The sequence below is a fragment of the Novosphingobium profundi genome (assembly GCF_018491765.1).
In the GTDB taxonomy this organism is placed as follows: domain Bacteria; phylum Pseudomonadota; class Alphaproteobacteria; order Sphingomonadales; family Sphingomonadaceae; genus Novosphingobium; species Novosphingobium profundi.
Genome location: NZ_JABWCU010000026.1, coordinates 1 through 43,461 on the forward strand (window position 1 = coordinate 1; position 43,461 = coordinate 43,461).

41 protein-coding genes and 1 tRNA gene are annotated in these 43,461 nt (G+C 60.1%); 17 read left to right on the top strand and 25 right to left on the bottom strand.

The features are described 5' to 3' along the window. Window positions 1-404: 404 nt before the first annotated feature. The 3 genes from HT136_RS23115 to HT136_RS23125 form a co-directional block, all read right to left on the bottom strand. Window positions 405-1,625 carry a phage major capsid protein gene (locus HT136_RS23115; RefSeq protein WP_214202204.1) on the bottom strand — a complete coding sequence of 407 codons (1,221 nt, stop codon included), beginning with the start codon at window positions 1,623-1,625 and terminating at the stop codon, window positions 405-407. Window positions 1,626-1,745: 120 nt separating this feature from the next. Continuing rightward, complete coding sequence (locus HT136_RS23120; protein WP_214202205.1) at window positions 1,746-2,441, bottom strand: HK97 family phage prohead protease; 696 nt, start codon at window positions 2,439-2,441, stop codon at window positions 1,746-1,748. Window positions 2,442-2,484: 43 nt separating this feature from the next. Next, on the bottom strand, window positions 2,485-3,864 hold the full coding sequence (locus tag HT136_RS23125; protein WP_214202206.1) for a phage portal protein: 1,380 nt from the start codon (window positions 3,862-3,864) through the stop codon (window positions 2,485-2,487). A gap of 68 nt (window positions 3,865-3,932) precedes the next feature. On the opposite strand from HT136_RS23125, the gene HT136_RS23130 reads away from it, so the two are divergent. Continuing rightward, window positions 3,933-4,820 (top strand): hypothetical protein, encoded by an 888-nt coding sequence (locus HT136_RS23130; RefSeq protein ID WP_214202207.1) that lies wholly within the window; start codon window positions 3,933-3,935, stop codon window positions 4,818-4,820. Here the strand turns inward: HT136_RS23130 and HT136_RS23135 are convergent. After that, window positions 4,794-6,170 (bottom strand): terminase large subunit domain-containing protein, encoded by a 1,377-nt coding sequence (locus HT136_RS23135; protein WP_214202208.1) that lies wholly within the window; start codon window positions 6,168-6,170, stop codon window positions 4,794-4,796. The genes HT136_RS23130 and HT136_RS23135 overlap by 27 nt on opposite strands. After that, complete coding sequence (locus HT136_RS23140) at window positions 6,160-6,711, bottom strand: hypothetical protein (protein WP_214202209.1); 552 nt, start codon at window positions 6,709-6,711, stop codon at window positions 6,160-6,162. The genes HT136_RS23135 and HT136_RS23140 overlap by 11 nt, the downstream gene beginning before the upstream one ends. 91 nt (window positions 6,712-6,802) lie before the next feature. Here HT136_RS23140 and HT136_RS23145 point away from each other — a divergent pair, with 91 nt between their 5' ends. Beyond that, window positions 6,803-7,045 (top strand): hypothetical protein, encoded by a 243-nt coding sequence (locus HT136_RS23145; protein WP_214202210.1) that lies wholly within the window; start codon window positions 6,803-6,805, stop codon window positions 7,043-7,045. A gap of 22 nt (window positions 7,046-7,067) precedes the next feature. Further along, the gene (locus HT136_RS23150) at window positions 7,068-8,279 is read left to right on the top strand and encodes an AAA family ATPase (protein ID WP_214202211.1); all 1,212 of its coding nucleotides are present in this window, start codon (window positions 7,068-7,070) and stop codon (window positions 8,277-8,279) included. Between the two features lie 57 nt (window positions 8,280-8,336). Here HT136_RS23150 and HT136_RS23155 read toward each other — a convergent pair. Beyond that, window positions 8,337-9,508 (bottom strand): IS3 family transposase gene (locus HT136_RS23155; RefSeq protein ID WP_214202212.1). Its coding sequence is split into 2 segments (ribosomal slippage): window positions 8,337-9,244 and window positions 9,244-9,508, totalling 1,173 coding nucleotides; the frame shifts between segments, so codons are not numbered across the junction. 65 nt (window positions 9,509-9,573) lie between these two features. Between HT136_RS23155 and HT136_RS23160 the strand changes: the two genes are divergently transcribed. After that, entirely contained in the window at window positions 9,574-10,614 is a 1,041-nt protein-coding gene (locus HT136_RS23160) for an AAA family ATPase (protein ID WP_214202242.1), read from the top strand. A gap of 181 nt (window positions 10,615-10,795) precedes the next feature. Beyond that, window positions 10,796-11,023: a hypothetical protein gene (locus tag HT136_RS23165; protein WP_214202213.1), complete on the top strand. Its 228-nt coding sequence runs from the start codon at window positions 10,796-10,798 to the stop codon at window positions 11,021-11,023. A 703-nt stretch (window positions 11,024-11,726) separates the two neighbouring features. Here the strand turns inward: HT136_RS23165 and HT136_RS23170 are convergent. Next, window positions 11,727-12,131: a hypothetical protein gene (locus HT136_RS23170; protein ID WP_214202214.1), complete on the bottom strand. Its 405-nt coding sequence runs from the start codon at window positions 12,129-12,131 to the stop codon at window positions 11,727-11,729. Between the two features lie 1,072 nt (window positions 12,132-13,203). Here HT136_RS23170 and HT136_RS23175 point away from each other — a divergent pair. Together HT136_RS23175 and HT136_RS23180 are read left to right on the top strand one after the other, a co-directional pair. Beyond that, entirely contained in the window at window positions 13,204-13,479 is a 276-nt protein-coding gene (locus HT136_RS23175; RefSeq protein ID WP_214202215.1) for a hypothetical protein, read from the top strand. Then, a complete protein-coding gene (locus HT136_RS23180) occupies window positions 13,479-14,222 on the top strand; it encodes a hypothetical protein (protein WP_214202216.1) in 744 nt (247 codons plus the stop codon). The genes HT136_RS23175 and HT136_RS23180 overlap by 1 nt, the downstream gene beginning before the upstream one ends. A gap of 38 nt (window positions 14,223-14,260) precedes the next feature. Here the strand turns inward: HT136_RS23180 and HT136_RS23185 are convergent, their stop codons facing one another. Then, window positions 14,261-14,947 (bottom strand): hypothetical protein, encoded by a 687-nt coding sequence (locus tag HT136_RS23185; RefSeq protein ID WP_214202217.1) that lies wholly within the window; start codon window positions 14,945-14,947, stop codon window positions 14,261-14,263. A gap of 79 nt (window positions 14,948-15,026) precedes the next feature. Here HT136_RS23185 and HT136_RS23190 point away from each other — a divergent pair, with 79 nt between their 5' ends. Beyond that, a complete protein-coding gene (locus tag HT136_RS23190; protein WP_214202218.1) occupies window positions 15,027-15,644 on the top strand; it encodes a hypothetical protein in 618 nt (205 codons plus the stop codon). A 1-nt stretch (window position 15,645) separates the two neighbouring features. On the opposite strand, the gene HT136_RS23195 is transcribed toward HT136_RS23190, so the two are convergent. Genes HT136_RS23195 through HT136_RS23205 form a run of 3 tightly spaced genes read right to left on the bottom strand, consistent with a single transcriptional unit; the run spans window position 15,646 to window position 16,428 of the window. Next, complete coding sequence (locus tag HT136_RS23195; protein ID WP_214202219.1) at window positions 15,646-15,936, bottom strand: hypothetical protein; 291 nt, start codon at window positions 15,934-15,936, stop codon at window positions 15,646-15,648. Next, window positions 15,933-16,100 carry a hypothetical protein gene (locus HT136_RS23200; protein ID WP_214202220.1) on the bottom strand — a complete coding sequence of 56 codons (168 nt, stop codon included), beginning with the start codon at window positions 16,098-16,100 and terminating at the stop codon, window positions 15,933-15,935. The genes HT136_RS23195 and HT136_RS23200 overlap by 4 nt, the downstream gene beginning before the upstream one ends. Window positions 16,101-16,149: 49 nt before the next feature. Next, window positions 16,150-16,428 (bottom strand): hypothetical protein, encoded by a 279-nt coding sequence (locus tag HT136_RS23205; protein ID WP_214202221.1) that lies wholly within the window; start codon window positions 16,426-16,428, stop codon window positions 16,150-16,152. Window positions 16,429-16,569: 141 nt separating this feature from the next. Between HT136_RS23205 and HT136_RS23210 the strand changes: the two genes are divergently transcribed. Further along, window positions 16,570-17,094 carry a tyrosine-type recombinase/integrase gene (locus HT136_RS23210; RefSeq protein WP_214202222.1) on the top strand — a complete coding sequence of 175 codons (525 nt, stop codon included), beginning with the start codon at window positions 16,570-16,572 and terminating at the stop codon, window positions 17,092-17,094. An 89-nt stretch (window positions 17,095-17,183) separates the two neighbouring features. Further along, complete coding sequence (locus HT136_RS23215; RefSeq protein ID WP_214202223.1) at window positions 17,184-17,576, top strand: hypothetical protein; 393 nt, start codon at window positions 17,184-17,186, stop codon at window positions 17,574-17,576. A 155-nt stretch (window positions 17,577-17,731) separates the two neighbouring features. On the opposite strand, the gene HT136_RS23220 is transcribed toward HT136_RS23215, so the two are convergent. Then, window positions 17,732-18,091, bottom strand: a complete 360-nt coding sequence (locus tag HT136_RS23220) for a DUF2958 domain-containing protein (RefSeq protein ID WP_214202224.1) — start codon at window positions 18,089-18,091, stop codon at window positions 17,732-17,734. Window positions 18,092-18,281: 190 nt separating this feature from the next. Between HT136_RS23220 and HT136_RS23225 the strand changes: the two genes are divergently transcribed. Continuing rightward, a complete protein-coding gene (locus HT136_RS23225) occupies window positions 18,282-18,476 on the top strand; it encodes a hypothetical protein (protein ID WP_214202225.1) in 195 nt (64 codons plus the stop codon). Between the two features lie 74 nt (window positions 18,477-18,550). On the opposite strand, the gene HT136_RS23230 is transcribed toward HT136_RS23225, so the two are convergent. From HT136_RS23230 to HT136_RS23265, 8 genes are all read right to left on the bottom strand, one after another. Continuing rightward, the gene (locus HT136_RS23230) at window positions 18,551-20,257 is read right to left on the bottom strand and encodes a recombinase family protein (protein WP_214202226.1); all 1,707 of its coding nucleotides are present in this window, start codon (window positions 20,255-20,257) and stop codon (window positions 18,551-18,553) included. Between the two features lie 41 nt (window positions 20,258-20,298). Further along, window positions 20,299-20,559, bottom strand: coding sequence for a radical SAM protein (locus HT136_RS23235; RefSeq protein ID WP_214202227.1), 261 nt, complete (start codon window positions 20,557-20,559; stop codon window positions 20,299-20,301). Between the two features lie 147 nt (window positions 20,560-20,706). Then, entirely contained in the window at window positions 20,707-22,359 is a 1,653-nt protein-coding gene (locus tag HT136_RS23240) for a pilus assembly protein TadG-related protein (RefSeq protein ID WP_214202228.1), read from the bottom strand. An 11-nt stretch (window positions 22,360-22,370) separates the two neighbouring features. Next, complete coding sequence (locus HT136_RS23245; protein WP_214202229.1) at window positions 22,371-22,871, bottom strand: TadE family protein; 501 nt, start codon at window positions 22,869-22,871, stop codon at window positions 22,371-22,373. Window positions 22,872-23,179: 308 nt separating this feature from the next. Continuing rightward, window positions 23,180-23,959 (bottom strand): PAS domain-containing protein, encoded by a 780-nt coding sequence (locus tag HT136_RS23250; protein ID WP_214202230.1) that lies wholly within the window; start codon window positions 23,957-23,959, stop codon window positions 23,180-23,182. 452 nt (window positions 23,960-24,411) lie between these two features. Further along, window positions 24,412-25,641: an NADP-dependent isocitrate dehydrogenase gene (locus HT136_RS23255; RefSeq protein ID WP_214202231.1), complete on the bottom strand. Its 1,230-nt coding sequence runs from the start codon at window positions 25,639-25,641 to the stop codon at window positions 24,412-24,414. A 193-nt stretch (window positions 25,642-25,834) separates the two neighbouring features. Continuing rightward, complete coding sequence (locus tag HT136_RS23260) at window positions 25,835-27,175, bottom strand: sensor histidine kinase (protein ID WP_214202232.1); 1,341 nt, start codon at window positions 27,173-27,175, stop codon at window positions 25,835-25,837. Continuing rightward, entirely contained in the window at window positions 27,175-27,849 is a 675-nt protein-coding gene (locus HT136_RS23265; protein ID WP_214202233.1) for a response regulator, read from the bottom strand. The genes HT136_RS23260 and HT136_RS23265 overlap by 1 nt, the downstream gene beginning before the upstream one ends. Window positions 27,850-27,932: 83 nt before the next feature. Here HT136_RS23265 and HT136_RS23270 point away from each other — a divergent pair, with 83 nt between their 5' ends. The 3 genes from HT136_RS23270 to HT136_RS23280 are packed head-to-tail and all read left to right on the top strand — an operon-like array spanning window position 27,933 to window position 33,864. Then, on the top strand, window positions 27,933-29,183 hold the full coding sequence (locus tag HT136_RS23270) for an efflux RND transporter periplasmic adaptor subunit (RefSeq protein ID WP_246544269.1): 1,251 nt from the start codon (window positions 27,933-27,935) through the stop codon (window positions 29,181-29,183). Next, window positions 29,180-32,368, top strand: a complete 3,189-nt coding sequence (locus HT136_RS23275) for an efflux RND transporter permease subunit (protein WP_214202234.1) — start codon at window positions 29,180-29,182, stop codon at window positions 32,366-32,368. Before HT136_RS23270 ends, HT136_RS23275 begins: the two co-directional genes overlap by 4 nt. After that, entirely contained in the window at window positions 32,365-33,864 is a 1,500-nt protein-coding gene (locus HT136_RS23280; RefSeq protein WP_246544271.1) for an efflux transporter outer membrane subunit, read from the top strand. The genes HT136_RS23275 and HT136_RS23280 overlap by 4 nt, the downstream gene beginning before the upstream one ends. Window positions 33,865-33,925: 61 nt before the next feature. On the opposite strand, the gene HT136_RS23285 is transcribed toward HT136_RS23280, so the two are convergent. From HT136_RS23285 to cpdR, 3 genes are all read right to left on the bottom strand, one after another. Then, on the bottom strand, window positions 33,926-36,190 hold the full coding sequence (locus HT136_RS23285; RefSeq protein WP_214202235.1) for a TonB-dependent receptor: 2,265 nt from the start codon (window positions 36,188-36,190) through the stop codon (window positions 33,926-33,928). Window positions 36,191-36,440: 250 nt separating this feature from the next. Beyond that, window positions 36,441-36,515 (bottom strand) — tRNA-Val (locus HT136_RS23290). 98 nt (window positions 36,516-36,613) lie between these two features. Next, window positions 36,614-36,988: a cell cycle two-component system response regulator CpdR gene (gene cpdR, locus HT136_RS23295; protein WP_214202236.1), complete on the bottom strand. Its 375-nt coding sequence runs from the start codon at window positions 36,986-36,988 to the stop codon at window positions 36,614-36,616. A gap of 231 nt (window positions 36,989-37,219) precedes the next feature. On the opposite strand from cpdR, the gene HT136_RS23300 reads away from it, so the two are divergent. After that, entirely contained in the window at window positions 37,220-38,158 is a 939-nt protein-coding gene (locus tag HT136_RS23300; protein WP_214202237.1) for an N-formylglutamate amidohydrolase, read from the top strand. A gap of 391 nt (window positions 38,159-38,549) precedes the next feature. Here the strand turns inward: HT136_RS23300 and HT136_RS23305 are convergent, their stop codons facing one another. Then, a complete protein-coding gene (locus HT136_RS23305) occupies window positions 38,550-39,335 on the bottom strand; it encodes a SapC family protein (protein WP_214202238.1) in 786 nt (261 codons plus the stop codon). A gap of 259 nt (window positions 39,336-39,594) precedes the next feature. Then, on the bottom strand, window positions 39,595-41,016 hold the full coding sequence (locus tag HT136_RS23310; RefSeq protein ID WP_214202239.1) for an FAD-binding oxidoreductase: 1,422 nt from the start codon (window positions 41,014-41,016) through the stop codon (window positions 39,595-39,597). 170 nt (window positions 41,017-41,186) lie between these two features. Here HT136_RS23310 and HT136_RS23315 point away from each other — a divergent pair, with 170 nt between their 5' ends. Further along, window positions 41,187-41,786 carry a hypothetical protein gene (locus HT136_RS23315; protein WP_214202240.1) on the top strand — a complete coding sequence of 200 codons (600 nt, stop codon included), beginning with the start codon at window positions 41,187-41,189 and terminating at the stop codon, window positions 41,784-41,786. 164 nt (window positions 41,787-41,950) lie between these two features. Further along, window positions 41,951-43,408, top strand: a complete 1,458-nt coding sequence (locus HT136_RS23320) for a DEAD/DEAH box helicase (RefSeq protein WP_214202241.1) — start codon at window positions 41,951-41,953, stop codon at window positions 43,406-43,408. The last annotated feature ends 53 nt before the right edge of the window (window positions 43,409-43,461 follow it).

A 43,461-nucleotide genomic window follows, 5' to 3' on the forward strand; every position in this document is an offset into this window, starting at 1 on the left:
CAACCAACATCCCTGTACCCGCCGTTCGGAACCCAAACGGCGGCGCTTCTCACAATGAGATGAAGGGGGTCAATTTTAGACGCCGATCACCCCGCTAAGGGGGTCAATTTTGCACGCCGCTCCACACGTTGAGTCGTTATCGGACAATCAAGGCTATCGAAAAGCAGGACCTCAAACCCTACTTCAAAGGACGGTACAAGATCGACGTTTTGACCTCAGGCTGTCCTGTCTGCGATGAGATGGCTGGCACAACTACCGATGATCCACGCTCTCTTATCCTGCCGCCAAAGGCCTGCACTTGTCCGACTGCGAACTATGGTTTTCGGCCTGATATAGATTGGTTTGAAGGCATCAAATAATCATGGGTATGGCCCGACTTTTCGGCCGAGCCATACTCTGAGCAATTACACTGCGGTGATAACCAGAGCGCGGATTGCCTTGTAGTTGGTGATTGCAGCACCTACGCGACGACGCGCGGTGTACTTCACGAACTGCGGTTCAGTGATAGGGTCCACAACCCACTTCATCGTGCCGTAGTCAGCGATGGTGTAAGCCTGCTTGAAGTCTGCGAGCAGAGCGACTGGCTTGCCAGCTGCCTGAGCCTCAGCAACGCTAGGCATCAGGTCGTCAACCACGTAAGGAATGCCACGGATTGTACCGCCGGGCAGACCAGCAACCGAAGCGGTCGAAGGCGAGAGCAGCGGACGACCGTTTTCGTCCTTCTCCATCAGGGCGCGCTTTTCGAAGTCCGACGAGACAACGAGAACAGCGTTGGCGAGGTACTGCGAGTGCAGGGTCGCACGGAGTTCAAGCACGGCGTCGGTTAGCTTCACATCGGCTGCAACTTCGACCTTCGCGAGAGTGCCGAAGTTGTCGGTGAACCTGTTCACGGTGCCGGTCGAAAGTGTGTGTGCCAGAAGGCCCATTGGGGTAGTGGTCACGCCAGCAACGTCTTCAACCGAGTTGAGGATTGTGCCGTTCAGAAGCAGGTCGCTTTCCTTCTCACCGATGTTGAGAACGATGCTGTCCTGTAGTTCCTGAGCGAGATTCAGAACGCTCTCTGGCTCGTCGGAAACCCACGCGGTGTGGCGCTGCTGGTCAACAACGTCAGTGAAGTTCCAGCGCAGCTTTGCGAAGGTATCGACGGTGTTGAGTTCGTAAGCCGCCTTTTCAGCCTTGGTCTTCGCAACGCCAGCGGTCTTGAACTTGATGATGCGCTCTAGGTTGCCCGAAACAGCGAGGACGCGCGAAAGAGCGCGGATCGAGCTAGTCTTGTTGAGAGCGCGAGTGATTTCGCTGTCGAAGTGAGTTGGGATGGTGTGACCACCTTCAACGTCTACGGTGCGCGAAAACTCGTCAGCCTTGATATCACCATCAGTGACGGCGTGACGGCCCTTAACGAACGCAAACTGAGCAGCACGAAGATCGTCTGCGCTGTCGTTGGTCTGGGACTTTGTGCTGGACTTGCGAGCAAGTGCGTCAGCCTGTGCTTCAAGCTGGACTTCCTGCTCAGAAATCTGATTCCTGAGGGACTTGATTTCGGTTTCGATATTGGCAACAGTTGCCTTGTCTACTGCGTCTTCCGAATTCGCCTTCTTTGCGAGTTCGTCGAACAGCTTCTGCATGTTCTCTTCGTTCACATTACACCTCTGATTTGAGTTTCAGAGGAGTGCGAACTGCGAGTCCTACTGTTGTAGAAGGCGAGTCCCGTTGGGAGTGCCGGTCAGCTTTTGCTGGCGTTTTATTTATCGGTTGAATGTCTGCTTGATTCGGTAAGCTAGGAAGGCATCTTCAAAAGCCCTGTTCATTGCTTCGTCCTGCTCAAGTTCCAGAGCCTTAATAGCTTCTTGTGCCTCCTCATTAGATGCGTTCTTCGATAAAGAACCGATCTGATTAGCCTCAAGCTGAGCCGCGAAGTCTGCAACACGCTGTTGATCTTCTAGGCTGAGGTTAGGAAAGCTGGATGAAATGTCGCCCTTGACCGCCGATAGCGTCGCAAGTTCGTTGCATGGGAACGTCACTGCGCTAATCTCGTGAAGGCTAATTTCCTTCAAGCGCAGCACCTTCTGGCCGTTTACCCGGTCAGCTGCCTTTTGAAGAACACGATAGCCAATCGAGAAGCTATCTAGGGTTCCATCTAGGAACTGCTCGCGGACATTCTGACCATCATGAGACTTAGAAAACTCAGCGCGGAACCAAAGACCTTCATCGGTGTCCCTGAGTTCTGTAATCCTACCAATCGGGCGGTCATGACGGTGATGGGCTAGAAAGGGCATACCTTTCTTGCTGCGGTTGAAAGCGTCGATGGTGCGCGCGTAAGCACCACGTTCAACGATATCACCTACATGGTCGATGTTGCCGTAGGTGCTGGCTAGACCTTCAACCTCGTTCTCCTTGATAGGAGCGGCCTTGAAGCTCTTTGTCAGAAATTGCATGGTCATAAGCGGTTGCTTCCTATCAATTACGTTACAGGGTATTTAGCTGTCAGGAGCGCTGGTCTGCTCGACGGCTGGTGTCAGCGTCGTGGCCCACTTCACGTGGCTTCGCGTTGTCTGGTTGCTGCTGAGGTTCTTTGTCTGACGAGGAAGCCATTGCTTCGCCTGCGCCAGCTACCGGGATAGGCTTGTCGCCCCATTCGACGGCTTCCCAGCCCATCGCTTCGCGGTATTCGTTGAACGTGATCGCGCCTCGACCGGCCATCTTATCGACCTGTTCAAGCCTATCATCCTGCAAGTAGGGCAGCTTGGTTTCGTCGATTGCGATGGAGAGGTTAGGGCAGTTGAGTTCTTCTGCGAGGAATGCTTGCAAGTGTCCGAGAATGAAGTCCGCACGAGGCTTGAGCCAGCCAGTGTAGAACGTGCGGTCTGCCGTCCTCATGTTCGCATGTGACGCTTCACCTTCAAAGCCGAGCATGACCGGCTGGACACCAAGTGCCATTGCGATGCGGCGTTCCAGTGCCTTGATGACTTCCACGATATCGAGTTCCGTGAAGGTCATTTGGTTCTCGATGAACGTCGAACCGGCCACTAAGCCCTTTAGCTCGTCATCATCGCGGAGCTTTTCGAGGTTCCTCTTGAGTTCTGCCCAATCGGCATCGCTCATGTCCGTGGCATCGCCCATGTCAGGCAGCGTGATCCAACCGGCTCTGCGCCCGCCATTTGCGAAACGAGCGTGCATGAGCATCATAGCCGCGCTGTAGGTCGCAACGTCGGCCAATATAGCGTCGCCGGCTCCTGATCCCTGTACGCTGCTCAACGGGTTGTAGATCGAGATTTGCAGTAGGGCACCGTCGATGACCTCGTATCGGTTCGTGTCTCCGATGCGGCGCTCAACCGTCTGGGTGCGCCCGAAGTCGTCTGGGTCCATCGTGAAGATGAGTTCCGGCTTGCTCGTGCCGGTCAGTGCCTTCTTAGGATCGTAGAAAATCTGGTTGGTGCTGGGCTCCTGAAACATGAAGTCGGAGCGCAGGCTTTCGAGGACAGGACGAACCGTAACGTCTTGGTTTAGGAAGAGCCAAACATCGCCACCGATGCCTAGGTCAACTTCCGTGCTGCGCAGCAGATTGCTGATCGTGCGGTCGCGGAAATTAGGCTGAGCCAGTACCTTTTTGGCCACCTTGTTCGCGCCTTCGACCTTGAGTGTGATGCTTGCCAGTTTTTCGCTGCGGATTTCGAAGCAGCGACGGCTGACAGGACACTTGTAAAGCAGGGCCTTTGCGCGGCGTTCGAAGTTCTGCTCATCCGTCCAATAGCTTTGGAGGGAGCCAGTGCTGTAAAGGCCGCCAAGGCTACGTCGCGATTGTGGCCTCTCGTCCTTGCTATAATTGCGGGATTTTCGCTCGCCAAAAGGCCAAAAAGACGCCACTGTGCCACCGTTATTTGGTTGTTCTACAGGGTATTTATGCAGTTTCAGGCATCTGGATCGGTGGGCCAATGAGCCACTACGAGTCTTACATCGAGTTCATGTGCCCTGAGTGCGGCGAGTTAGTTCAGGAAAGTATTGTGGTTCCAGAGACCAACTGGACTGGCGACAACGCCGATGAAAGGCATGTGCAGGACCATGATGTGGTCGAGTGCGAGAACTGCAATAATGAGTTCGATTTCGAGGTAAACAACCACGATGGCACGATCATGGTTCAACTCGATGAGTTCCCGCAGATTAAAGTCAACGCAGGTGATGCGGTGTTGACCGGAACTCCCTACGAGGACTACGAAGATGGTCGCCCAATCTGGTGGTCAGACTTTGCATCCAACCCCTACAAAGAACTGAACGAGGCTTTGGTCGAGATCGTGAGGATGAATAGCTTCCACGGTTCTCCGGGTGTCTCGATGATGAACAGGATGCTGTTCACACAGGCAATCGCTGCAATGGAAGCGTATCTGTGCGACACCTTGCTCGCCAGCATCACAACGAATCGCGAAAATATGTTGAAGCTGCTGGACGGCGATAAGGAGTTGAAAGCGACAAAGCTGTCTTTGGCTGATGTGTTCAGGGACCCAGATGCTGTAACGATTCAAGCGGTCGGCTATGTGAAAGACCTATTGTTTCACAATCTGCCCAAGACCAAAGCGATATATGCATTGGTTGGCGTTGATATCTTCCCGTCTCAGGCTGTCTCAACAAAACTCCATAAAGCGATGTCATTGCGTCATGATTGCATTCACAGGAATGGCCGCACCAAAGATGGTCAGGTCTTGGCGGAAGTGAACAACTTGCTGGTATCGCATACAGCAAGCGAAATCCTAGAAATGGCAAACCATATCGAATCGCAGATATGGCAAGCTGAATTTAGATCAGCATTTCCCGAGACCTCGGACTAAGAAGCGCCCCTTCTTCGCCGTCTCACTGAACAGGTGATTGACTGCCTGTGTGAATGCGTCGCCACGGTCAGGAGAGTTCTTCATGTCAGGCTCCCACTCGACCAGCTGGCTTTCCAACTTGTCAGAGCGCCTCAACAGGGCGACCTTGCCCATCTGACAGTGCATGAAGGCTTCCTCGGCGCGGGCATACTTGCTCTTGTCCGCCGATACGGGGATCACTCGGAGTGAGAAGCCAGCCTCATTGGCCATCTTGCGCAGCAGGGCAGGGCCGGACTTCTGGTTGTTGTCCTCGAAAAGCACGAAATCACCGGGCTTGAGATACTCCTTCGCGAGTTCGATGACCCTGCGATATCCAGATTCCAAGCCCCAATGATCTGAGAAGTCGTCGAGCAGGATAACTTGCTTGCCCTTCTTTCCGAACCACTCAATGCCCCATTCGTCCTTCACACCACCCGAGGGGTCAACGCTCAGAAAGCGACGGCTGCAAGTGGCTGCAAAGTCCTTCGGCCTGAGTGTCGTTTCTAGGGCGAGATTCTCGATATCCTCACGCGACCAAAGCTGGCTTTCGCCGGTCGTCCATTCGCCTAGAACTTCTTCGCGAGCTTTCGTGGTGCCCAGAAGAGCCTCTGCGGAGAGTTCGGCCAGGTGGTCTTCATCCTGATGCGGGTTGGCCGTCGATGGTGCGGTCTTCGTGATCGTATTGGGACGGCTCTCAATGGCTTTGACCCACTCCTGAGCGCGAAGCGGCGAAGTGGTTAGGATCAATTTCGTGCCGTTCTCGTGTTTCTCACGAATGGCGCGGAACATGTTGTCGAACGTGGCTGAGTGCTGCCACTTCGTTAGCTCGTCGCCCCATCCGAAATTCAACGATGGACCACGAATGCCTTCCTTGTTGTCGGCAGTCATAATCATCGCGCGAGTGCCGTTTGGCCATTCGACGCGGTTGTAGTGAGGTCGATAGACAGGGATGCAGTCGGCTGGCGCTGTAGCGATCAGGCCACTGACGCCTTCGATCATGGTTTCGCGAACGTGCTGGACTGTCGGGCCGACTAGAATACCGTAACCGCCGGGGTAGACGTACTTGGCCAGCAGATTGGTGTTCGTTGCTGCCGCGTGGGTCTTACCAGCGCCGCGACCCATTCGGAAAAACAGGATACGCCACGCTTCCCTAGGCATCATCTGATGGTCTTCTAGGGAGAATGCAGGGTCCTGCATGACCGAGATAATGGCCTCGCGGAACTCTTCATCCTCTGTCGCAAGCCAGTCCCAGAAGCCTTCTTTGCCTAGATCGAGGGTTTGCTCGCGGGCGAACTCGATGAGGTCCAGATAGCTATCAAGCTCACTTGCCACTTGGCACCTTGCCATCTGGCTTGTTGCGCTTGGCCTTCGCTGCCTCGATGCGTTCCTGCATGGCGATGCCCTTGAGCATCTGATCGGTTCGCTTCTGGTCGAGTGCGTGACGACGATGAGCCTCAGCGAGTGCGGCTTGCTGCTCGTCGAAGGCTTGCTTGCTAATGCGCTGCCAAATCTGAGCGCGCTGGAAGTCCTTCATGTCGCCATACAGAGCGAGGTAGACTTGCTGTTCGAGAGGCGAGCCAATGAGCTTGGTGAACTCTTTGGCTGACATGCCCTTGTGGTGCTTGACGATCAGGTCGGAGGTGCGGGCCAACGGGTCATCAATGATCCCGATAGTGTTGCGCAGCTTGTAGGCAGGGGCTTTCTCACCATCCCTAGCCGCGTCAATGATGCGTGATACGTCGCCCTCAGTGTTAGCGATCGTTACGCCCGGATCGCGCGTGTGCAGGGGCTGACTGACGGCTTTGTCCTGAGCCTTCCAGTGTCGGTCTACCTGATCCTGAGTTGGTGGTGGTGATAGCTTCTTACTTGCCATCACGTATTTATTTAGACGCGTGGATATTCCCGGTCGTGGGCTGGCGGGCCTTGTTCATTCGAGCCATACTGCCGGAAACAAGGGAGTTTCTATGACGCCTTTCATTTCACAACTTCTAGAGGGCGGTAGCAAGTACCGCGTCAAGCGGTCAGGACTCAGCGTCGTGGTGGAGCCCGCGTCGAGTAGCGAAGCGGGTCTGCAAGCCTTCCAGAGCATCGCGGAGCAAATTGTCGAGAATCGAGGCGATGGATACGATTTTGCTACCCGTCCGCTTCGGAGCAGCGATTATGCGATAGACTACTACGAAATTCTGGTTTTGACGCTCCACGAGTGAGCATGGTCGGGGGCGAGGCAATATGCTGAAAGAGCTACGAATTTCGAACTGTGCCACCTACACAGGGGGTGAACAAAATCTCGGGCCATTGAAGGAAGCGAACTTCATTTTTGGCACGAATGGTTCCGGCAAAACCACCATGTCACGGGTCATTGCCGCGCCAGATGCGTACCCATCATGCAAGGCGACATGGACTGCAAATCGTACTCTGAAATCGTTGGTGCTGAATTCTGACTTCGCACAGCGAAACTACGGTTCTGAGATGCCGGGCATCTTTACGCTTGGCAACGAAAGCAAGGACCTGTTGGCCAAGGTAGATGAGCTTCGCAAGAAGTCGGGCGAACTCCGCGACGATATCGATGGGCTCAAAAGGACTCTTGGGTCAGAGGAACACTCTGATGGCAAAGTAGGCGAGCTAGGTGCGCATCGTGCCGAGGTTGAAGCCTTCTGCTGGACCATAAAGGGCAAGCACGACGAGGCTTTCCAAAACGCCTTCACGGGTCTTCGAAATTCGAAGCGACAGTTCGCAGAACGGGTCATGTCGGAGGCTATATCCAACGCCGCAGACTTGGCCACGCTCGATGACCTCACATCGAGGGCAAAGAGCCTCTTCCGCCAGATTTCGGCGATACCCCAAATCAGGGCTCCAGAATTCGGTGGTCTCCTCCAAGCCGAGCAGTATCCTATCCTTGCCAAGCACATTGTTGGTAAAGAAGATATCGAGGTTGCGGGATTGATCCGGCATCTCGGAAATAGTGACTGGGTTCGCCATGGATTGAGCTATATCCCGCATAGCGATGGCAAATGCCCATTCTGCCAGCAGGGCTTGCCGCATGAACTCGCAGACGACCTGAATTCGTACTTCGATGAATCCTACAGCAATGACGTTTCGCAACTGCGGGGCATCCATTCTGGATACGATGACAGCGCCAAGCTCACCATGCAGCTTCTCGCTACAATTCAGCAAAACGAATATGAGCATCTCGATAAGCCGGAGTTGGCCCGTAGGGTAGAAAGGCTCGATAAGCTGCTAGGGCAAAACCTCGCTCTCTTGGCCAAGAAGATCAGCGAACCTAGCGCCTCGATCCAGCTAAAGCCCATCAAAGAAACCTCAGATGCGGTTTTGGAACTGATCGGTCAGGCCAACGCCAAGATAGCTGCGCACAATGAGCTGATCGCAAACCAAGCGCAGGAGCAGACCAAGCTCAAGGAGCAGATTTGGAAGTTCATTTGAGGTGGTCCCGTCTTCTTGGACAGGTTGGCGGCGAAGTTAAGCTAATCCCGGATGTGATTATGCCGCCAGTCTGGTCATCAGATCATGGGGGGCATGCCCCCCATGATCTGGTTCGCTGATCCGCCCGTAGACCTCTGCCGGCGTTCGCCCGGCGAGACCAGAGTGCGGTCGCTGCGTGTTGTAATAGGTGATCCATCGTCGAAGGCCAGCTCGCAGCTCCGAGCCGGTCTCGAAGGCGTGGAGATAAACGCATTCATACTTCAAGGATCGCCACAGGCGCTCGATGAAGACGTTGTCCATCCAGCGGCCTCGACCGTCCATGCTGATCCGCACCTCGGCATCCCGCAGCACGCTGGTGAACGCGAGCGAAGTGAACTGACTGCCCTGATCCGTGTTGAAGATCTCGGGACGGCCGAAGCGCGCCAGCGCTTCCTCCAGAGCCGCCACGCAGAAGCTGGCATCCATCGTGTTCGATAGCCGCCAAGCCAAGACCTTGCGAGTCGCCCAGTCCATCACCGCAACCAGATACAAGAAGCCCCGCCGCATCGGGATATACGTCACGTCGGCGCACCACACCTGGTTCGGCCTGTCGATCATCAGCTTGCGGAGCAGATACGGATAGATCCGATGCTGCGGATGCGGGTCGCTTGTGCGGGGCCGCTGGTAGATCGGCGACAGGCCCATCTTGCCCATCAGCCGCCGGATACGTCGTCGGCCGACATCGTGGCCCTCGCGGCGCAGGTGCCGGACCATCTGACGGCTGCCATACCATGGCATGTCGAGGAACGCCGCGTCGATTACCCGCATCAGTGCCAGCGTATCCTCGGTCTCCGGCACCGGCGCATAGTAGTAGGACGACCGGCTGATCGAGAGCAGCCGGCATTGCGCCGCGATCGACAGCTGTTGATGAGCAGCTTCGATCATCGACCGCCTCCGTGCCACGCTCATCGACCGGAGGCTTTGGCTAAAAAATCCCGCTCCACGACCAACTGGCCGATCTTGGCGTGAAGCTTCTCGACCTCGGCTTCGCTGGCCACCTTGGCCGCATCGCCTGCCCCGCAGAACGTGCCGGCCATCCCTTCGACCGCCTGCCGCTTCCAGGCTGCGATCATCGTGTGGTGAACGCCATGCTTCGCTGCCAACTCCGCCAGCGTCAGGTCACCCCGGATCGCCTCCAGCGCCACCTTCGCCTTGAAATCCGCACTGTAGCGCTTTCTCGTCTTCTTCATTTCCCGTCCATTCCCTCAGGTCGGGATTAGCTTAGCACCCTGTCCGAAATTCCGGGACCACCTCAATTGTCGAGGAATCTCGCAAGGAAATCACTAAGCTCAGGGGCAAAGAGGCTGGGCTAAAGAAAGCCATTGAGAACCTATCCAGTCAGCTCAAAGCCAAAGAATCTCAAGAAACTGAACTTCTGGGGGAACTGCGAGAACTTGAGAAGAGCATCACAAGCGTTGAGCCGACCGTTAGTGCGATCAACAGCACCCTAGCATCATTTGGCTTTAGCAGCTTCCAACTCGCTACCGCTGGGGAAAAAGGCAGTCGATACAAGATCGTACGCAAGGATGGGACCGACGCGGCCTTAACGCTGAGTGAGGGCGAAAAGTCCTTCATCATCTTCCTCTACTTCTACCACAGCATCCGTGGCTCCTTGACTGAATCAGGGATCACTGATGATCGCATCGTTATATTTGATGATCCTATCTCAAGCCTCGATAGCGATGTTCTGTTCATCGTTAGCACCCTGATCAAAGAGTTCGTCAGGGAAGCTAAGGATAAGAATGGGCGAGTTAAGCAGGTCATTGTCCTGACGCACAACATCTACTTTCATAAGGAGGTGTCCTTCTCACATAATGAGAAGGGTCCAGCACCCACCTTCTGGGTTGTTAAAAAGGTCGGAGGGCATTCGCAGATCGTTGGCTATCCCAAGAATCCTATTCGAACGTCGTATCAACTCCTTTGGGATCAGGTGAAGCCGGAGCAGCGGTCGAATGCTACGATACAGAATGTCCTGAGGCGTATTCTGGAAAACTATTTCACCATTCTTGGCAGCAAGGATAAGGATGGAATAATCGCTATGTTCGATGGGCAGGAGAAGATGATAGCTGGTTCACTCCTATCTTGGCTGAATGATGGCTCGCATAGTGTCCTCGATGATATTTCGATATCTGCGGACAGTGAAATTGTTGATAGGTATCTTGATGTTTTCAAGAAGGTGTTTGTGAAGTCGAACCACGAGGCTCACTACAACATGATGATGGGGATTGAGCCTGACGACACCACTGCTGTGCCAGAAGCGGATAACGACACTGAACCAGCAGAGCAGGTGGTATAGTGTTTCACACAAAAGTAGTGAACGTGTGTGGAATTTGGTGGCGATTACGCCTAAGCTAATCATTCGCGATTGAAATCGCTAGATTTTCGCTCTGGTCATCGCCTGACTCGCTCGTGGGTTGACGAACCCTTAAGCCCGAATGTGCGTTTAATCTGGGTTTCACGAGAAGGAGGACTGCTCGATGAAATGCATGAAGTTCGCGAAATTGCCTCAGTTCCATGTCGAGGAATATGTGGATGGGGAATGGGCTCAGGTCACCACACTGATGACGCTGCTAGATGCTGAGCGCAAATTCCGACAGCGCCTTGCAAAGAGTGGCGGCGATTTGCGTGTTGCTCACGGCAGCACAGGGGACATTCCATTTAGCAGCATGAGGGTCGGTAACGTCTTGGACCTCAAACCTAGCTAGCTGATGGTCTGCGCTGATTTTGGTTTTTCACACTCGTGTGTGGAATTGGGTAACCATTGCGATCCACTCGCATCTAGCCAGCTCTGTAGGGTGCCCCCACGCTTCTCCTACCTGTCAACCAATCAATGAGCTTGACAGCTGATTTTCTACTGCATCAACCACTTTCAATCTACCTGCACGACTACAAATATCACGCTACATCCTTGCAGCATAATCGCTACCAAAGAGCGACGAGTTGTGAAGAAGGTATGGTTTTGCATGATAGTCCATACCTTGGTGTGTCGGAGTCCTGAAAAGAGTTAGTCAACATCAAAGATATATCTTTGACTCCTGACAAGATGATGCTAGTTATTAGTTGTCGGAGTACGGATACCTTGAATGTCGCTGAATGCAGGCTGGAACTGTGAGCAGCGGTGAATAAGGTGCTCTCCGCACTGCGCTAGGAAATCAACTTCTTTATTTCCACCGCATTCCTCACTCAGAGTGAGCGTCTAGAGTGGCTCCAGAGTGCTGCAAAAATCGCAGATAAATGTGGTTTGCGGTGAGAAAATGGTTGATTTTGTGTCGAGGAAAGAAAGGGCTTGATTTAGTCTAGTGGTCACTCGCTACATCGTTCCAAAGAGCCATAAGTCCACCGCTGCAACTCTCCCTGAGAGCCTCCTACGGTTTAAGCTGTACGTCTGGGCTCCTGTGGTATTTCATCTTAGTAGCCTCTAATACGCCATAGCTCACGCCTTAGTCGCTTCGCTTCATCCCTAGCATCTTTGCGTGTTCGCCTTAGGTCTTTGTTCTCTACCTGTAGCCTGTGCATTGCCTTTGCCATACGAGCCATCACACCTCTTACATTGCATAGCTCTTGCTTCAGTTCAGCTACTGTATCGACAAACGTCAGCATGACATCTGCCATACGATCCATCTTACTTGGGATTGTCTGGCTTAGTCGTACTCTCTCCACTATCTCATTTGTCTTCAGTTCGTCTCTGAGCTTTGCTGCTAAGTGCTGGCTTATACCCATCTTGCGACTAATCGCGATATTGCTCAGTCCTTCTGCTGCTAAGTCAGCATATTGCTCTCTCTGCGTATCTGTGAACTTAGTTGTCTTGGGCATGTTATCCTCTCAGGTTTTGTTCTATTTATCTGTGAGGGTAAGTGTCTCGAAATATGTTCTTTCTTAGGAAATTCTTTGCGGTGTCATTGTCGTTATTTGGATGATTTCTGCGGGTCATGGCTGCAATGCTGTGAGGAAGGGAGAACGGTCATGTATAGTAATCTCATTCCCATCAAGCGCATTGAAGTTGTTCTGTGTGTTGGTGCCGCGTTACTCGTTTGCCTGATTTGACGGGCGAGCTTGGAAGCAGAAAAGCCCCGATCTTTCGGGGCTTTTTTTGTGTCAGCGTCGTAGGCGTCTAGCTAGGGCTCTCAGATCATTTCCCCTTTTGATGGCGGCGGTCTCCTTGGGGGATCTCCTTGTCGTATTGCAGGGTGGGCAGCTGGTCACGAGGTTGTCTGGGTGGTTGTTATCTCGCTGCCAGTCCAAGTGATCCACGTGCAGTTCGTTCCATTCGAGGTTGATCCCGCACCAGTGGCATTTTTGAGTGCCCGGTCCATACTTCTCGTAGGCGACAACGCGGTGTTGATAGACCTGTCCACCAGCATCTGCGAGTGGATGCTCATAGGCTATGCCGTTGTAATAGCCGCTTGGGAGTAAACTGAATCGCTTTGGAACGAGCATCGGTTTGATCTTGCCAAGCGAGACAAGCTCTTTTCGAACTATGACTCGGTCTCTCTTGTAGCAAGCCGAGCAGAATCCTTTTCCAGCTAATCCGATTTTACAACAATTAGGTGTCTTGCAGATGGGAGGGTTGTCTCTGATTCTGTCTTTTACGTGTTTCCTGTAGCAAGATGAGCACAAGCCTTTACCTGCTGTGCCAAGTCGTTCGCACCCATCTGTCTTGCATGTTTCTGCTTTTGCTCGAGATCGTTTTCTGAGGTGCTTTGCATAGCAGTTTACGCAGAAACCAAGACTGCCGTTGTTCAGGTTTGTGCAGTCCTCAGTCCTGCATTTGACGGTGTTACGTTTTGCCCTCTCCATCGCCTACTTAGCAGGCGGAAATCTGCTACTTTACAGGGCGTTAATGCTTATTCGCTAAGCGGCAGTCACTCTGAGTGAGTGGGGTTTCGTGACACAGATTGCATTGAACAAACTCGCGGCGGAGATTGCTGCGTTCTCCGAGAAAGACACGTTCGATTGGTTCGAGGGCACAGGCGAGTTTTCAGCCACCGCTCAGCGCCTCATCTACCTCTCAGAAGTCGCGCGCGCCGGGGGCAACCTAGTCTCGGCTCGTCTCGCATATCAGAACGGGGATATCGCGCCCGTAGAGAACGCGGATATGCCGCTGCGCTTTGCACAAGCTATGGTCTGGGCCGACGCTCATAGGGCTTTACAGGGAATATAATGGCTACTCTATTTGAAATTACCGATACCCAAACTCTGAATATGTATGCCTTTGCTCATCAGATGGATGAGTTCAAAGGGCGCGTTGATGTGTGGTTGGAAGAAGAGGCCAAAAAGCCGCGTCGGGTCATGCTTTTTAATGACCCGATGTTTCAGTTTCCTGAGCAAGTTGAGATTAGTAGGACTGCTTGCCATAGTCAGACTTCCACGCGGCACTGGACAGAGGAACTTGACGAGGTTTTGCATCGTCTAATTTCGACACCACATAAGCTATCACTGATCTTCGATGAAGCAGCAGATGCCAGTGACTTTCAGGCGCATCTGACGAGCACCGCGACTAAGTTCACGACATTCTTCGATCTACCCGAGTGGGTCACGCCAGATGGTGATCCGCAGGCCGTTCATGACTGGATTGTGGCGAATGCCAAGGGTCGGGTTATGGTGTGGCTCACCTATGGCTCTTATGTATCAAGTAGCATCACGTTCCAACATGGCGAGGTCGAGCATTTTGAGCGCTGGGACCAAAGCGAAGATACCTCGCTCATTGGCATATATGATCGTCACGACCCGAACGCTTATCCCAGTGCGCCGCATTGCGGGGTCGAGATGACGTTCATTCAGCACCAAGACCCTGACATGTTCGTTCGGATCATGTTCCGCGAACCCAATGATGCAATGCTATTTCGACTGTCTGCGCCGACTGCTGAGCAGGCTGAACAACCAGAAGCTGACCCTACGCTGTGATGACAAGAAGCCCGGTAGGTCATACCGGGCTTCTTGTTTCAATACTCGTCGTCGCCAAACACATAGGCCCGCAATTTGTCGATTTCGTCCTGTGTGGGTTCCTCGTCCTCTGGCTCCGGTGTGACGCCCTTGTGCGTTCTGTGTGGCTGTTCGGGATCAAGGCAGGGAAAGGCTGTCCAACCCTTCGGTGCATCCATGTCGCCCATGAGTGCGACCACGTAGGTATCGAGCGCAATGCCATTGTCATCGGGCGTCCAGTAGAACTGCCTGAGGTCATACGGAGGATCGAAGGACTGCAAGAAGGTCGCAATGCCAATGAGGCGTGGGTCATGCTCGCCGGCTTCAACCCATGTCATGACGCTCTGTAGCCCGTCTGGAAGCAGGACAGCGCTTCCGTGCTCCATGCGATGCTTTACCATTCCCACGTTGAATTTGAGGTCCCTGAGGGCATCTGCGGACATTCCTGCCCAGCTGAGTACCTTCTCCATGTTGCCACTGAGCCAGTCACCCGGCGTCCATCCGGCCTTCATCTGGCAGTTGAAGCAATTGTAGATAACTGTCTCGCCGTCCAGCTTGAAGCCGCCGCGTTTTCTCGTGTCACGGCTGTGACCGCGATGCTGGCAGCACGGAGCGTTAAAGCTGCTCCATCCTGAGTTGTTGGGTCTGGCGTTGGTGAGATTGCGCAGCGCCTCATGGACGAGGTTGCTACTAAGGAAATCGTTCATTCCGAGTGGATTAGCGGGCGATGCCTAACGAGGGGTAAAAGGCCGTTGCGGCTAGGAATTCGTCGGATAGTCTAGCTGCATGAAACCGGAAGTAGATCAGCCCGAGAACCCGCTATTCACGAATGGCGAGAACTGGAACATGAATGCCTGCGTGGGTGATAATGGCGGGCCATATACCCTGTTTCAGTACTCGGAGGGGTTCTTCGAATCATCGCATGAAACGGTGGATCTCATTCGTTCGCGGGCGGCTAAGATCGACCTTCTGATTTACCCGATCGCATTCTCGTACCGGCATGGGATTGAGCTAATGCTCAAGCAATTGCTGACCTCCATGAACAACCTGCTTGAGACAGGTGAGGGCTTCAAAAAGCGGCATCAGATGAGCCAGCTTTGGGGTGATATGCTCGAACTTGCCGGGAAGTACGAAGAGCAACTGATCGAGCCGGAGGCAATCGAACGGGCAGGGGTCATCATTGGGCATTTTGACGACTTTGATCCTACAGGGCAGGTCTTTCGCTACCCTGAGGATATCAAGGGCAATCGGCACCTTTCAAACCACAAGCTCATCAACGTGGAAGTCCTGCAAACTCACATGAAGGAGCTACAGGAAATTCTACGGCGCTGGTATTACCAAATCGAAGAGCACTACGGGTGGATGATGGATGGTCGCGCCGATATGGGCGATTATTATCAGTAGGTCACAGCTGGGCCAGCTTGAGTAGCAGCGCGGTATCTCGCTCGTTCAGTACGACGCTTAGTTCGCCCTGGCCTTTCGTATGGTCGCTGTTGTCGTAGGTCATCACCAAGTCAGATTGACGTCCGTTGAGCCTGAGCCATTCCTCGATGCTAATCAGCTTCTCAAGGATCACCTCTCGATTTTTCTCAGTGAGGTAGTCGTCTGCGAGACACTGGACGTTCTGGAACATAACTGTCGGGACTACTGTGAGTGGAAACGTGATTTTTGCAGTGAATGTCTTTGAGGAGGTCATCGTTCGGCCTCCTCATATTTGTCGAGCATCGCGCGAAGCTGATCGACATTGCTCTTCAGTGTCCACCAATCCTGATAGAAAGCCTCGATGCCTCGGGTCCGGTTGCAGGCTCGTTCAGCGGCTTCCAACGCTTTGCGTAGCTGATGGACTAGATCGCTGGTCACGGCGCCAACCTCAGGTCTCGACCAGCTAGGAAGGTCTGGATCAAGGGGTTCATAGATTGTCTCCCTTGTAGTTGTTCTGGAACCAAAGAGCCTCGCCTGCATCCTTGAAGCAGAGCTTGACCTTGCCTGCCTTGCAGCGTTCCAGCCAATAATCCCTGCCGTAGTTGAGTTCGCGCTCTTGGAACCAATCTCCGAAGAGTTCCTTCGCCCAAGCGGCTTCGTCCTGCCTGACGTTCTCCTCCACGACTGTACCGTCAATGAGCGTGAAGCGAGTTGCTGTGCCGCAATTGAAGTCGGCGGTTGATGAGATTTCAAATGCTTTCGCCATAAGTTCCTCTGCAAAGTGTATTGCTTTGCATCTACTTATCTCATGGGGTGGTCAGTCTTTCTCAACAGAAGTCGCTTTCTGGATGACGCGGTATGGTTTCGGACATAGCAAGAGGATGCAACGCAACAAAGGAAGTCGGAAATGCGCGCACCTGTTATTAGCGATGTAGAGTTCGAAACTCTCTTCGCCTTTGCTGCTCAGATGGAGCGGCCTGAAATGTACGGCCTGATGATCCTAATGACGAAGAAGCTGGGGCTGCGTCCGATGGAACTTGCGGGAATGGAAACCAGCTGGTTTGTCGGTAACGAACTTCGTATCCCGCTCGGTCATTCTAAGCGCAAGCAAGGTCGTTCCTTGCCGATTGATCTAGAAATAAAAGAAGCCCTGCGGGTTCATATGGGTAACAAAGCAGGGCGCGTGTTCACAAATTCAAAGGGCGCTGCATTCACTGCAAACGGTGTCTCGGAAGCGATGCGCCGCATATATCGTCTGGCAGGTGTTCAAGGGTCCTGCTACTCAGGTCGTCGCACGATGGCTACCAAGCTCGTTGACAACAAGGTCAACCTACTCGTTGTTCAGGGTATCCTAGGTCATGCGAGCGTAGCGACGACTCAGAAGTATGTTGGTGTTACCGATACTATGATGCGCAACGCGCTTTTTGGTTGAGGTTGCTTTTCTGGTTGCTCTGGTAATCAGGTGGTGTTTTATGTCCTTAAGGCAGCAGGAAAGTGCTGTGCTAGATTGGAGTTGATACGATGGATTGGAAAAAGGCAGTTAAGCCCGCAAGCGCAGTCGAGGGTTTCGCTAAGGCCGGTGCTCGCAAGCCGAAATCGGCAGTTGATGTGGTCGCAGAGGCAATCGACAAGCAGGTTGAGCTGTTCGACAAGCCCAAGGAAGAAGGCCGTCGCTGGTTCGAGGTTAAGGGCGATAACGTAGGCTTCACGATCCGTTATGCGAATAGCCCGCTCAAGCTCGTTGGCGAAGAAACCAATGTCGTCGTTCCGAAGGCACAGTTCGTGGAGGTCATGAACGCGATCAAGGCCGATGTGGTCAAGGGCGCTTTCAAGTCCCAGCTGGACGCTGCCGAAGAGCGCGTTCGGGCACGTTCGGCCAAGATGGCTGCTTCGCGGTCTTCAAAGAAGTCTTAATCCTCACTCCAAGTGAGTACAGGCCCCAGCTGGCAACAGCTGGGGCTTTTTTGTGGGAAAATGAAACCCGCCGGACGCTAAGTCGTCCGACGGGTCCACCACTTGCTAGGAGCATCCGAAAGCAACAGCTACTTCGCCTTCGTCTGCATCACTATTTATGCCCTGATCCTCCCCGCTGAGCGAGCGTCAGCTGCATAGTGGCTCAACGTGTGCTTGGGCTTCCAGTGCAGGTCTTCTTCGACTCTGAGGCCACCGGGACCGCGTATCTCGGCAAGCTCATCGAGACTGATGTACCCGAGTTCCGGCGTACCAAAGCCTAAGTCCGACAATCCGAAAGCTAGGCCGTCTCCGTCACATTCTGTGATGAGAAATGTCGCTGCACCCCAAGGGACGAACAGCTTGCAGACTGGTTCGAAATCTACCTCACGCCTCGTGCCCTTGAGGGGCTCTTGCTCTTTGTAGTTTTTCAAAAGCGCAACACGCGTTTCTGGGCGCAGTAATTCAGTCCATTGCATTAGGCACTTCCTTCTTGGTTGGTGTGCCTGAGGAAACAATGCGCCTGCCGTGCCAAAGAGCAAGACAATCCTGACTTCGTGACTAGAAGTTCTAGCAGAACGGGCTTGCAGAAACTGATTAGGTCCTAAGTCAGAAAGTGGCTGACTTCTCCCCTAGGCGACAACATACGCTTGGGGAAGGAGATAGAAGATGCAGCTTACCACCTCGGAACTTGAGCAGCTTGCCGATTACCTTGTATTTGAGGCTGATTGTTCGCCTGAATTTGAAGGTGATGATTTCGCTATCACGTTCCTAGGGGTGCGTTGTTATGTGGAACGCTACATTGGCTTCTTCCGTGTCGAGGTCGGCCATCAAGACAATGTGGTCGAACTTCCGCGTCACTGATCCCCTACGAACCCCGTAGAGAACAAGAATGCGCCTCTGCGTAAGCGGGGGCGCTTCTATCATGCTTGGCGCTGTTAGACGCTCTCACGCTTAGAGCGGAGGAGGGGGTTAAGACCGCCGATAACACGTTCAGCAGCACTGGCGCGCAATGGGTCAGCAAGATCACGGCCCTCAGGGCGCGGATCGAGCGTAATCATATTTCCATCAGCATCCGGGTAGCTGATCGGTTGCAGCATACGCAGAGCGTCAGCGACGCCGATCAATTCGCCGTGCTTGCCCAGCTTCACATTGAAATGCCCCTCAAGCATGACGACAGTTGCGCTGCGGTCGCTTGGGTCCATCAAGATCGTGTCGATGAGCTGGTCAAGGTAGCTTTGGACTTTCTGGCGCGTTTCAGCGTCGTCCATGTTTTCCCGAAGCGTCGCCACTTCAGCAGCAATCTGGCTCGGAGTTAACTGGCTCTCTTTGTGGTCGCTTGCTTGTTCCATTGCCTTGAGAGCAGCCGTATCTTCCGCGAGACTGGCCTTGCTCCGTTCGAATGCCGCGAAAAGGAACTCATCGTCTCTGTCCATGAGGCGGTCGGCCATTTGTTCGAGTCGAGCGCGCTTGGTGGCAATTTCGGCTCTCGCCATTGCGATCTTCCCGGCCGCTGAATTCTCCAGCGGCTTTGTGATTCGAGCAGCTAACGGCAGGATGTGTTCAAGGATGCCGTTGAGAATGTCGGTGTAGCGATAGTTCGCGTTGCACTGACAGCCACGGCCCCGAATGAAGCTGCTGCAAGCCATTTGCGTTGGTCCCTTTTTCTGAGGGCGCATAGTGAGCTTGCTACCGCAGGGCACGTTTTGACCTGGGTTGATGTATGTGCAGCGCGCGAGGTGTGAAAGCACGTTCGATGCCTTGGCGCGAGGACCACCAGTAGACGTGCGGCTTTTCACTGCGTCTTGAACACGGTGGTAGAGATCGAGCGGAACCACAGCGGGATACAACTTGATAGCTGCGCCAGTCTCCGTTCGGTCATTCGTACCTACGCGCGTCTTCGGCTGATACTCGCCAAGAACCCGACGGTCTTTGAAGAGGATCGAGACTGTCCGAATGTCCCAGCGTCTGGTCGGCCATCCGTGCTTCTCATGTTGCTCGTTGGCGTATGCAGCGATTGCCTTGTAGCCGTGTCCATCAACCGACATCTGGAAGCATTTGCGGATAATGGCTGCTCGTGACGCTATCGGCGTAAACTGGCCGTCAATGACCTCCATCCACGCAGGGCAAAGCCTCGGATCAGCAGTGCCGTCTTTGGTGAAGCCGTTAGCTTGGGTTTTGCGCCAAGCACTGCGGACGCGAGTCGCTTTGAGCTTACTGCTGTCATGTGCCTCACCAGCTTTCGCCAAGGGCACAATCAAATTCTGCCAATGCGCGCTGATCTTCGCACTGTCGTAGAGCGTATCGCTGTCCGCTTCGTAGATGGTAAGTCCACGCTTGCAGAGCCCGCTCAACAGATTGAGGCTTTCCAGTGGTTCTTGTCTGGAAAGGCGATCCATCGCTTCCACGATCAGGACTTTACCGGCGAGTTCGCCGCGTTCGGCGCGTTCTTCTAATTTGCGCAGTTCACCGCGTTCGGCGCGGTTGCGACCGTGATACGCGGATTTGCCCTTTTCAATGTGTTCCTCAACAATCGTCCAGCCCTTCCTTGTCGCGAGGTTTCGCGCAAGCGAAAGCTGGCGATTGAGACTGTCGCCATCATCCTGATTTCTGGTCGACCACCGAACGTAAACAATTGCTTCCAAAATCGCCTCCAAACAGGGGTTTAGGGGCAATTTGTTGCCAATCAGTTTAGCGTGCAACCGTTAAGGTGTTGGTCGCAACCGTTGTAGGCGTTGATCGAGCGGTCGAAGGGAATGTCGGGCGACTGATTGAAGGAGAGGATCGTGCGGGGAGACAGTTCGGTCACGCTTGTGCGCAGCGGCGGGGCCGCGCCATCGATGGACGCGCGCACGTCCATCCAGTCGCCGTCCTGCGCGCGTTCGGGCAGTTTGAAGCGGGAGCTTGTCTGGTTGCTGACCGAGCCACGGCCTTTGATCGGTTCCATGATGACTGGAACATAACATGAACATTTGGCGCGTTCAACCTTGACAGGAAGAAGGCCCGCGACCGAGGGCTGGTCGCGGGCCTGAGTGGCGTGGGGAAAGCGAGAACCTTACTCTCTCCCCACGGGGGCAATGCGGAATGGCCGTTATTAGGCTATGATGGTGGGCACCCCGCATCGAACCTTGTTGACCCGAACTTGTGCTGCCCCCACGCGTACGCCCAGGGCATCGGTGAGCGAGAAGACGGTCTTGTCGAGCGTCGGGGCAATGACGCCGAGCGTGTTGCCCACGATCTTCGTGATCGAGGACAGGCTGAGCGTGAGGCCCAGTGCCTGCGCCTGCAGATCGGTTTGCGCGATCAGCGAGGTGGCGAGCGACTGGGTCAGGTCGTGGACCGACACGGTCTTGGTCACCTGCTTCTGGACGTCGTCGAAGCTGAACAGGACCTGCTGCGGCCCGGTCGTGCCGCCGAGCGAGACTTGCGAGAGCGCGGTAACCTTGGCGAGGAGGGGCACGTTGATCAGCGTGGCGCGCGAAAGGGTGATGGTCTTTGAGAGGTCGCCCATGTCCGTGGCGTTGGGCGTCCCAATGCCCACGTTGCCCAGTGCGGGGGTGACGCCGAGCGTTACCCCGTCGGTGTCGGGGGAGCCCGAGCACTGGATGTCGTCGAGCGTGGCCTCGGCCTCGGCAAGATCGATGTAGATCGGGACCTCGATCGAGGGAAGGAGCGGGTTGCCGGTGCCGGCACGGGTCGAGACGAGGAGCCTGGCCTGCGCGGTGCGCAGGACATAGTCGCGCGCGCCGGTGATCGTCAGCCAGGGTGAATGCTCCATTCCGTAGCCGCGCACGAGGCGCACGTGGACATTGGAAAGGCCGCTCACGGCGAGGTCGAACTGGAGGTCGAGCGTGTCGTCGTGCGAGAGTTCGAGCAGCGTGCGGATCAGCGAGAAAGCGTCGATGCCCACCGTCTTGGTGCCAGGGTTGTAGTCGAGCCGGCCATAGGGGCCGAGGTCGAGCACATCGGCTAGCTTGACATCGACGAGGGGGGCGGTGGCGGCGATGCGATCGATCACCGCCACGGTCTGGGTGTCGGCCACGGTCGAGGCGATGGCGCGCAGGGCATCGCCGAGCGGGAGAGGGGTGTCGAAAAGCTCGGCATAGGCGATATTCTTGGCACCGACCTGCGCCTTGAGGGCATCGGCGAAGCCGAGCAGGTCCACCTGTGCGTTGACGAGGCTCTGCGTGTCGAGCACCGAGAGATTGAGCTGGGTTCCTATCAGCGAGGAAAGCAGGGCATTGGGGATGCCGTCCGAAACCGTCGCGAGGCTCGACCCGAGCGAGTAGGAGGCCATGTCGAGGCGTGCGGCAGTGGCCTGAGCGGTCACGGTTGCGTCCTTGAAGCCGAGTGCTCGGCCGAAGAAGAGCGGGACCGTCTGGACCAGGCGAATCCGGGCCGCGCTCTCGTCCCCGCCGGTCTGGAAGCGCTGCGCCACCGGGATGGCCTTGTCCTGCCGATAGGTACCGTTTTCCAGGCTGGCGACTTCGACGTCGGCTTCCTGGCTCTGGGTGATGACGCCCTGCGCGGCCGAGCGGCGCAACGTCAGGGCAGTTTCCTGCGCGGCAGCCATCGCGGCGGCGTCGGCAATGCCCTGGAGCTTGCGCTGGGCCAGGTAGATCGAGCCGAGATCGACCGAGACCGTGGCCGCGCCCATCAGCATGAGCAGCGAACCGGCGAGCAGGACGGTAACGGCGCCGCCACGATCGCGGCGAAGGTGCTGGAGGCGGTGAAGGATGGCGTCCATGGCATCGGCCCTCACATCGCGGGAAGCTGGACGGTCGCCTCGCGGTCGATCGTGGGGCCGGGAAGCGGGACGAGCGAATTCTGGAACATGCCCGAACGGGTCACGTCGTAGCTCAGGGTGACGCGGAAATACTGGCCGTCGATCCCGGTGCGCACAGTCACCAGGTCGGGGTCGAGCGTTCCGGCGTGCAGGACGCTGTCGGCCACCGTGGCGTCGACGATCTGGCGGCGCTCGAGCGCGTCCAGGCCTTCGACCGAGGCACGTGCCGCCTCGTTGGCGACTTGCTGAAGGGTGTGGGCCGCCATGAACCAGCCCGCATAGGTAATCACGCCCAGGAGCAGCGTTATTAGTACGGGAAGAGCGAGTGCGGCTTCGACGAGGACCGCACCGCGCGTATCCGAGGCAATCCGGACGTTTCCGGCAGACCGTCCGCGCAGTGGGGATTTGGTCGTCCTCGCTGTCGGGGCGGCTTGACCCTTCGTTGAACCCTGACCGGTGATGCCCGTGGTCATAAACTCTCTCCTGTTCCCGAAGAGTAGAATGGACCCCGTCTGACAACGATCTTTTGCGCCTGTTGACCTTCGAATTGCGGATTTTACGAAGTGGGTGAATTCAAATAATTATATATTTAACAGTATGTTGCCTGAATGGTAAATTCGACCTTAATTGCGAAACATCGGTTTTCGGTCAATTGTGCAAGAGAAAGCACGTAACTGGGCGAGGCGGGGGAGAAGTGGTTAAACAAGGAGCAGGTATGCAAAGGCCCGCCGCGCAGGGATGCGGGCGGGCCTCGAGCGTGCAGGGCGCCGACGCGTGCCGGTTAGCCTAACTCGTCGCTCTCCTCGGTGAGCACTGCGAGGGCGCCTTCGCAGCCGTAGACCCCGTCGAGGCGTACCAGGCCCATGCGAACCGCTACGTAATCTCCGCTGTTGCTGAGGAAGCGGGTGCGCAGTTGCACCGGCTCGGCGCCGCGCAAGGTGCTTTCCAGCACTTCGCGAAACGCCACCTTGTCGCCGACGCTGATGAGGTCGGTGAGCTGGACCCCGATCAAGCGCTCCTCGGGCAGATTGACGAGGTTGCAGAAGGGCGCATCAACCCGGTCGATCGTGCCGCGAAGCGATACGCGCACGTAGGATACGCCGCCATGCAGGTTGAGCGCCTGGAGAATCGCCTCCTTCACGTTGGCCTTGAAGTGTCGTTCCACTTCCTGGGTTATGTCGTGAAGGCGGATGACCAGGCGGTCTTCAAGCGGGAAGGCCTGGAAGCGCAGCCAGGCGTTCTCGATGAAGGGGGAGGGTATGTCGGCCATGTTGGGATGGCCGTGGATCAGGGTCTGGCGGGCCTGGACTTCAAGCAGGCTGCCGCAAAGGGCAGGCAACGCCTCGCTCAGGATATTGCCGACAAGCGTTCCGGCCTTGGCCTTGACCAGCGCGTGCACGTTGCGGTTCGCAAAGACGATCCGCAACTCCTGGTCGCAAGCGATGACACCGTCGTCGATCCAGTCCGCGAGGGCGAACGTCGCCGAGTCGTTGCGCTGGTTCGCTGCGCTGTCGTTGCGTCCGGCGCCGCCGTTGTTCCAAACGTCGATCGGGCACAGCACATGGGTCTCGCGCCCATGATGCGTGATGAATACCGGAGAATCATGCGCTTCGTCCCTGAATCGCGCAAATTTCCGTACGAATTCCGCAGCTGAGACATATCCCATATCTGCCTTGCCCTCTTTCCCGTTCTCGGCGCGATCGGCTGCCAGTGCCAGCTCGCGCCTCTGCCCAATTATCTACCGAGGATGATTCCGCCTCCGCCTTTGGCGGTTTGCGGCCTCGCTTGCGACGTACTTGGCGGGTCCCGAAGGTTCTTACGGACAAGTGTATAACAGCTTTTTTAAGACTTCGTCACCGGATTATGAGCAAAGGTATACATTAGCCCTACTTGATAATGCATACTGATATCATTTTACAGCGATCTCGGGTGTTCTCCCATCGGAAACGAAACGGGGCGGACTGGATTGACCAGCCCGCCCCGCGGTGTTCATCGAAATTTCGGCAATTCGGCTCAGCCGAGGCCCTGGGCCTTCATTTCGGTCTCGAGGTTCTCGACAATGGCCTCGAAGAACTGTTCGGTCGTCATCCAGCTCTGGTCCGGACCGATCAGGAGCGCGAGATCCTTGGTCATCTTGCCGCTCTCGACGGTCTGGATGCAGACCTTCTCGAGGGTCTCGGCGAAGGCGACGACTTCGGGGGTGTTGTCGAACTTGCCGCGGTAGGCAAGACCGCGCGTCCACGCGAAGATCGAGGCGATCGGATTGGTCGAGGTCGCCTTGCCCTGCTGGTGCTGGCGGTAGTGACGGGTCACGGTGCCGTGGGCGGCTTCGGCCTCGACGGTCTTGCCGTCGGGTGCGAGCAGGACCGAGGTCATGAGGCCGAGCGAGCCGTAGCCCTGCGCGACGGTGTCGGACTGCACGTCACCGTCGTAGTTCTTGCAGGCCCAGACGAACTTGCCCGACCACTTGAGCGCCGAGGCGACCATGTCGTCGATCAGGCGGTGTTCGTAGTGGATGCCCGCGTCCTTGAACTTCTCGGCGAAGCCTTCGGTGTCGAACACTTCCTGGAACAGGTCCTTGAAGCGGCCGTCGTAGGCCTTCATGATCGTGTTCTTGGTCGAGAGGTAGACCGGCCAGCCCAGGTTCAGGCCGTAGTTGAACGAGGCGCGCGCGAAGTCGCGGATCGACTCGTCGAGGTTGTACATCGCCATGGCGACGCCCGGAGCGGGGAAGTCGAACACGTCGAGGTCGATCTTGGTGCCGTCCTCGCCGTCGAAGACCAGGCGAAGCTTGCCGGGACCCGGGATCTTGGTGTCGGTGGCGCGGTACTGGTCGCCAAAGGCGTGACGGCCGACCACGATGGGGTCGGTCCAGCCCGGAACCAGACGGGGAACGTTCGAGATCACGATCGGCTCGCGGAAGACGACGCCGCCAAGGATGTTGCGGATCGTGCCGTTGGGCGACTTCCACATCTTCTTGAGGCTGAATTCCTCGACGCGGGCTTCATCAGGGGTAATCGTTGCGCACTTCACGGCCACGCCATACTTCTTGGTGGCGTTGGCGGCGTCGACGGTGATCTGGTCGTCGGTCTCGTCGCGCTTGGTGACCGAGAGGTCGTAGTACTTGAGGTCGACATCGAGGTAGGGGAGGATCAGGCGTTCGCGGATCCACTCCCAGATGATGCGGGTCATCTCATCGCCGTCCATTTCGACGATGGGGTTAATTACCTTGATCTTTGCCATTCGAGAAAAGCTCCCCTGGGGTGAAAGTGGGTGAGAATTTGGCCGTCTCTTAGGCAGTGAGGGCGCGCATAGCAAGGCGGCACTGACATATGGTGCCCGTCGTGCGACCATGGATTGGTATTGCAAATCATTATCGTTAATTGGGCGCCCCCCCAAAGGCCCGACGACGACCAGGCCCGACCGGGCCTTGCGCCTAGTGGGCGAAGATGAGCGAAAATCCGGCGCCGCCTTCGGGGGGCGTGAAGATCTCGAGCCGACCCCCGTTCAGCTCCATGATCCGGTGCACGATCGCAAGTCCGATCCCGGCGTTGTCCGAGCGCTTGCGATCCGCGCGCCAGTAGCGGCGGGTCAGGTGCTCGCGGTCGTGGAGAGTGATGCCCGGGCCATCGTCCTCCACGCTCAGCGCTCGCGGCCCGACGCCGACGCGGATCGCGGTGCCGCGCGGGGTGTGGTCGATCGCGTTGGCGACGAGGTTGATCAGGGCAAGCGAGAGCAGCGTGGGGTTGCCGATGACGGTGGCGCCGGGAGTCTGGGTCTCGAGCGCAATGGTATGGCCGCTGTCGAGCGCGCGCGGGGCAAGTTCGACGACCACGTCGCGGGCCAGATCGTCGAGGCGGACGTCCTCGCCAAGTTGCGGCGCCGAATCCAGCAGGGCGAGGTGGCGCAACTGGGTGATGACGTGGCTGATGCGGTCGACCTGGTCTTCGAGCCGGGCGCGCACGGGTGCCGCGTCGACGTCGCGCGCCTGCAGGCGCAAGGTCGCGAGCGGGGTGCGCAATTCGTGGACGACGTTGCCGACGAATTGCGACTGGCTGGTGAAACTTGCCTCGAGCCGGTCGAGCAGATCGTTGATGGCGTGGACGAGCGGCCCGACTTCGCTCGGCAGCCCTTGTTCGTCGAGTCGCGCGGCGAGATTCTTGGGGCCGATCGCGGCAGCTCCGTCCGAGGCTTGGGCGACCTTGCCGATGAGCGAGCGCACGAGGATGTAGTCGAACAGCCCGAAGGCCAGCAGCAGGAGCACGATCAGCACCGCGAACCCATGCATCGACTGCGCGATGACGCGGTGAAGGATCACGCCGGGGCCGCTCTCGTCCTGGGTGACGACGACCCAGTATTGCCGCTTGCTGTGGGTGAAAGGCATCGAGATGCCGCCGAAAGGGGCGATCGAGAAGCTGGTGGCGTGCGTGTTGGTGGGCACACGCTCCCAGGGAATGCCGTCGGCGTAGCGACTTCCCGCGACCGGTCCGCGCTTCACCGTGATGATGACGAAGGCGCGGCCGTCGTAGGAACTGTCGTAAGCGAGTTCGAGCGAGGGGGGCAAGTCGACCTTGTCGCCGCCGCGATAGCCTTGCGCGATCTGGCGAGCCTGTTCGACGAGCACCCGGCGCTGTTCAAGCACGACCGCGTGGCGCAGTTGCCAGCCGCCGATTTCCCAGACGCCGATGGCGGCGAGCACGATGAGCACGCCTTGCGAGAGCACGACGCGCGCGATCAGGCTGTGCGGCCAGAGCCGGGCGGGTTTCGCGACGCGCATCAGTCGACCGGACGCAGCAGGTAGCCGACGCCGCGGATCGTCTCGATGCGCACGTCGGCGCCCGCGTTCTCGAGCTTCTTGCGCAAGCGGTGGACATAGACCTCGACCGCGTTCGAGCTGAATTCCTCCGAATGGCCGAACAGCTGGTCCTCGGCGAGTTGGCGCGTCACGACCCGGCCCGGCCGACGCAGGAGCAGTTCGGCAATCGCGGCCTCGCGCGCCGAGACGGCGAGGCGCCGGCCCTCGACTTCCATCTCGCGGCTGCGCGAATCGAGCCGAACGTTTCCGCAGGCCAGCGCCCCGGACTGGAGCCCGGCCTGCCGCCGCAGAATGGCGCGCAGGCGCGCCTCGAGTTCGTCGAAGTCGAAGGGCTTGACGAGGTAGTCGTCGGCCCCGGCGTCGAGCCCGGCGATCCGCTCGCCGATTGCCCCGCGCGCGGTGAGGGCGATCACGGGCAGGGCGGTGCCCGCCTTGCGCAGGCGCTCCAGCAAAGTGAGGCCATCGGCATCGGGAAGGCCAAGATCGAGCAGCAATGCGGTGTACTGCGCGGTCTCCAGCATGAGCTCGGCCTCTTCGGCAAGCTCGGCATGGTCGGCGGCGATGCCGCTGCGCGCGAGCGCGGCCATCAAGCTCTCGGCCAGGGACGCATCATCCTCGACAAGCAAAACCCGCATCGCGATCCATCTGTAAGGTTGGTGTAAGCCGCAGGCTTGAGTGGAGCGCTCCTGTCCCTTTTTCAAGTGAGTGGAGCCCCGCCTTGAGCGCCGCCGAACACGAAATCGAACCTCTGCCTCCCGCCGTCCATCTCGAAAGGGCCGGACAATACCGCCTGATCGGCCTCGTCGTGGCGGGTCTTGCCGCCCTCGCGGCGCTGTGGATGCTGGTCGGCTGGCTGCGCACGCCTGCGCCCGCGCAGCCCGACAATACCCCGCCGGGCGCCTATCGGGCGACCGCGGATCAGTTGAAGACGATGCAGCTGCTCAAGGTGAGTGACGGTTCGGAGCAGGGCTTCGTCACCGCAACGGGTCTCATCTCGGTGAACGAGGACCAGTCGACCCCCGTGATCCTGCCTTACACCGGGCAGGTGACCGACGTTTTCGTGGCGGCGGGTGACAAGGTCGTGCGCGGGCAGCCACTCTTGCGCATCGCTTCGCCCGATTTCGTCAACGCGCGCGCTTCGCTGCTGGCGGCGCAGGCGCAGGCAGCTTCGGCTGCGGCGCAATTGCAGGTCGCCCGCGATGCCGAAGCGCGCCAGAAGCAGATATACGAGACCGGCGGCGGCGCCTTGAAGGACTACCGCCAGGCCCAGAGCGACCTCCTGACCGCGCAGGCGAGCGAGGCCGCCGCTGGCGCGAACCTTAGCGCAGCCAAGGATCGCCTGGCGCTGCTCGGACCTTCGGGGGCCCGGGTCAGCCGGGGCGCCGTCGCGCAATCGAGCGTCGTCTACACGGCGCCGGTGTCGGGCACGGTGGCCACGCGCAATGTCGCGCCCGGCCAGTTCGTCGGTTCGGGCGACACCGCGCCGCTCCTCACGATCGCCGACACCGGCAGGGTCTGGCTTGTCGCGCAGCTGCCCGAGAGCTCGCTTGCCGGGGTGCGCGTGGGCGATCCCGTCGCGGTCACGACGCCGGCTTATCCCGGCCGGACCTTCGAGGCGCGGATCGACAATATCGCCGCCTCGCTCGATCCTGTCAGCCATCGCCTGCCGGTGCGCGCCACGGTCGCCAATCCCGACGGTGCGCTCAAGCCGCAGATGTTCGCAGACTTCCGCATCCGTCAGCTCGGCGCGCCCGCAACGGGCATTCTCGTGCCCTCGAGCGCGGTCATTCACGAGGGTGACACGGCGCGCGTCTGGGTGCTGGGCAAGGGCGACCTCCTGTGGGGGCGCGAGGTGACCGTAGGTGACAGCAACGGCGGCTTCGATCGTATCACTTCGGGGCTCAAGCCCGGCGAGACGATCGTCACCGCCGGGGCGCTCTTCGTCAACGAGGCGGGCCTGGGCGCATGAATCGTCTCGTCGAAATCGCCCTGCGCCAGCGGGTGCTCATGATCGTGTTCCTGCTGGCGATGATCCTCGCGGGCGGGATCGCCTTCGCCAATCTCAACATCGAGGCCTATCCCGACCCGGTTCCGCCGATGGTCGAGGTCATCACCCAGTCCTCGGGCACTTCGTCCGAGGAAGTCGAACGCGACATCACCATTCCCATCGAGCAGGTCATCGCGGGCATTCCCGATGTGAAGGCGGTGCGCACGATCTCGCTGTTCGGCCTTTCGGACGTCAAGGTACAGTTTACCTACGATGTCGGCTTCCACGAGGCCGAGCAACGCGTTCTGGGGCGCCTTTCGCAGCTTACCGACCTGCCCGAGGGCGCGCATCCCGAGATCAGCCCGACCAGCCCGATCGGCGAGATCTACCGCTACCGCCTGACCGGCCCCGCCGGTTATTCGGTGATGGACCTCAAGACCTTGCAGGACTGGGTGCTCCAGCGCCGCTTCAAGGGCATTCCGGGCGTCGTCGACGTCACCGGCTGGGGCGGCAAGGAGCGCACCTACGAGGTCGTCGTCGACAACGACAAGCTTTCCGCGCAGCACATCACCATGTCCGACGTGCTGGGCGCGATCGGCAAGGCCGACGCCAACGTCGGCGCGCAGACCGTGAACTTCGGGCCGCAGGCGGCGATCGTGCGCGGCGTCGGCCTGATCCAGTCGGTCGATGCTATCCGCAACACGCTGGTGGGCACCAATGCGGGAACGCCGGTGACCGTTGCCGATGTCGGCACGGTCAAGATCGGCAACGAGCCGCGCATGGGTATTGCCGGGGAGGGCCAGGACAACGACGTCGTCATGGGCATCGTGCTGATGCAGCGCGGCGCCGAATCGATGCCCACGATCAAGGCCGTGCAGAAGGAAGTCGAGACCATCAACGCGGGCGGCGTGCTGCCGCCGGGCGTCAAGATCGACCGCATCTACGACCGCTCCGATCTCATCGGCGTGACCACGCACACGGTCATGGAGAACCTGGTCGTGGGCATCCTCCTGATCTTCGCGCTCCAGTGGCTGTTCCTAGGCAACCTGCGTTCGGCGCTGATCGTGGCGATCACCATTCCCTTCGCGCTCGCCTTCGCGGTGCTGATCCTCACCATCCAGGGCGAATCCGCCAACCTGCTCTCGGTCGGCGCGCTCGACTTCGGCCTCGTCGTCGATGCCAGCGTGATCATGGTCGAGAACATCTTTCTCCACCTCGTGCGGCGTTCCGGGGAGATCGAGGCCGGGCGCACCAAGCCCACCTTGATGACCCGCTTCTCGGCGATCCTCCACGGCTCGCGCGAGGTTTCGCGCGGGATATTCTTCGCCGCCGCGATCATCATCGCCAGCTTCCTGCCGCTGTTCACGCTGACCGGCGTCGAGGGGCACATCTTCGGCCCGATGGCCAAGACGTACGCCTACGCCATTGCCGGTGGCCTGATCGCGACCTTTACGATCTCGCCGGTGCTGGCCTCGCTGCTGCTGCCCGACCGGCTCGACGAAGTGGAGACCTGGGTGGTGCGCAAGCTGCGCCAGGTGTTCCGCCCGGCCGCCGCCTTCGCGCTCGCCAACCGGGTGCTGGTGATCGGGGTGGCGCTCGTGCTGTTCGGCACCTCGATGCTGGCGGTGCGCACGCTGGGCATCGAGTTCCTGCCCAAGCTGGAGGAGGGCAACCTCTATATCCGCGCGACGCTGCCCTCTTCGGTCAGTCTCGAGGAAGGCCAACCCACGGTCAACGCGATTCGCGACCTCATCGCCTCCTACCCCGAAGTGGCGCGCATCACCTCGACGCATGGCCGCCCGGACGATGGCACCGATGCCACCGGCTTCTTCAACGCGGAATTCTACACCCCGCTCAAGCCCGCCGACGAATGGCCCAAGGGTGTGACCAAGGACAACCTCACCAGGGAGATCCAGGACAAGCTCCAGGCCCGTTATCCGGGTGTCGACTTCGAGTTTACGCAGTACATCGAGGACGGCGTGGAAGAAGCCAGCTCGGGCGTGAAGGGGGCGAACTCGGTCAAGCTGTTCGGCCCCGACATGACCGTGCTGCAGAAGATCGCGGGCCAGATCCGCGACCAGATGAGCCACGTGCGCGGGATCGCTGACCTTGGCGTCTCGATGCCGCTCGGCCAGCCGACCGTGCAGATCAAGATCGATCGCGGCGAGGCGGCGCGCTACGGCCTTTCGCCCGACGCGATCAACCAGACGATCGCGGCCGCGATCGGCGGGACGTCAGCAGGCGATCTCTACGAAGCCGGATCGGACCGCCACTTCCCGATCGTCGTGCGCCTGAAACCCGACGAGCGCAGCAGCCTTGCCGCGATTGGCCGGATCACCATCGGCGCGCCCGCGCCCGACGGTTCGGGCATCGTCCAGGTCCCGCTTTCCGAAGTGGCGAAGATCTCGCTGACTTCGGGTGCCTCGTTCATCTACCGCGAGCATCAGGAGCGCTATGTGCCGATCAAGTTCTCGGTACGCGACCGTGACCTTGGCGGGGCGATCAGCGAGGCGCAGGCGACAATCGCGAAGAACGTGATCCTGCCGCCCGGTTACCACCTCGAATGGGCGGGCGAGCTTGCCAACCTGCAAGGGGCCATCGACCGTCTCGAAGTCGTCGTGCCGATCAGCCTCGGGCTTATCCTGATCCTGCTCTACGCCAACTTCTCTTCGCTGGTGGACACGCTGCTGGCCTTCTCGGTGATCCCGATGGCGATCATCGGCGGCGTGCTGGCGCTGGCGCTGACCGGAACCGCGTTCTCGATCTCGGCCGCGATCGGCTTCGTCGCGCTGTTCGGCATCGCGGTGATGGACGGCATCCTGGTGGTGACGACCTACAACCAGACGGTCGACGAGGGACACCGGCGCCGCGAGGCGATCGGCATCGCGGTGCAGAAATGCCTGCGCCCGGTGGTCATGACCTGCCTTGTCGCCGCCATCGGCCTTGCGCCCGCGGCCGTCTCGAACGGTATCGGCAGCCAGGTCCAGAAGCCCCTCGCGCTCGTCGTGGTGGGCGGCATGACGCTGGCTCCGGTGCTGATCCTGCTGGTGCTGCCCGTGCTCATCCGCATGTTCTCGCGCCACGTCGCGCCGCGTGATCGCGGCGCCCATGGCCGCGACATGCGCCATCGCCGCCGCGACGAGGATACCAAGGAATTGCTCGCATGAAGGTCCGTCGAATGAAAGGCCGGGCAGGGCTGCTGCCCGCGCTGCTGGGCGCCAGCCTGCTTGCAGGTTGCGCGCTCGGCCCACAGCATCCCACCACCGACCTGCCGATGCCGCCTCCCGAGGCATCGCGCAGCTTTGGGGCGGCCGGCTCCGGGATGCAGGCGCTCAACACTGGGGAGGTGACCCCGCCCGACTGGTGGACGCGCTTCGGCTCGCCGGCGCTGAATGCCCTGGTCGCGCGCGCGCTCGCCGCCAACGAGGACCTCGCCGTGGCGCAGGCCAACTTGCGCCAGGCGCAGGCGGGGGCAGGCGTGGCGCGCGGCGACGCCGGGCCGCAGATCGACGCTGGGCTGACGTTCGAACGCGACCGGCTCTCCCATACGCTCTCGAGCCCGCTCGTCGATCCCGCGCCCACGGTCTATTCGCTGCACACCGCGAACGTCTCGGTGTCCTATCCCCTGGACCTCTTCGGGCTGCAACGCAGCGAGGTCCGTTCGGCAAAGGCGCAGGCTGAAGTGGCGTGCCAGCAGCTTCTCGCCGCGCGCCTGACGGTGGCGGACAGCGTTGTCCTCGCGGTGATCGAACAGGCGAGCCTGCGCGCTCAGATTGACGGGGCGAGCCTAAGTGTCGGCAATTACGAGCGGATCACGCAGTTGCTGAAGCGACGCGAGCAGATCGGCGACGTGGGCGCGCGCGAGGTCGCCGCCGAAGAGGCCGCGCTCGCGCAGGCGCGCGGGGCGCTTGCGGCCCTGCAGCGCACGCTCGCCGAACAGGACGCCGCGCTCGGCGTGTTGCTCGGCATTGCGCCGGGCAATCCCTTGCCCGATTTGCCCGGGCTCGATGACCTCGCTCTGCCCGATGACCTGCCGATCGGGCTGCCTGCACAAATCGTCGCCCAACGCCCCGATCTGCGCGCGGCCGATGCGGCGATGGTCGCGGCGGGGGCGAACGTCGGCACCGCGATCGCGGCGCGCCTGCCGCAGATTACCCTGGGAGCGAGTGCGGGCGGCACGGCGACGAACTTCGCCGAGATGTTCGCCAGCGGTAACCCGTTCTGGTCGCTGCTGGGCGGGATCACCGCGCCGATCTTCCATTCGGGGGCGCTCAAGAAACAGCAGGAGGGGGCAGAGGCCGCGCTCGATGCGGCCAAGGCGCGTTATCGGCTCGCGGCGCTCCACGCGTTCGAGGAGGTGGGCAATGCCCTGACCGCGCTCGACACCGACGTGTCGGCTTATGCCGCGGCGGAGCAGGGCGCGGCAGCGGCCGACAAATCGCTGGCCTTCACCCGGCGCCAGGCCCAGCTCGGCAACATCGACAGCCTCGCACTGCTCAACGCCTCCTCGCAGAACGCACAGGCGGCGCAGGCGCTGGTCGAGGCGCGCGCAATACGGCTGGCAGACACCGCGGCGCTGTTCCAGGCGACGGGCGGTGGTGTGGAGGAAGTCGGGCCCGCCAATGCCCCGCCATCGCCGCAACACCGCGAATCCGGTACATGAAGAAAGAAGGGGAGGCGCGCCGCTTGGGCGCACCTCCCCTTCCTGCGTTTCGGTCGGCGGCTCAGTAGGACAGTTTGATCGTCCCGAAGACCGCGCGAGGCGCACCGACCGAGAGCGTCTGCGCGTCGCCGCTGTTGGAAAAGCCGTTGGTACCCACGGTCGCGACGTAATGCGTGTCGAACAAGTTGGTGACGTTGACCTGCACCTCGATCGGACTGCGCGTAACCGAGTTTGCGAAGCGGTAGCCCAAGCTCGCATCGACGAGCGCGCGCCCGCCGACCCACTGGTCGTTGGTGTAGGTGTAGGCGCGCTTGGACATGTAGTCGACGCCGATCCGGCCGAACAGCGCCTCATCGTCGTAGGCGAGTTCGGCGCGCGCCATGTGCCTGGGCGCATCGACCACCGTCTTGCCGCGCAGCTGCGTCACTGTCGCGGTGTTGTCCGAGGCATACGTGGTGACGTCGTCGCGGTAGGTGCTGTCGTTATAGGAATAGGACAGCGTCGCGCCCAGTGCTCCGCTCAGGCGTGCGTGAAGCAGCGCCTCGAGGCCGAGCGAGCGCACCCCGCCCACGTTCTGGAGCACCGAGGGGTTGCCCTCGATCCCGCTGCCCGTGGTCACCGCCAGCAGGCGATTGTGGAAGTTCACGAGGTAGGCGCCAAGCGTCGCGCTCAGCCAGGCGTCGGCGTAGCGGTAGCCGACCTCGTACGTGTCCGAGCTTTGTGGCTTGAGCTCGTCCTTGATCGCGTCGAAGCCGTCCTGCGTGGTCGAGAACGGCCCGCTGGTGCCCGCCGCGGTGAAGGCCTGCGTCGCCTGGCTGAAGCTTGCATAGATTTCGCTGCCGTGGCCGAGGCGGTAGTTCGCGCCGAAACTCGGCTGGAACCAGTCCTTGGACGTGATCTTGCCGGTGGCAAGGCCTGCGACCACCGCGTCGGCCTTCTCAGCGACGCTGAAGCCCTTCCAGCCGCCGTTAAGGGTGAGGTTGCCGCGGGTCCAGGTGTCCTGGACATAGTATTGCCAGGTCGTGGTCAGGTAGTCGCCTTCCCATTGGGTATAGAAGGGGTCGGTGGGGCGATCGAGCAGACCGTAGCCCGGATCGGTGTCACTCGCGGTGTCGTAGTAGCGGCGGGCCTGGTTGAACGCGTTGCTTTCGAACCAGCCCCCGGCGCTCAGCGTGTTGTCGCCCAGTTTCGCGGTGACGTCGGCGGTGCCGCCGCCGCGCCGGATGCCGTATTCGGTGGTGCGGATCGACAACGTCGAGCCGTTGCTGCTTGCGACATAGGGCGTGTACCAGATGCCCATGCCGTCGTTGCGGTGGTAGTAGCCCTTGGCCTTGAAGGTCACCGCTTCGGAAAGCTGCGAGGTCAGCCCCACATAGCCCAGGTAGTCGGTGCGAAGGCCTGCCGCGTTGAAATAGGCATCGTCGACGGTCGCGTAGGGCGAGGGCAGGTCGGTTCCGTTCTGGTAGGCCTGGCCGGCCGCCACCGCGAGCGCGTAGTCGTTCGAGACGTTGTCCCACCTGTAGCCGAGGCGGTCGATCATGTCCTGCGACATGTCCTGGTAGTCGTTTTCCTTGCGGTCGGAGTAGTCGAAGTAGCCTGTCAGCTCGGTCGCGCTGCCCAGCGGCACGACGATCTTGGCGTCGGCCATCTGCTGCTTCTGCTGGCCGGTGCCCTTCCACTTGTCGCTCGCGGAATAGACATAGGAGACGTAGCCGCGCGGACCATCGTGGGTGCCCAGGTTGACCCGCACGAAGCTGCGCCGGTCGTCCCAACTCCCCAGTGTGCCGTTGGCGTCCACGGCGAAGTGATCGAGCGGGTCGGTGGAGGTGTAGAGCACCGTCCCGCCCAGGTTGTTGGTCGCCTGCGTGCCCAGTGCGCCAGCGCCCTGGCTGACCTCGATGGTGCCGATGTTCTCGGTCGTGATCGCGCGGCTGACGTGCAGGCCGTTGACGTTGCCGTAGCTCGCATCGCCGAGCGGGACGCCGTCGAGGGTGAAGCCGAGCGCGTTCTGGTTGAAGCCCCGGATCGAGAGGCGGGTTGCCCATTCATAGGCGCCGAAGGGATCCGCGGCTTGGAAATTGACGCTGGGCAGGTTCTCGATCGCCTTGAACGGGCTTGTCCCGGGTGCGAGCTGGGCGAGCTGCACGGCGGTGACGGTCTGCGTCTGGCGCACTTCGCCCTGGCCGATGACGAGAATCTCGTTCGTCGCGGCGCCGTCGGCGGTGGCATCGGCCGCCGTTTCGGAAGGAGAGGCAGGCTCGGCGGCAAGGGCCACCATCGGCATGAGGCAGCTCGTCGTTGCGAAAAGGCGGAGGATGGTACGCATGGCAATCGGCTCCTGTTCGGGTGCCGAGCCGTTAAGCGGGTGACATGGCGCTATTCTTGCCGTTCGAAGGCGGTTCGATGACGGCCCGCGATGACGACGATTGCAGTGCGAAAACGGTCATCGAAAGCTTGTGGATCGCGATGGCGGCGGCGGATTCCAGGCCTCCGCAAAGGACGTCCGGCAGGAGCGGGAATTTGCGGTTGCGGAAACGAAAAGGCCCCGGAAAGCAGGGCTTTCCGGGGCTTTGGAATGGTGGGCGTAGCAAGGATTGAACTTGCGACCCCTACGATGTCAACATAGTGCTCTACCACTGAGCTATACGCCCATTCCATTCGAGCCTCCGAGGCGGCGTGCCGTCCGGAGGACTGGCCCTCTAGCGGGGGGCATTTGGGTTGGCAAGGGGCTTTTTTGAAAAAGTTGAAATTAGAGTTCGGCGTGCTCGCTCAGCCCGAACATACGCTGCACCTCGGCGACGATATCGCGCAGGTGAAAGGGCTTGGAAAGCACCTTGGCCTGCGGTGCCTCGCGGCTGGCGCGCAGCGATACGGCGGCAAATCCGGTGATGAACATGACTTTGGTGGCGGGCGTGATCCGCGCGCAGTGCTGGGCCAGTTCGATGCCGTCCATCTCGGGCATGACGATGTCGGACAGCAGGAGGTCGAAGTGGCGCGACTCCAGCAGGGGCACCGCCTCGGTGCCCCGGTCGACGGAAACCACCTCGTATCCGGCTTTCTCGAGGGCGCGCGCAAGGTAGGTGCGCATGGCCTGATCGTCTTCGGCAAGGAGGATGCGGATCATCGCGTTGTGCTTTTCCAGTCGTGTTTCTCAGGCGCCGGCGAAGCGGCGCGAACGGGCGAATCGTCTTACGACCGATCGGGTTAAAATTCTTGCCCGTCCCCTTCGTCGGCCTTGCGTGTGCGATGGGACGTTTTGACAGGTGCGCCCGATACGGGCAGCGTGGTTTCCATGTCGGACGAGCCGTTTTTCCCAGATTCGCCAAAACCGGATGTGCCGTCAGCACAGGTGCAGATGATCGAGGGTGGGCGCGTGCCCGGCCTGCCGGGGCAACCGGCGTTCACGCTCCACCGTCGTGAGCCGTCGCCCTTGCCGATCCTGGTGGCCGTGCCGCACGCGGGAAGGGCCTATCCCAAGGCCGTGCTCGGCAATCTGCGCGACGCCCAGGCGAGCAGCCTGCGTCTCGAGGACCGCTTCATCGATCATGTGGCCCTTGGCATCGCGCGAGCGACCGGTGCGGATCTTCTCCTGGCGCATGCTCCGCGCGCGGTGATCGATCTCAACCGTTCGCCCGAGGACGTCGACTGGGGCATGGTCGAGCGGGATCCGGACGGCGAGGGCGCCAGCGCCATGGGCGGGGGGCGCGGTGAGCTTTCCGCGAGGGCGCGCAGTGGCCTCGGGCTCGTTCCCCGGCGTCTGCCCGGCGTCGGCGAACTCTGGCGCCGGCGACTGACGCTGCGCGAGGTGCAAGGGCGCATCGATTGCGTCCACGCGCCCTATCACGGCGCGCTCGCGCAGCGCCTCGAGGAAATCCGCGCGCGTTGGGGTGTCGCCTTGCTGGTCGACCTGCATTCGATGCCGCCCCTGAGCGTGCGCGGTGGCTTCGTTGCGCCGCAGATCGTGGTTGGGGATCGCTTCGGGGCAAGCTGCCATGGAGCCATTGTTGCGGCGACGTTTGCCCATCTGGCCCGGCTGGGGCGCGAAGCCGCGCACAATCGCCCCTACGCAGGGGGCTATGTGCTCGATCGGCATGCGGGGCCTCGCAAGGGCATCCACGCCGTCCAGCTCGAGATCGATCGCACCTGCTATCTCGATGCGGATTTGCGGGAGCTGGGTGAGGGGCTGGACCGTCTCGTCGAGGACCTTGCCGCGCTGGTGCGCCTGCAGGCGGCCGTGGTCACTGATCTTGCGCGCCCTCGCGCGGACGATGGCTGGGCGCTCGCCGCGCAGTAACCAGCGTTAGCGTTGCCTTGGGAAAATTCGCCTGATCGTTTCGGGTGGTTTTGCCGCCTTGGCAGGGGGCCATAAAAAAACCACCTCGTGCGATGCACGAGGTGGCCAAGGTTCAGGGAGGAGGTGCACACGGAGTGCACCAACCAAACCGGGCCATGAGGGTAGCGCCGGTCAGGCAGTTACCAACATAGCGAACCTTGAGCGCAGATCAAGAGATTCTTAAACGCAAATTTTCGCAATGATGTCCAGATTAAAGTGAACGTATCTTACGCATTCGTTCAGCTCTGTGACATTTTTGTCATGAGGCGGTGCTGGGAGCCTTCCGCCGAAGCTTCCGGCGCGCGATGCCCGCCCTCGACGGGAGGGTTCGCGCGCCGGGCAGCGATTGCTATCAGACGTTGGCGGCCGGAACCGGGGCCGGCGCGGCCGGGCCCTTGCCCTGCTGCATCTGGCGACCGAAGATGTCGCGCACGAGCTCGAGCGAGAAGAGGTGCGCGTAGATCAGCGCCAGGAGGCCGTTCTGGTTCCACTGGCGCAGTACGTCACCGCGCACGTCGCGCAGCTTGTTCTCGTCAACCATCTTGAAGCCGCGATAGTTGAAGGGCTGGCCGCCGCCGATGTCGATGTTGAGCTCGCCGTCCATGAGCAGGTCGTGCTTCTTGAGCTCTTCCATGAAGCTGGCGGTCTTGTTGCCGGCCATCTCGAAGTTCTCGCAGAACTTGAGCATGTTCTTGGTGGTCTCGCTGGGCTCGGCGCCGTCGAACAGCGGCTGGCCTTCCTCGATCTCGCCGACCAGCTCGCTGCTCGGGTCGACGCAGAGCGAGAGCTCTTCGCTGTCGGGGCGCAGGCGCGCGAGCATGAAGGGGTAGCGGCGCGCATAGGCCGGGATGTAGACCGGGTTGGTGACGGTGCCGTCGTCCTCGACGAAGACGTTCACGCCTTCGTTCATGCCCATCAGCGCCAGCGGGATCGGCTGGTCACCGCCGGTGAAGATGATCGGGAAGTGACGCTGGGCCTGCGGGAACTCTTCCACGGTGAGGGGAATCGAATTGATCCCGGCCAGCCAGGTCGCCTTGTCGGTCGAACGCGTCTTCCAGCTTGCGTGCTGCTGCGAATTGAGCGGCACGAGATCCTTGTAGAACAAGGGAAGGGATGGATTTTGTGGCGCAGTGGCCATTGCAATACTCTCCGCGATCGAGGTTTGAAAAAGATCAGCGCGTGGCTTTAGTGGCTTGGATGCGGGCGTGCAAGCCGATGGGCTGGCGCGCGGGTCCGTCAAGGCCCCGGGTACAGCGTGCTCGGGGGCAGGCTGGAGCGCGAGCCTGGCTCGGGAGAATGGGCCCGGGTTCAGGTGCTTAGGCTGGCAGGCGCCCGGGAAGCGGAGGTGTCCGCGCTCTGCCGGGCGGAGGCGATGTCCACATTTTTGATGTAGGCGCTCACACCAGTTTGCCGGGATTGAGCCGCCCTTGCGGGTCGAGAGCGGCCTTTACGGTGCGCAGCAGGTGCAACGCGACGGGATCGGCGAGGCGGGCCAGTTCGTCGCGCTTGAGCTGGCCGATGCCGTGTTCGGCCGAAATCGAGCCGCCCCATTGCGTCACGAGGTCGTGCACGCGGGCGCTGATGGTCTTGGCCGCGCCGCCGTACCAGGCTGCCGGGGTGACGCCGGGCGGGGCGATTACGTGGAAGTGCACGTTGCCGTCGCCGAGATGGCCGAATGCGAGCGCACTGGTGCCGGGGAATTCACGTTCCAGCAGGGGGGAAGCCGTCTCGATGAAGCGGGGCATCGCCTCGACCGGAACCGAAATGTCGTGCTGCACGGCGGGGCCGCGTGCGCGTTCGGCAGGCGAAATCGATTCGCGCAGGCGCCAGAACGCCTCGGCCTGACCTTCGTTTGCCGAAAGCGTCGCGTCCTCGATCAGGCCCTTCGCGAGCGCTGAGGCAAGAGTGTCTTCGCAACGCTCGCGCACCTCGCCGGTGAACGTGGTATCGGCCACGACCTCGATCAGTGCGTGCCAGCGGTGGTGGCCGGCGATCGGTGCACGGGCGTCGGGCAGGTAGTCCAGCACGTGTTCGAGGCAAGAGGCGGGGAGGACTTCGAATCCCTCCACGGCGTTTTCGAGCGTGGCTTCGCAATGGAGCAGGAGCTGGCGCGCTGCGCCGAGCGAATGGAGACCCGCCCAGATCACGATCCGTTCGCGCACGGCCGGGACCAGCCGCAGCGTCGCGGCGGTCACGATGCCGGTGGTGCCTTCGGCGCCGATGAACAGCTGCTTGAGGTCGAAGCCGCGGTTGTCCTTGCGCAGCGGGGTGAGCGCCGAATAGATCTGGCCATCGGCCAGCACGACCTCGAGGCCCAGCACCAGGCTGCGCATCGGGCCGTGGCGCAGGACCTGGGTGCCGCCCGCATTGGTTGCAATAAGGCCGCCAACAGTGGCCGAGCCTTTGCCGCCGAGCGTCAGCGGGAAGCGCAGGTCCGCGGCTTCGGCGGCCGCGTGCAGGTCCTGGAGGACGACACCGGCGCCACAGGTGACCCGCTGCGCCTCGACGTCGATTTCGCTGATTTCGTTCATCCGGCGCAATGAGACGAGCAGTTGCTCTCCGCAGGCCGAGGGGGTCGCTCCCCCCGACATTCCGCTGTTTCCACCTTGCGGGACGACGTTGATCGCGGCCTCTTCGCACAGCTTCATCAGCGCACCGAGCTGGGCGGTGTCGGCGGGCGAGGCCAATGCGAGGCAATTGCCCTCGAAGCGGCCGCGCCAGTCCGTGGTCCAGGGGGCGGTCAGGTCGGGGTCACGGGTAAGGCCGCGTTCGCCGAGCAGGGCGAGCGCCTGCTCCAGGAAGGTATCGGTGGATTTCATCGCTTTGGCGCTATGGCACAGCCGCGAGGGCCTTTCACCCCCACATTGCAAGCGTGTTGCGGCTCGCTCTCGCGGGGGCGGGCTGTGAAGCGAAGGGTTCACCGGTCGTTCAAGCTCTTGCGCTAGAGTGCGCGCGACGGCATGACCGTGTCCGGGGAAATCATTCTGCAATGAGTTTTGCATCCGTCCTGTCCATTCCGTTGGCGCTGCTTGCGCCCGCGTCGTCGGCTTTGCAGCCGATGGAATGGCTGGAGATGACGCAGGGCGACGACAATGCGGCCCTTTGGCCTTCGCTCGTTGACCCGGTCTGGTCCTCGTACGAGGAGCCTCCGATCCGTCCGGTCACGGACGAGCCCGAAGACGCCTGGCAGGTTCGTATCGAGCAGCGTGTAACGATCCGCATTTCCCCTCGGGCTGCGGGCGATGTTCCGCCCGACATGCGCGCGGCCTTTCCCGAGGGCGACCCGCGCTCGGGACCGCGTGGCGATGCGCGCTTCGAGGAGCGGCCCATGGGCAAGTGCGTTCCTGCGGGCGGCATCGCCGGTGTCCAGCCCGAGCGCGGCAATCGTCTGCTTCTCTATATGCGCGACCGGCGTGTCGTGACCGCCGAACTCGAGCGTTCGTGCCGGGCCATGGATTTCTATTCGGGCTTCTACGTCTCGCGCTCGCAAGACGGCCAGGTCTGCGTCAACCGCGACAAGTTGCAGTCGCGCAGTGGTATGAAGTGCGCTCTTACGCAATTGCATCAGCTTGTCCCGATGCGGGACTAAGTCGGTCTGCCAACGAGTTCTGCGGATTTCCTTGACTTTTGTGGGTCAATGGGACTAGGGGCCCGCAATCGTGCTGCTCGGGGCTCATTGCAAGGGCGATACGCTCCCGCGCCACGACACCACGTGTTCCCGTACCCTTCCTTTTTCCGGAAACCTGAGCGTTTATGAACTTTGCCGATCTCGGCCTGTCTGACGAATTGCTGCAAGCGGTCGAGGCCGCAGGCTACAGCGAACCGACCCCGATCCAGGCGCAGGCGATTCCCTCCGTCCTGATGATGAAGGATCTGATCGGCATCGCCCAGACCGGCACCGGCAAGACCGCCAGCTTCGTCCTCCCCATGATCGACGTGCTGGCCCATGGCCGCCGCCGGGCGCTCATGCCGCGCTCGCTGATCCTGGAGCCGACCCGCGAACTCGCCGCCCAGGTCGCCGACAATTTCGAAAAGTACGGCAAGAACCACGATCTGAAGATGGCGCTTCTGATCGGCGGCGTGCAGATGGGCGATCAGGTCAAGGCGCTGCAGGAAGGCGTCGACGTCCTGATTGCGACGCCCGGCCGCCTCATGGACCTGTTCGAGCGCGGCAAGATCCTGCTCACCGGCTGTGAACTGCTCGTCATCGACGAAGCCGACCGCATGCTCGACATGGGCTTCATTCCGGACATCGAGACGATTTGCGCCAAGCTGCCGACCAACCGGCAGACCTTGCTGTTCTCGGCGACGATGCCGCCGGTCATCAAGAAGCTGGCCGACCGCTTCCTCGAGAACCCCAAGTATATCGAAGTGGCCCGTCCGGCCTCGACCAACACCAACATCGAGCAGTTCAAGGTGCCGGTCACCTCGCGCAAGAAGCGCGAGGCGCTGCGCGAACTGCTGCACACCGATAACGTCTCGACGGCGATCATCTTCTGCAACCGCAAGACGACCGTGCGCGACCTTGCCAAGAACCTGAAGAGCCACGGCTTCAAGGCAGGCGAGATCCATGGCGACATGGACCAGGCCTCGCGCATCGCCGAACTCGACTACTTCAAGTCGGGCGCGATCAACATTCTCGTTGCCTCGGACGTTGCCGCGCGCGGTCTCGACGTGAAGGGTGTGAGCCACGTGTTCAACTACGACACGCCCTGGCACCCGGACGACTATGTCCACCGCATCGGCCGTACCGGTCGCGGCGGCGCCACGGGCCGTGCCTTCACGCTCATCACGCCGGAGGACGCCGAGGCGGTCGAGAATGTCGAGAAGCTGACGGGCGGCGCGATCCCGCTCTACGCTGGTCTCGCCAATGGCGATGCCGATTACCAGGCTGCTCCGGCGAAGACCGCCGACGATGCCGCGCCGGCCTCGAAGCGGCGCAAGCGTCCGGCCAAGGCGGATGCGGGCAAATCGGCGCAGCGCGCGCCGAAGAGCGATGCACCCCGCAAGGAACCGGCCGCCAAGGTGCCCGCGCCCGAGCCGGCTCCGGCCAAGCCCGAAGTCCGCGAAGAGGCTCCGGCCGCTCCTGCGCGCAGCGCGCGTCGCAAGGCTCCGCGCGCCCAAGCCGAAGTGGCGGCGCATTCGGCGTTCGACGGTATGGATTGGAACGGGCCGGTCCCGGGCTTCCTCAATATCTCGGCGCTGTCCTGAGCCGCGCTCGGACATGACGGTCCAGACGAAAGGCCCCGGTCGCACGTGCGACC

Bases quoted from the DNA above. Each gene is read 5' to 3' on its own strand.
- HT136_RS23185 (WP_214202217.1), bottom strand. From the start codon at position 14,947: ATGAACGATTTCCTTAGTAGCAACCTCGTCCATGAGGCGCTGCGCAAT.
- HT136_RS23195 (WP_214202219.1), bottom strand. From the start codon at position 15,936: ATGACCTCCTCAAAGACATTCACTGCAAAAATCACGTTTCCACTCACA.
- HT136_RS23305 (WP_214202238.1), bottom strand. From the start codon at position 39,335: ATGGCCACTGCGCCACAAAATCCATCCCTTCCCTTGTTCTACAAGGAT.
- HT136_RS23240 (WP_214202228.1), bottom strand. From the start codon at position 22,359: ATGGACGCCATCCTTCACCGCCTCCAGCACCTTCGCCGCGATCGTGGC.
- HT136_RS23165 (WP_214202213.1), top strand. From the start codon at position 10,796: ATGAAATGCATGAAGTTCGCGAAATTGCCTCAGTTCCATGTCGAGGAA.
- HT136_RS23140 (WP_214202209.1), bottom strand. From the start codon at position 6,711: ATGGCAAGTAAGAAGCTATCACCACCACCAACTCAGGATCAGGTAGAC.
- HT136_RS23220 (WP_214202224.1), bottom strand. From the start codon at position 18,091: ATGCAATGGACTGAATTACTGCGCCCAGAAACGCGTGTTGCGCTTTTG.
- HT136_RS23180 (WP_214202216.1), top strand. From the start codon at position 13,479: ATGGCTACTCTATTTGAAATTACCGATACCCAAACTCTGAATATGTAT.
- HT136_RS23280 (WP_246544271.1), top strand. From the start codon at position 32,365: ATGAAGGTCCGTCGAATGAAAGGCCGGGCAGGGCTGCTGCCCGCGCTG.
- HT136_RS23205 (WP_214202221.1), bottom strand. From the start codon at position 16,428: ATGGCGAAAGCATTTGAAATCTCATCAACCGCCGACTTCAATTGCGGC.
- HT136_RS23310 (WP_214202239.1), bottom strand. From the start codon at position 41,016: ATGAAATCCACCGATACCTTCCTGGAGCAGGCGCTCGCCCTGCTCGGC.
- HT136_RS23190 (WP_214202218.1), top strand. From the start codon at position 15,027: ATGAAACCGGAAGTAGATCAGCCCGAGAACCCGCTATTCACGAATGGC.
- HT136_RS23115 (WP_214202204.1), bottom strand. From the start codon at position 1,625: ATGCAGAAGCTGTTCGACGAACTCGCAAAGAAGGCGAATTCGGAAGAC.
- HT136_RS23320 (WP_214202241.1), top strand. From the start codon at position 41,951: ATGAACTTTGCCGATCTCGGCCTGTCTGACGAATTGCTGCAAGCGGTC.
- HT136_RS23260 (WP_214202232.1), bottom strand. From the start codon at position 27,175: ATGCGCGTCGCGAAACCCGCCCGGCTCTGGCCGCACAGCCTGATCGCG.
- HT136_RS23255 (WP_214202231.1), bottom strand. From the start codon at position 25,641: ATGGCAAAGATCAAGGTAATTAACCCCATCGTCGAAATGGACGGCGAT.
- HT136_RS23145 (WP_214202210.1), top strand. From the start codon at position 6,803: ATGACGCCTTTCATTTCACAACTTCTAGAGGGCGGTAGCAAGTACCGC.
- HT136_RS23120 (WP_214202205.1), bottom strand. From the start codon at position 2,441: ATGACCATGCAATTTCTGACAAAGAGCTTCAAGGCCGCTCCTATCAAG.
- HT136_RS23130 (WP_214202207.1), top strand. From the start codon at position 3,933: ATGAGCCACTACGAGTCTTACATCGAGTTCATGTGCCCTGAGTGCGGC.
- HT136_RS23150 (WP_214202211.1), top strand. From the start codon at position 7,068: ATGCTGAAAGAGCTACGAATTTCGAACTGTGCCACCTACACAGGGGGT.
- HT136_RS23265 (WP_214202233.1), bottom strand. From the start codon at position 27,849: ATGCGGGTTTTGCTTGTCGAGGATGATGCGTCCCTGGCCGAGAGCTTG.
- HT136_RS23210 (WP_214202222.1), top strand. From the start codon at position 16,570: ATGCGCGCACCTGTTATTAGCGATGTAGAGTTCGAAACTCTCTTCGCC.
- HT136_RS23235 (WP_214202227.1), bottom strand. From the start codon at position 20,559: ATGGAACCGATCAAAGGCCGTGGCTCGGTCAGCAACCAGACAAGCTCC.
- HT136_RS23285 (WP_214202235.1), bottom strand. From the start codon at position 36,190: ATGCGTACCATCCTCCGCCTTTTCGCAACGACGAGCTGCCTCATGCCG.
- HT136_RS23215 (WP_214202223.1), top strand. From the start codon at position 17,184: ATGGATTGGAAAAAGGCAGTTAAGCCCGCAAGCGCAGTCGAGGGTTTC.
- HT136_RS23225 (WP_214202225.1), top strand. From the start codon at position 18,282: ATGCAGCTTACCACCTCGGAACTTGAGCAGCTTGCCGATTACCTTGTA.
- HT136_RS23315 (WP_214202240.1), top strand. From the start codon at position 41,187: ATGAGTTTTGCATCCGTCCTGTCCATTCCGTTGGCGCTGCTTGCGCCC.
- HT136_RS23170 (WP_214202214.1), bottom strand. From the start codon at position 12,131: ATGCCCAAGACAACTAAGTTCACAGATACGCAGAGAGAGCAATATGCT.
- HT136_RS23245 (WP_214202229.1), bottom strand. From the start codon at position 22,871: ATGACCACGGGCATCACCGGTCAGGGTTCAACGAAGGGTCAAGCCGCC.
- HT136_RS23300 (WP_214202237.1), top strand. From the start codon at position 37,220: ATGATCGAGGGTGGGCGCGTGCCCGGCCTGCCGGGGCAACCGGCGTTC.
- HT136_RS23275 (WP_214202234.1), top strand. From the start codon at position 29,180: ATGAATCGTCTCGTCGAAATCGCCCTGCGCCAGCGGGTGCTCATGATC.
- cpdR (WP_214202236.1), bottom strand. From the start codon at position 36,988: ATGATCCGCATCCTCCTTGCCGAAGACGATCAGGCCATGCGCACCTAC.